Here is a 57,671-nt window from a genome sequence, read left to right as displayed (position 1 = left end):
GGTTTTCCATGACACCAGCGTAGACACGTATTTTTTAATTAAAACCACCCTGCAAACCAACCAAACCATTGAGTGGAAAGACGGTAACACCTACCCGTATCACACCATTGATATCTCATCCGCTTCCCACCCTGTATACACGGGTGAACAGCGCGCTACTCAATTAGAAGGTCGAGTACAAAACTTCAAGCGCCGCTTTGGCTCTCGACAATTAAAAGGATCTCGATAATGCAGGTATTAGCTTCGTTAAAAACAGCCAAAAAACGCCATCCTGATTGCCAAGTGGTAAAGCGACGTGGTCGTCTATTTGTCATTTGTAAATCTAACCCTAGATTCAAAGCAGTACAGGGACGTGGCGGCAAAAAGTCTTAAACCCCATAAAAAAAGGACGTTTCAGCAACCGCTGCTACGTCCTTTTCCAACCCAATATCTGTCCTGTAAGAAGCTAAATACTCCCCTCACCTAACTGGTAGCGCTCTATTTTTTTGATTAATCCTTGTCGCGATAGCCCCAAAAGTTTGGCCGCTTGAGTCTTATTCTGTTCGGTTTTCTCTAACGCGGAGCGAATCAAGGTGACTTCTAAGGCCTGTACCTGTTCTTCAAGGGTACGATCCAAAGTGGGTTCATTGATGGCATGTTCATCTGCCACAGGAGACTGGAAACTTTGATCGCCAGCAAAGTTCAGTAGCTCGATTTCCGCCAAGGTGATTTGCCCAGCCACACTGATGGCCGCCACACTCTCCAGTGTGTTTTTCAATTCCCGCACATTCCCAGGCCAAGAGCATTGTCGAAACCACTGCAAGGCCTCATTAGACAGCTGTAAACGCTTTCCTTGCTTTGCTTCCAAGGCCATTAGAAAACTTTGCAACAAGGTAGGAACGTCCTCTAGACGCTCGTTTAAGCCTTGGGTTTCAATCGCCACGCCCTTGATTCGATAATACAGGTCTTCACGAAAGGTTCCCTGTTCCACTAACTTAGTTAGATCTGCATTGGTGGCGGAGATCACTCTTACGTCTATGGTTTCTAACTGGCGTCCCCCCACAGGATAAAAACTGCCCTCTTGCAGCACTCGCAACAGCTTAACTTGCATGGGGGCTGGCATTTCCCCTATTTCATCCAAAAATAAGGTGCCCCCATCGGCCAATTTAAGTAACCCTTGTTTGTCTTTTTCAGCTCCGGTAAATGCCCCTTTCACATGGCCAAACAACTCGCTCTCTAACAATTCCGCCGGAATAGCACCACAATGCACGGATATGAAGGGTGACTTTTTACGAGCACTCAAGTCATGCAATGCTTTAGAAATCACTTCTTTACCTGTTCCCGAAGGCCCAGTAACCAATACCCTTACATCCGTCGGAGCGATCCGTTCAATCAGAGCTCTTATCCGTTGAGCGCTAGGAGAAATACCAAGATAGGACTCTGCGCCTTGCTGTGGAGCACTTTGTTGTAGACGTTCAACTTCCCGCTCCAAACGGGTTTTAGCCAAAGCACGACGCACCACCACCGCTAACATATCAGGGTCAATCGGCTTGGCGATAAAGTCCCATGCCCCTTGAGAAATGGCTTGCAAGGACAACTCTCGCTCTGCATGTCCGGTAATAATAATCACCGGACTGCCATCAAATTCAGGCATGGCTAATAGGGTTTTCTGAGGATCAAAGTATGGAGGTAAGGACAAATCTAGCAGCACAAGATCCGGTGCACCTTGTACCTTTTTTGCTTCAATTGCTTCATGAATCGAACCAACAGTCTTAACCTTAAAACCTTGCTGAGTCAGCCAGCCACCCGCTAATTCACGGAACGCAGGCTCGTCATCCACGAGTAAAATGTAGCCATTATTAGACATGGGAGGTTTCTCCTGACGCTTGCTGTGGGGATTTGGGGAGGCGGCATTCAAAGGTGACTGGCCAACCTAGGTCTTCTCGATGACTAATGATCCCATGGTGGGCATCCATGATGCGACGTACTATCGCCAGCCCTAAGCCACTACCACCGGGACGTTTACTCACGAAAGGTCGAAATAAATCGTCTTGTTTTATGCTGGCATCCAATGCAGGACCATTATTGTGGATACGGCAGACACAGGCGTCCTGCTCCATATGGGCTTCAATGCACACAGAACCGCCCTCTTGATTACGCACATAGGCCAAAGCGTTATCAATCAAGTTAATAAACACCTGCTGTAACCGATGGATATCCCCTTGAACCTCTAGCTCTGGTGGGATTTGCACCGTGATAAGTACCGACTCCATATTCAAGACACTTAGCACATTTGTTACCAAGGATTTAATGGCGACCGACTGATATTGCAGGGTCAACTTGCCAGAATACACCAGCATGTCACTGACAAGGCGATCGGCTCGAGTAAGCTGCTCTTGAATGTGACGCTTAGTCTCTGGTGGCGAGTTATATGACGCCATAGAAATAATATTCAGTGGATTACGTAATTCGTGGGCCATGGCTGCAGACAAACTGCCCAACTCAACTAAATGCTGCTCGTCTAAGCGCTTACGTTCTGCTTCCGCTAGGGCTAAAGAGCGTTCTAAAGCGGCACACTTAGTCGCAAAAATAGAACTGAACACCTCTAAGGTGAGACGCATACCGGGACTCAGGTCTTCCGTTTGGCTTGGCTGCACATACCAGCCATTAGCCGTCTTTTCGACTGACAAGTAGAGGGGTTCTGAAGCGTCTGAATCTTGCATATAGATACCGACTGGCTGACGCAAATGGTGAGCTAACAATTGCCCCCCTTGGTTCAATAAGTCGGACCAAGATTCCGCTTTGTTTAACTCAAGGTTCCAGCTCTCTAGAACACTTTCGTTCAAGACCGCACCAGGAAACACCAAACGCTCAGTCACACGACGCAACCAGGGATAAACCGTGGCCGCAACCAGCAACACCACCAAGGAATATAGCCACAGTTGCCAAACAGGCACAGTGGTCAGCGCCTGCAAACCAAATCGGCCAGACAAAGTGCCAAATACAGCGATCACACACAAGATCACCAACATCATGGCAAGGGCAAGCAAGGCACGGTTAGCAAATCGGTTCACATCTAGGATCTGATAACGCACTACCCCATAAACCAACAACAGCAGGTAGCTTGGGAGTAATAACATGGGGTAAGGGAAAACATTGATACCAAACGAAGGAAACACAAAGCTGGTCGCAAGCAGCAACCCCCAAGCCGCCACCCCAAACATAGCCAAAATCGAGCGTTTTTTATTCCCCGTATGCTGGCGCCACCCCAGCAACAAAACCCCATGTCCCAGTACACCAATGAAAATGGTGTAGCCTAGGTTGACCGCCCCTAATTCATTAAAGACAAAGAAAGGGCGACCGCCCATCAAGGCCACCGTATCACCGGCTCCGCCCCAAATACTTAAGAGTACGATCAAGACACTGGTGGCATAAATCCATCCCATATTACGGGCGATAATGGACAGCCAAGGCCGCCATGCGGCCCCTTCATTGACGAACAAAATAGCGAAATGCAGGAAAAAAGTAGGCATCAGTGGATTCGCCAGCAGTAACACCATGCCTAGGGTTTGTAAGTTATGAAACAGAGCTAAATGTCCAAAACACCAAAGGGCCATCATCACAGCAAAACCCGCCAGCGCTTTTAGATCTCCTTGCTTTCGCCCGCGCCAGACCAACCACGCCCCCACCAAAACACCACAAACACTGGTGACCCAGATGGCTATCTCAAACGCAATAAATAACGTCAAAACGTAAACCTCGTTTACACCACAATTCGTCCAACAATCGTAAACTTAGTTTACACCCCGATCAAATATTATTTAAAAACCAATAAAATCAAACACTTAAATTTTATTATTTTCTGGCACATGGGTTGCTATAGGTCAATCAAAGTGACCTATATCAAAAAACCTTAGAGGGACACCCTATGCTAGTCAGCCATTTTTTAATCGATGCCGCCGTATTGTTCAGCATCATTGCCTTAGCCATCACGCCATTGGCATTTCGCCGCTGGCTAGGAGCCATCAAGGTGCGTAACGGATAGACCGAGGCCAGTAATAAGCAATCGTTCAATCATTTTCAGGGGACATGCCCCTATAACGTTTTATACGGATACCCTTATGGAACTCGATACAGCCCTGCTCTCCCGAATGCAATTTGCGTTTACGGTGAGCTTCCATATTATTTTTCCCAGCATCACCATTGGCTTAGCGACCTTGATCGCCATCTGGGAAGGTCTATGGCTCAAAACCCATAACCCAAGATACTTACAACTGGCTAAGTTCTGGATAAAACCTTTTGCCATCACCTTCGGTATGGGCGTGGTGTCAGGCATTGTTTTGTCCTATGAATTCGGCACCAACTTCTCTAAATTCTCCGATATTGTCGGACCAGTGCTCGGCCCTTTAATGGCCTATGAAGTATTAACCGCTTTCTTTCTGGAAGCTGGCTTTTTAGGCGTCATGTTATTTGGCTGGCAGCGCGTAGGCCGTAAGGTACATTTTTTCTCAACCGTGATCGTTGCCATTGGTACTTGGATTTCTGCGTTTTGGATCATTGTGGCGAACTCTTGGATGCAGACCCCTCAGGGCTACACCATTGTGGATGGGCAGTTCCACGTGGCGGATTGGTTTGAGGTGATTTTTAATCCCTCCATGCCCTATCGCTTCACCCACATGCTGTTGGCGTCCTTTATCACAGCGACCTTTGTTGTGGCCGGTGTCTGTGCCTATTATCTACGCAAAAAACAACATGTGGATTTCGCCAAAAAAGGTCTGTCTATGACCATGTGGATCGCGCTGGTGTTAACCCCACTACAAGCTTTTATCGGTGATCAACATGGTTTAGCCGTCAAAGAGTACCAACCCACTAAGCTTGCAGCGATGGAAGGTATTTGGCCTGCACAAGAAGAAAATGTGCCCCTGCTGCTATTTGCCATGCCAAACATGGAAACCGAGTCTAACGACTACGAAGTGGGTATTCCTCACCTTGGCAGCTTGATCCTTACCCATTCTATGGACGGTGCAGTACAAGGCTTAAAGGCCGTGCCCCCAGAAGACCGACCTAATGTGCCCATGGTGTTTTGGTCCTTTCGAGTCATGGTTGGCCTAGGAGTAGGCATGATTGGCTTAGCGGTGCTTGCGCTTTGGTTACGTAAGCGTGGCACCCTGTTCCAAAACAAGTTCTTTTTAACGTCCTTAATGCTCTTTACTCCGTCTGGGGTGATATCGGTCCTCGCGGGCTGGTATGTGGTGGAAATTGGCCGCCAACCTTGGCTGGTCTATAACCTGGTACGCACCAGTGAAGTGGTTTCCCCTCTGCCCGCGGAGCGGGTGCTCTTTACCCTCATCGGCTTTGTGGTGATCTACAGTTTACTGTTTGGGGTTTATCTCTACTTTATGCGTAAGTTGATTAAAAAAGGCCCCCCATCTATGGCCAACCTTGAGCAACAATTAGTCGGCATGAAAGCCCCTGGCTACGCCCTTGCTTGGGTCAAAAACCTGAAACATGAAGACGGAGAAAAGTAATGGATCTGATACTGTTTTATTTCTTGCTACTTGGTTTTGCCGTGCTCATGTATGTGCTTCTGGACGGTTTTGACCTAGGGGTGGGGATTCTCTACCCATGGTTTGATCGAGAGGGAGAGCGTGATCATCTGATGCGCTCTATCTCCCACGTCTGGGACGGGAATGAGACTTGGCTGGTGTTTGGTGGCGTAGTGCTGTTTGCCGCCTTTCCTGCAGCCTATGCGGGCATCTTATCTACCTTTTATCTGCCGATCATTTTGATGTTGTTTGCCCTGATCTTCCGCGGTGTTGCATTTGAATACCGCTTTAAGGCACACCGCTCTCGCCCCTACTGGGATCTGGCGTTCAGCGCGGGCTCTGCCACGGCGGCGTTTTGTCAGGGATTGATCTTGGGCTCCATTGTACAAGGGGTCAATGCCGAGCAGATCGCGGACGTGAGCTGGTATTGGCTGTCGCCTTTCGCCATTTTGACCGGTTTTAGTGTGATGGCCGGATACGCTCTACTTGGGTCATGCTACTTGTATATGAAAAGCCGAGATCGCATACAACAGCATGCGGCACATCTGGCCAAGCGCTTGATCGTATTGGTGATGCTCGCCATGGTGACGGTAAGTCTTTGGACGGTGATGTCTTCTGACGACATTCGAGAGCGTTGGTTTAGTGGCATGAACTTTATATACCTGAGCCCACTGCCTATTCTGTCTGCCCTATTTGCTTGGTTTGCATGGCGTGGTTTACACAATACGGATCATGAAGCTCGCCCATTTTGGTTTGCAGCGGCCATCTTCTTATTAGGATTTTCAGGGTTAGTGGTCAGTCTGTTCCCTTACCTGTTACCTAATCAACTCACCATCTGGGATGCGGCATCACCGGATACCAGCCTAAGCTTTTTGCTGGTGGGCATTGTGATCTTTGTGCCTCTGATTCTTGCTTATACCCTTTGGGGCTATCGAGTATTTGCGGGCAAGGTAGAAGATTATCAGGAGGGCTACTAATGAAACCATCAATACGACTGAAGTCATGGCAGTGGTTTGTTTTATTGTATCTGGGTGGACTCATTGGCATAAGCATCTTAGCCTATGGTCTACGTTTACTGATTAACGGGGCGCTATAACCCCTATAGCCAGTCGGCGCTGCCCCTTGGGGGAAATCAGCGCCGATTTGCCGTTGAATCGATATTTGGAACTTCTTCCCATGATTAAGACTTTGATTTTATACGCCTCGATAGATGGTCAAACTAAGAAAATCTGCGAGTATCTCGCAAACCATTTATCAGAGGATCATGACATAACCTTAGGAGATCTTGCCCAAAACAAGGATATTGACCTATCGACATTCGATAAGGTGATTATTGGTGGCAGCGTGCGTTATGGCCGACATCATGAGTCCATGGAGGCGTTTTTGACGCAGCATAAGACCCTGCTCAACACACAAAAAACAGCGCTCTTCAGTGTTAATGCAACGGCTAGAAAAGCAGGAAAGAATACTCCTGAATCCAATGTGTACTTCACAAAACTCATTCAAAAGACGCAAGTAAAGGCCAAACTTGAGGCGGTCTTTGCCGGTAAAATCCACCTTAGTCAGTATGGTTGGTTTGATCGTTTTATGATTAAACTCATCTTCCGTATGGGGGGTGAGGCATTGGGGCCACAGGCCTATGAGTTTACCGATTGGCAGCAGGTGGAGCGCTTTGCCCTTCGTATTCAGCTGTTGTGAGCGTCTAAGAAATAGCGCCTTGTCCAACTTACATCCTCGGATTCGGCGCCATCGAAATTACGAACCAGCGGCCTGCTGACGAAATACTCGTGGCGACAGGCCATAGTATTCCTTGAAACAGTTACTAAAGTGGCTCGAGCTAATAAACCCACTGGACAGGGCCACCTCCATAATATTCTTACGAGAGCAGTAATCACTTGTTCCAATTCCGTTTTTTCTGCGTCATCCAATCCCATTAATGGGGAACGAACGACACCCGCATCATGGCCATCGAAAGTCACGCCATGCTTAACGCTTTGGATGAATTTACCGCCCTGCTCAAGAACACTCATCAATGGCATCATCACTGCCATGATCTTGCGGCCTTTGTTGAAGTCGTTTTCAACAACACATGCTTGATACAGCGCAACGTGCTCTTTTGGTAGGAAGTTAGAGCCAGCACACACCCAACCTTTAGCACCCCAAGCGAAGAACTCCAACGCTTGATCGTCCATGCCACAAGTCACTTGTATGTGTGGGAAATCGTTCATCAACATGTGTAAACGGTTGATATCACCAGAGCTCTCTTTGATACCGCAGATGTTTTTAGCACCTTTAACCAATTCAAAGAATTCTGGTTCCATGTTAACGCCCATACGATCTGGGTAGTTGTAAAGCATCACTGGTAGGCCACCTACGCGATCGATCTCAAGCGCTAGAGTTAGCAGATCTAAAAATTCGTGTATGAGAAGTATTTAAATAAAATGTAATGAGGGATCAGAAACGATCAAAAAAGGTAACGAGAAAAACATGGTGGGCGTGGAGAGGTTCGAACTCCCGACATTCGCCTTGTAAGGGCGACGCTCTCCCAACTGAGCTACACGCCCGCTCATAGTTTTACATCTTGGGAAAGATGGTTCTTTTACCAACTTACTTTAGAAGTAAGTGGCGGAATGGACGGGACTCGAACCCGCGACCCCCTGCGTGACAGGCAGGTATTCTAACCAACTGAACTACCACTCCGTTGTCATAAGTTGTTTTACCACTGCTTATAAAGTGGTGGGCGTGGAGAGGTTCGAACTCCCGACATTCGCCTTGTAAGGGCGACGCTCTCCCAACTGAGCTACACGCCCGCTCATAGTTTTACATCTTGGAAAAGATGGTTCTTTTACCAACTTACTTTAGAAGTAAGTGGCGGAATGGACGGGACTCGAACCCGCGACCCCCTGCGTGACAGGCAGGTATTCTAACCAACTGAACTACCACTCCGTTGTCATAAGTTCTTTTACCACTGCTTATAAAGTGGTGGGCGTGGAGAGGTTCGAACTCCCGACATTCGCCTTGTAAGGGCGACGCTCTCCCAACTGAGCTACACGCCCATGCTACTGATGATTGATGGTGCCGCCACCAAGAGTCGAACTCGGGACCCTCTGATTACAAGTCAGATGCTCTACCAACTGAGCTATAGCGGCTCAAATCATCAATTTCATGGTGCCGGCACCAAGAGTCGAACTCGGGACCCCCTGATTACAAGTCAGGTGCTCTACCAACTGAGCTATACCGGCAATGTTTGTAATCTGCTAATGGTGCCGCCACCAAGAGTCGAACTCGGGACCCTCTGATTACAAGTCAGATGCTCTACCAACTGAGCTATAGCGGCTTAACAGTTACAACTGTCAAAACCAGTAGAAGTATGGTGCCGCCACCAAGAGTCGAACTCGGGACCCTCTGATTACAAGTCAGATGCTCTACCAACTGAGCTATAGCGGCAAAATAACCTTTACTGGTCGGGACGGCAGGATTTGAACCTGCGACCACTAGCACCCCATGCTAGTGCGCTACCAGGCTGCGCTACGCCCCGAATTCTGATTGGGGCGCTGCCCCTGTCAGCGGGTGCGTATATTACTATAACAAACTGAAAAGGGAAGATTTTTTTCAAAAAAATTTAAAAGAATTCTGATCGGCGTTTTCTATGGCTTTTACGTAAGTGATTTATACACATACAGAAACCTAAGTTAACAAAAGCGGCTTAGATCGCCCTACCCTCATCATAAGCTAGGCAAGAGTTACATAACCCTACACAGTAGCCATAATTTCTTCACAAGATCAAAACAGGAGTCAACTAGTTCTAACCGCCTCACGCTCTATGCTTTTTACACGTAGACGGGATCAACCCAAAGTAAAAATAACATTGTATGCGTTGAACGCTTCTGGAGATCGAGCCATGGCCCTGAAAAAATCCTCTGTTGACAGCACACCTGCCCCAATCAACCAAGACGCAAGCGCCGCTTCAGCAAGGCGTGCAGATATGCAAAGAAAACACGCCCGCACCGTTGCTAAGCAACAACAAGCTGCAGAGCGCATCGCTGCCTCCTCAGCAGAGCTTGCCAGTGCCATTACCGAGGCAAGCGCCGCACGGGAACAACTGACCCGCGCTGCTACCAGCATTGCCGCTGGCGCGGAACAAAGCAGCAGCGCCTGCCAAGAGAGTTTGGCAGCCATCAATCAGGTCAACTCCTCTCTGGTCATTCAACAAGATTTAATCTCCGCTTCAAAATCCAAATCTGATGAGCTACAAGAACTCATTAAGCACGTGAGTACAGAGATCTCTAACCTAGTGGAAAACATCAGTACCGCGAGTCAGCGCCAAACTCAATCCGTCAGCATGATGTCTGAACTTGAACAACTGGCAACCAATATTGGCGAAACCGTTAAACAAGTTACTCGCATAGCGGATCAAACCAACCTTCTGGCCCTAAATGCCGCCATCGAAGCAGGCCGAGCAGGCCAACACGGTAAAGGCTTTGCTGTCGTCGCCGACACAGTGCGATCTCTAGCAGAAGTATCTGAGAAAAGCGCCTTAGACATCGCCGATCAAATTACCCAAATTCAGCAACAGTCCCGTAGCGTCAGCGACTCGGTGCAGTCTTCAGCCGAAACCGCTTTAGAAGAAGTTAATAAAGGAAAGCTTGTCACCGAGCAGCTTAACCAAATCCTGCAAGATATCGGAGTGATCAGCTCAGGAGCAGAAGAGCTGGCCACTGGCTCAAACGAAATGTTTGCGGCAGGCAAAGACATTTTAAAAGGTTCAGAAGAAATCGCCTCCGCTGCGGAGGAGCAATCCGCCGCGGCCGAGCAAGTGGTTAAAACCATCGAGCAACAAGGCATCGCACTTACGGGGGCAGAACAAGCCTCACAAGAGCTAGAAAGCATTGCTGACGAACTCAAAAACAGCTCAGACATTTCTAAGAGCGCAGAAGAAGTGGCTGCATCTTCTGAAGAGCTTTCGGCCTCCATTGAAGAAATCAACCGTGCTGCCACTGAGATCAGTGCTGCAATTGGCCAAATTAGCCGTGGAGCAGAACAAGCCGCCGCTGCCGCTGAAGAATCTGCCGCCGCCCTAAACCAGCTTGAAAAAGGGACAGACCTCGCATCCGACCGGGCCAACATGAGTCTTGAGCTAGTCGATAAGATCCAAACACTCCTTCGCGAAAACAAAACCAGCGTGGATGAAATGATAATAGGCATTAATGACTCACTGGGTACCGCTAGAGCCAACGTCAATGCTATCGCGTCCATGGAACAAATGGTGGGTGCCATTGATAAAGTCATCGACACCATTACCACAGTCTCTATTAAAACTAGCATGTTGGCCGTTAATGGTGCCGTCGAAGCAGCACGCGCTGGGGAATACGGTAAAGGATTTGCGGTGGTCTCTGGAGACATTCAAAACTTAGCTGATGAAGCCGCAGAAAACGTCGATCAGATCAAAGACCTAGTCAAAGCCATTCGTGACCAAACCATCCGTGTAAGAGTGGATCTAACAGAAACCTCTGATAGCGCTCAACGTGAAGTCGAAAAGGCAGCCCGCTCCACGAATGACCTAACCCTGATCGAAACTGAAATTGTCCTAGTACAAGACAACAGCAAAGAGATTCAACGAGCCGCCCTTGAGATCGCCTCTGCGGTAAACCAAGGCAAAAAAGGCATGGAACAAATTGCCGCAGCAGCAGAACAAGCCAGTACCGCTGCAGAAGAATGTGCCACAGCCGCCCAGCAACAATCCCAAAGTACAGAAGAGCTCTCAATCTCGATTGAGGAGATCGCCTCTGTAGCGGACGAATTGCAAAGCGCATAAGCGCCTAAATACCGATTTCGGCGGAGAACCTTATGACGAATTCTATGTTAGCAGAGCCACTGCATGACGATCAGGATGAATCCTTGAATCAATACGTCACCTTTTATATTGGCAAGGAGCGCTATGCGTTTCCTATGCAGGAGGTGGTTGAGATCATTCGGATTCCTAAGATGGTGGACGTCCCCCTCACCTCGCCTGCCCTAGTCGGCTTGGCGAACCTTCGAGGCCACGTTTTACCTGTGCTGGACTTACGAACCATTCTGTCCTTCGAAACCCAAGACAATACAGACAGCTCTCGAGTACTGGTTGTGAATGTCGGAGCCAACATTGGCTTAATCGTAGATCGCGTGTCTCGAGTCATTAATGTACAACCTAACGATATCCAAAATGCTAAGAGCATACAGAGCACCATTGATGCCGAGCTTCTACAAGGCGTCATCGCCACGAATGACGCTGATGCCTTTATTCAAATACTGGTCCCTAGACAATGTATTGAACTGGAGTTTTCTCACTTCACATCAAACGTACAATCCCACGGAACATCCGATGGGAACTATGTTGAGCCTGTGCATGACTCCGCACCGGAAGAGGAAGAAGACATAGACATGCTGGTCAGCTTTGACATTGAGCAACAGGAATATGCCTTCCACCTAAGCAGTGTTCAAGAAATTGTGCGTTTACCAGAACACATCTCTCAGGTGCCTCGGGTCGATCATCACGTATTAGGCTTAATCAACCTGCGCCAGCGCATATTGCCTTTAATCAGCCTGCGCTCACTATTTGGTATGACGGACGTGGGCGCATCCGAAGATCAACGCATCCTAGTTGTGGATTTGAATGAGTTCGGCAAGAAAAGCGCCTGTGTCGGCCTAGTGGTAGATGGGGTCAAAGAAGTGCTCCGCATACCGACGGCTCAGCAAGATGATGTCCCCAAACTACTCGATGCCAGCAGCAGTGAAGACATCGAAAAGATTTGTCGTTTAGACCAAGGTAAACGACTTGTGTCGGTGTTAAAGCCCAGCAGCCTGCTGCAAAACCAAAGCATTCAGAAAGCGTTTGAAGAAGTACAGCAAGAGGATAGTCAGATGGACCACTCTATTTCGATTCAAGACGAGGACACCGACAGCAATAGCGAGCAAATGGTGGTGTTCAAACTCGCAGATCAGGAGTACGGCATCAGCATCGAAGACGTACAAGAAATTACCCGTCAGCCAGATAAACTCGACAAAGTTCCAAAGACCGCTAGCTTTATAGACGGCATGGTCAACCTTAGGGGCACTATTCTACCCGTGGTCGACATGCGTTCCCGATTCGACATGAGCCGTATTGAGAACAATGATCGCCAACGCATCCTTGTCGTAAATATCGACAACGTAAAAACAGGTTTTGTAGTGGACTCCGTATCAGAGGTACTTCGCCTGTCGAAAAGTCAGATCGAAAGTTCGCCATCTCTCTCAGACGACCAAAACCGTATGCTCGGACAAGTTGTAAATCTTGCGGATCGTAACCGTATCATTCAGATATTGTCCGCTCGAGAGCTATTGAATTCTAACGAACAAGAAATGATCGCCAGTCAAATGGGGTAATTTTCATGAATGAATTGATTCTAGTGGTGGATGACTCCGCATTAATGCGCAAACACATTGGCGAGTTTTTGCGCTCTAGCGGCTTTCGTGTGGAGATTGCTCGCAATGGAGAAGAGTGCCTAGATAAATTAGAACGCCTATCACCAGATGCCATTACTTTGGACATAAACATGCCCGTGATGGATGGCTTAACCTGCTTGAGCCATATTATGGAAAAGCAGCCCTGCCCAACCATCATGCTGTCATCATTAACCAAGCGTGGTGCCATGTCCACCATTGAAGCCATCCAACTGGGGGCCGTGGACTATGTCTGCAAGCCAGGGGGCACCGTTTCCCTCAACATTGAAAACACCTTCCCAGAGCTGATCACTAAGATTGAAGTGGCATTAAAGGCACGCCTTAAAGCAAAACGTAAACCTGCTCCCATTGCTTATCGCAACCAGCAGGTCACATCAAGACCGCCAGTCCATGTAAAAGCCCCCAGTCAATCTGCGCCATTGTCCACCGTCCCTTCAGAAAAGATTGATTTGGTCTTGATTGGCGTATCTACCGGGGGGCCAAGCACCTTAGAAGATGTCTTGACTCAGCTACCCCAAGACTTCAGCGCTCCCATTGTGATCGCCCAACACATGCCCGCCTCTTTTACCAAAAACCTCAGCAAGCGTCTCAATGCTTTGGTCCCAATCAATGTGACCCACGTGGAAACAGTTACCGAGTTAAAACCGGGGAATGTGTATATCGCTCGCGGGGAAGCAGATCTCATCATCCAGCGCCGCAACAAACGCTTTATCGCCCAACCTGCTCCCGCATCGGAGCAATTCTTGTGGCATCCGAGTGTCTCCAGAATGGTGGAATCAGCGAACCGAGCCTGCTCACCTAAACGCATGGTGTGTGTTCAGCTGACAGGGATGGGCAACGACGGTGCACAGGAAATGGCCTCAGCCAAACAACGGGGGGCTCTCACCATCGCCGAGTCGGAAGAAACCGCAGTGGTGTTTGGTATGCCAAAAGAATTAATCAAACTCAATGGCGCAAGCTGCATTATGCCGTCCCATAAGGTGGCTCAGCAGCTTATCCAATGGGTGATGAATTAAGAATAGGAGTGATCTCATGGTGCTTAAGAAAGCCTCCGCAATGTCCCTAGAAAATGCGCCGGAGCATCCCTACGACGGCAAAGGCCTGCGGGAATGGTTAGAAACACTAGAAAGCCAAGACCCTGCCGCACGACGATTAGCTGCTCGGGAACTGAAAGAATTCAGCGTCGCCGCTCCAGCATTAATTAATGCACTAGCGCGTGAGCCAAATGTGCGCGTCAAGGGCGCCATTCTGGTCAGCTTACAGTACATAGGCGGAGCGCGAGTATTTGAAGGCCTAGTCCCGTTTCTTCGCTCAGAAGACGTGGGACTTCGTAATGGCATCATTGAAATCTTGCAAGGCATGCCTGAGGAAGTCAGTAAACACATTTCCTCACTGCTGCATGATGATGACTCAGACGTGCGCATCTTTGCCATCGACATCTTACAAACCCTAGCCCACCCTGACACGCCCCTGTGGCTTATGGATGTCATCAAAAATGATGAACACGTGAATGTGGTGGCGACCGCCATTGACCGCCTTATTGAAGTCGGTAACCCAGAGCATTTGCCTGCTATTGAGCAAGTAAAAGTCCGCTTCCCAAATGAGCCTTATATTAGTTTCATTGTCGATTTGGCTCTTCAACGTTTAAAAGGCGGATAGCTCATGACTCTGACTAAACAAGACGCCAATTTAAAAATCTCAACCGCAGACTTTGAACGCTTCCGTGACTTTTTTTATCGTAAGACCGGTATTCGTTTTGAAGACAGCAAACGCTACTTCGTAGACAAACGTTTAGTTGAAAGAATGCGTCAGACCCAAGCGTCGACCTTCCGAGATTACTTCACTCACATGCGCTTCCAAGCATCAGGTGAAGAATTACAACAGCTGATCAACACCATGACGGTGAACGAGACCTACTTTTTCCGAGAGTCTCATCAATTCGACTGCATGGTGCAGGAGTTACTGGACGAAATTGTCAAAGTACAAGGCAAACGGGAACTCAAGATTTGGTCAATCCCATCAAGTACAGGGGAAGAGCCCTATTCCATCGCCATTTACCTAATGGAACGCTGGCCCTCTATCCAACACATTGACGTGGAGCTCATGTCTTCTGACATTGACTCAGCCGTTATTAATAAGGCCAAAGCAGGATTATTTAGCGAACGATCCGTTCAGTATTTGGATAAGGTACTACTGAAAAAATACTTCACCAAAAGAGAAGATGGCATGTATCAGGCCTGTGATGATTTGCGTAGTTGCGTGCATTTCTCTCAGGTCAATTTAAACGACCAATTACAAATGAAGCGATATCGGGATATCGACTTGATCTTTTGCCGAAATGTATTGATCTATTTCGATGATAGCTCACGTCGCAGCGCTGCAGAATCTCTGTATGACACCCTAGCGCCAGGTGGCTTTATTTTCCTAGGCCACTCTGAGTCTATGAGCCGCATTTCTTCATTATTTAAGATTCGCAAGTTCCACCATGCGCTTGCTTATCAAAAGCCGAGTGTATAGGAGACACAGTCCATGAAAAAAATACTCATTGTCGACGACGCAACCACTGTACGCATGTATCACCGACAACTCATGGAAAGCCTAGGTTATGAGGTTGAAGAAGCCGAAAATGGCATCGAAGCGCTTGAGCGAGCGTCAGATCAGACCTTTGATCTCTTTCTGATCGACATCAACATGCCGAAGATGGATGGCTACACTCTCGTGAAGGAAATCCGTCACTCAACAACTTTTCAGTCCACTCCGATCATCATGATCAGCACCGAAGAAGCTGACCACGATAGTGAACGTGCTTATGCCGCTGGCGCTAATTTTTATCTGGTTAAGCCGGTTCGTTTGGATACGCTGCACGCTTACGCAGACTGCCTAACAGGAGGTGCCCAATGAACAAGATGCTCGAGTCCTTCATTTCCGAATCTCGCGATAACTTAGAGGAAGCAAGCCAATGCTTCTTAGCATTGGAGCGGAACCCTGATGACGATACCACCATGCAGAACTTGTTTCGGGCCATGCATACCATTAAAGGTTCTTCTGGGTTATTTGAGTTAGGGCCTTTTACCAGCTTAATGCACGTGGCAGAAGACATCCTCGATCTGTCCCGTGGCGGGCAGTTGTCATTGACCTCTTCCCACATAGATATCTTATTAGACGCTATGGATCAGATCACGGCTTGGATCGATGAGCTGGAGGCCACCGGCGAGCTTGGTAGCGATGCGGAGCAGGTTGCTCAACCTCACATTGCCGCGTTGGAAGCCATCCGCCCCGCTTCAAGCGATACGGCTATAATCCAAGAGAGCTCCAAGGCCACACTGGTCAATGAGCAGTCCCTTGAAAATTTGTCTGAGCATGTGGCCAACCTACCTGAGGCAGATCGTTATCGCGTTTTCACTGAACATGACAGCGCTGTAATGGTTCATTATGTGCCAAAACAAGATTGTTTCTTTGCTGGAGATGACCCACTTTTCACCGCGCGTAATACGCCCGCCTGCGAGCACCTCGCCATGTCAGCCCTCATGCCATGGAACGAACTCTGCGAGCTGGACCCTTATCAGTGCAACGTGCAATTCACCGTACTTTCCACTGCCGATCTAGAAGCTGTGTTAGATCATTATCGCTATGTGGAAGACGACATAACCTATGCCGAAATTGACCTATCTGATTTGGTCATCCCTAAGGGTGAGTGGTCTGATGACACATCACTTTTCCAAGACCTTGAACCGCTACTGGCAGAGGCCATTGAAAACCAGGATTGGAGTGATATCTCGAAGCTTTTAGGGCCTTCTCTTTCATTAGCTAATCCAGACACCTATCAAGCCTCTTGCTTACGCTGGATGTGCGCCGTTAGTCAAAAGGACGCAGCCGAACCTGAACTCATGGAGCAATTGCATCGGGCTTACTTAACCGGTGAGTTTGAATCCTGCGCACCCGCTAGCTCAATGACAATTGAGTCAGAAGTCTCTGACTCAGAAGCAAATGAACCAGAACAAGCAACCCCTAATACCAGCACCGCCTTAACAGACGTACACATTACTCTGCTCAATGCTCAAATTCAGATGCTAGATCATGCGACAGACTCTGACGCAGCCAGCCGAGTGCAATCGGTGGTGCACATCCTGGGTAACATCCTGAAAGAAAGCAGCCTACTGGCTAAACTTGAAGGCATCGCTGCGGCTAACAGCCCTGAGGCACTCATTAACTTTATAACCCAGGTCACTCAAAACGAGCCTACCCTTGAAAAGGCTCCTGAAGCTTCTGATTCGATTCAAGATCCTGACGACGAACTGGATATGGCTGCCATCGTGCGACAAGAACAATCACAACGAAGTGATGACGCTCTTGCTATGGAAACGGGAGACCAACCACAGCATGTATCTGAAGTGCTCGTTTCCCAAGCTCCCTCTCAACGTCAATCAGAAGTCACGCAAGCGCCAACAAAGGCAGAGAAAGCCGAAACCCAAAAGCCTCCTCAAGTTCTCAAGGTTGACCAACAACGCATTGACCTACTTATGGATCTTGTGGGAGAGCTGGTGGTGGCAAAAAATAGCCTGCCATACCTTGCTAAGAAAGCAGAAGATGAATTTAACGTACGTGCTTTGGCAAAAGAAATTAAAAGCCAATACGCCGTCATTAATCGCTTAGCGGAAGCCATGCAAAGCACCATGATGCAGATCCGTATGGTGCCTGTTTCTACCATCTTCCAGCGCTTCCCTCGGTTAGTACGCGACCTCTCTCGTAAACTCAATAAAGACATACAACTGGTGTTAGAAGGAGAGCAAAGCGAAGCCGATAAAAATGTGGTGGAGAACCTAGCCGATCCTTTGATCCACCTGGTGCGCAACAGTCTTGATCATGGCTTTGAAACCGCAGACGAACGCCAATCTACCGGTAAACCAAGCCAAGGCACACTATGTCTTCGCGCCATTCCCAAGGACGACCAAGTCATTATCGAAGTGTCCGACGACGGCCGCGGTATGGACCCTCAAAAACTCAAGTACAACGCCTACAACAAGGGCATCATAGATGAAGCAAAATTAGAGTCTATGACGGATCAAGAGGCCCTGTACTTGATCTTCGCTCCGGGATTCTCAACCGCGGAACAAGTATCAGACTTGTCTGGTCGAGGCGTGGGAATGGATGTGGTCAACGGCTTGATACAGCAAGCAGGTGGCCGCGTAACCATTCAAAGCGAATTGGGTAAAGGCACCACCATTCGTTTGTTCTTACCACTGACCATGGCCGTCAGCCGAGTCATGATGATTGAAGTTCAGGAACAATGCTTCGGCATCTCCATGGAAAACATCGTCGAAACCGTCAAGGTCCCCCACAGTCGCCTAAAACGTATCAAGCAAGGGGAAGCCATCATTTTGCGAGACAAAGTGATTCCCGTGATCTCCCTTCATGATTTATTGGGGTTGCCCTATGTGGAACCTCTGGAAGAGTGTCCATTATTAATCATGAACCTGAATGGTGAAGACGTGGCGCTGAAAGTGGATCAATTCCATGAAGGCATTGATATCGTCCAAAAACCCCTTGCAGGCTTGATGGCGCAATATAACTACTATGCAGGATCCGCTCTATTGGGAGACGGTCGAGTTTTATTAATCCTCAATATTAAGGAGCTACTGTCATGCCAATAACATACAAAACGAATGTAGCGGTGTTCAAAGATGTATGCAGTATTGAAGAAGGTGACGAACTGTTGCAATGGTTGCTAGATCACCCTAAAGGCAAACTAAACCTAAAATCTGTCACCCATATCCATACGGCCCTGACACAAATCATTCTGTGTAAACAACCGGCGGTCAGCATGACACCAGAAGACCCTGACATGCTCAAACTATGGCAGACCAGCTTTGCTAGTGTAATGGAGCCATAACAATGGATGTGATGACGGTGTGCAATCGTAAAGGAGGCATGGGCAAATCCACTACAGTGGTAAACCTCTCACGCCACTGGGCAGCACAAGGTAAACGTGTGCTTGTCATTGATTTGGATTCCCAGGGACATGCTACCTTGGGGCTCATCGGCCACGATGCCATGCTGGCAAAAAGTCCAGGCATTCACAAGGTACTCTCCCATGACTTACCTATTGGCCACACCGTGATCCAGACGCATTACGAGGGGCTCGCTGTGATTCCCGCAGACCTGAACTTTAACGAATCCAGCCTGCCACCTGACATCGCCATCTTGAAAGTGAAACTTGAACAGCTCTCAGATTCAGGTTTTGATCTAGTCATCATAGATACTCCCCCATCACTCAGTAACGCCCTTCTCTCTGCATTGGCTTGTTCTAATTGGGTATTAGTGCCCTTTATTCCCCATTCACTGGCTTTAATGGGCGTTATGCAATTGAGCGAATTGTTTAAAGATGTGGCCCTTTCACACAACCCATCACTAAAGCTCATTGGACTTTTACCCATCATGGAAGACCGTCACATACGCTTACAAAAGCGAGTAATAAACACACTGTCAAACCGCTTTGGTTCGAGCAAACTTTTAAGAGGTATCAGAACAAATATCGCTTTAGCGGAAGCATTTGAGGCGGGCTCACCGATTCAAGACTACGCCCCCAAAAGTCGAGGGGCTTTGGATTATCACATGCTCGCCCACGAACTGGATTTGATGATCAATTAGGAGCCGATTATGAAAAAAATACTACTGGTCGACGACTCGCTCACCATGTTAATGAGCATGGAAGGCGTTTTAAAGCGAGCAGGCTTTGACGTGAAAACAGTTACCGATGGTGCCAGCGCACTAACACTTGTCCCTCAGTATTCTCCTGACCTTGTGATCACCGATTTAAACATGCCAAACATGGACGGCATCAGTCTGATTAAAGAACTTAAGAAGCTGCCCAACATGCGCTTTAAACCAATTTTGATGCTGACCACAGAGTCCCAACAATCGAAAAAAGTGGAAGCTAAAGCTGCTGGAGCAACAGGCTGGCTGGTGAAGCCAGTTTCCCCTACAGACCTAACGGACGTAATCAAAAAAGTGCTGCCCGGCGCATAATCCAGCCGGATAAGCATTTTGTATGAGGAGGCGGCATGTCTGACGTAACCCCTAACTTATCTGAACAACGATCGTCACGAAAAGAGATTCTCAAGTTGACGATCACCACTGCTCTGCTAACGGCTCTTGCCATTGCTGGGGCTGAGGCTTTCTTACAATCACAAAGTTTTAACATGCCACTATGGGCTGTTGTGAGCGGTATACTGCTGCTCGGTTTAGTAGGCGGTTATTTGTGTGGCATCTGCTATCGTTTTTACTTGAGAAAGCAAAAGATCAAAATTGCTTTTGTGGACTTAGGCTGTATGTATCTGATGGAGTCCGATCTATTGGATCAAGAGCACATGCTGGACTGCATCAGTCGTTATAAAGAGTCCAATGGCACCGTTAAACAATGCAATCGCATTCTCGACCAACAGCTTAATGGCATCATTGAACTGACAGATGATGCGGCCATGAACCTCATGACTAAGATCCACACGGCAGAAAACGAGGCCACCAATGCGCTACAGGAGATATTGGAGGCCATTGCTAATACGTCACACACAACTAATCGCTATAGTGAAAAACTGGCGCAAAAAACCACTAACGCCTACGAGCTGAGTAACTTCCTAACCACTCAGGTCACCGCCAATCAAGACAGAGCCAAATCCGTTGAGAAAGCACTGGGACAGTTGGACAAGCTTTCGGAACTCACTGATTTAGTAAAAAACATTGCCGAGCAAACCAACCTATTAGCCCTGAACGCTGCCATCGAAGCCGCGCGAGCAGGCGATGCTGGTCGAGGCTTTGCGGTGGTCGCTAACGAAGTACGCACCTTATCGAACCAATCTCTGGATGTGGCAACGCGGATCGATTCAGCCATCACGAGCGTCATCAAAGAGGTCCATGATAGCTTACAAGGCTTCTATGAGCATGAGTCCAATGAAGACACCCATGACTCTCTACACGAGTTTGCAGACGCGTTTTTAGATGCCATCAAAGAGCTAGAGCATTTGAGTGAGTTACAGGAGTCGGTCAGAGACAAAGTGGATTCCACCTCAGCCAACCTCATTAACACCATTGCAGAAATTTTTGCTGGGGCGCAGTTCCAAGACATTACCCGCCAGCGACTTGAGCAAGTGATTTCGGCCCACAAGACCATTGATGACTATTTTACTAACTTGGACAACTCCGCCATGGAAAAAACGGAGCTGAGAAATCTCGAACCTTTGGATTTAGAGCTACTGCATAAGGAATATAAGATGGAGGAGCAACGTGCTCGCCACCAAGCCGCTTTGGGAGGCGAAGAAGTGGACACACCAAAATCAAGTGTGTTCACGGATTCTAAAGCTGGCAGCAGCAATATTGAGCTTTTCTAAACTCAATCAAACACCGCTTACATTTTGACCATAAAAAAAGCCGCTAGATCACTAGCGGCTTTTTAAGTTCAGCGTCAGCTACTCTTTCATGTAGCTTTCGACTTTAGACTTGAGCTTCTGGCCAGGCTTGAAGGTCACTACGGTACGAGCCGTAATAGGAATCTCCTCACCTGTTTTCGGGTTACGTCCTGGACGTTGGCTCTTTTCGCGCACTTCAAAGTTACCAAAACCTGATAACTTGACCTGCTCCCCCTCCACTAAGGTTTCTCTGACCGTGTCAAAGAAGCTCTCTACGAGGTCTTTCGCATCTTTTTTACTCATTCCCATGGAATCGACTAAATTTTCTGCAATGTCTGCTTTCGTCAAGGACGCCATACTATTACCCCCGAATTACCGCTCCTAGCTTATCTGCAAGCGCACCAGTCACTGCTTCCACAGCGCTGTTCACTTCTTCATCACTAAGAGTGTGTGAAGGATGCTGCCACGTCAAGCCTAGAGCGACACTTTTTTCTGATTCATCAATGCCTTGGCCCTGATAAATGTCGAAAACAGTGACTTTTTTGAAGGCTTCACCAGCGAACTCAGCAATCACAGATTCCAATGCTTTCACTGGCGTTTCACGCTTAACCAATAAAGCTAGATCGCGACGCACTTCTGGGAACTTAGAAATACGCTGGTATTCAGGCAGCTTAGCTCCTAATACCGTGACAAGGTCGATCTCAAAAACATACACGGCTTGGTTCGTGCCCAATTGCTTCGCCAATTGTGGATGCAACTCACCAATCACACCTACACGCTCACCATTGACAAGCACGTAAGCGGAACGGCCTGGGTGTAAGTACACTTCGTCCGCACGCTCAAACTCAGGCTTAGGACCTTGGTTCAACGCAAAAATCGCTTCAACGTGTGCTTTTAGATCGTAGAAGTCCACTTTTTCACTGTTGTGATACCAACCTTCAGGGTAACGCGAACCGGCAATCAGACCAGCAACTTGATGCTTTTGATCCAACTCGTCTAGCTTGTTCACATCCCCAACAAAACGGCTGCCTGTTTCAAAGATACGAACTCGAGACTGCTGACGGTTTTGGTTGTGTAGATACACTTTCACCAAGCCTGGTAATAGACTTGGGCGCATCACACCCATATCACCCGAGATAGGGTTTTCAAGGGGCACAGGATCGATCTCAGGGAAGAATTGCTTGCTTACAGCAGGATCAATAAAGCTGTAAGTGACGGCTTCTTGATAACCTTGAGACACGAGTGTGGCACGCAACGCCTGAATCGGTGTTTTGCTCTCAGAAGACGGCGTGAAATCCACCGCTGCTGTTGGCATAGACGAAGGCAGATTATCGTACCCGTAGATACGTGCTACCTCTTCGATCAAGTCCGCTTCAATCTCGATATCAAAACGATGGGACGGTGCAACGGTCACCCATGCTTCATCCGTCACTTCAACCATTTCTAGATCAAGGCGGGTCAAGATATCTGTCACCAGATCTTTATCTAGCGAGGTGGCCAAGTATTGATCTAGCTTCTTACGACGCAAGGTCACTTGATTGGCTTTTGGCAGGTTCGCCTCTGTAACCGCCTCATTCACTGGGCCCACTTCACCGCCAGCAATCTCAAGGATCAACTGGGTAGCTCGCTCCATAGCTTTAGGCGCTAAAGTCGCATCCACGCCACGCTCAAAACGATGGGAAGAGTCCGTGTGCAAACCGTACGAACGAGCTTTACCAGCCAAAGCCAGTGGTGCAAAGAACGCACTTTCAAGGAAGATCGTTTGAGTTTGCTCGTTCACACCTGAATGCTCACCACCCATGATGCCAGCCATCGCTAAAGGCTTCTGCTCATCGGCAATCACCATAGTATCAGAACGAAGTGCGATCTCTTGTCCGTCAAGTAGAAGTAGCTTTTCGCCCTCTTCTGCCATACGCACAACAACAGAGCCAGACAAATTGTTTAAATCAAACGCATGCATCGGTTGACCTAATTCGATCATTACATAGTTAGTAATGTCCACAATCGGGTCAATCGAACGAATACCGCTACGACGTAGTTTCTCAACCATCCACAAAGGTGTTTCAGCCTTGACGTTAACACCCTTGATCACACGACCAAGGTAACGAGGACAGCCTTCTGTTGCTTCGACGCGCACAGGGAATGTCTCATCGATGCTTACCGCTTGAGTTTCGATTGCGACAGGCGTCAGGTCCACTTTGTTGATAACACCCACTTCGCGAGCTAAACCTGCGATGCTTAGGCAGTCCGCACGGTTTGGCGTTAAGTCAACGTCAATAATGCTGTCATCTAAGCTTAAGTATTCACGGATATCAGCACCCACTGGGGCATCGGCTGCCAGCTCAAGAATACCATCATGATCATCACTGATCTTAAGCTCTGACGCAGAACACAACATGCCGAAGGATTCTACCTGACGCAATTTCGCTTTTTTGATTTTGAAATCACCGCCAAGAACCGCACCGATTTTAGCAAATGGAATCTTGATACCTGGGCGAGCATTGGGTGCACCACACACTACTTGGAATTGCTCTGTGCCATCCGACACAGTACAAACTTGTAGTTTGTCAGCATTTGGGTGTTGTTCTGCCGCAAGGATTTCACCCACGACAACACCGGTAAACTCCCCGGCAGCGGCTTCCACTTCGTCTACTTCTAGACCAGCCAATGTCACTTGAGCCACCAGCTCATCCGTAGTGACGTTAGGATTGACCCACTCTCTTAGCCAATTTTCACTGAATTTCATAGTTAGCCTTGGTCCTTACTTGAATTGCGTTAGGAAACGAAGATCGTTTTCGAAGAACATACGTAGGTCGTCAACTTTGTAACGCAGCATGGCGAAACGCTCGACACCCATACCAAAGGCAAAGCCAGTGTATTTCTCAGGATCAATCCCAGACATTTCAAGGACTTTTGGATGCACCATGCCACAGCCTAATACTTCCAACCAGGATTCTTCGCCCTTGCTGTTCGTACGCATGATATCCACTTCAATGGATGGCTCAGTAAATGGGAAGTAACTAGGACGGAAACGCACTTTCAAATCATCTTCAAAGAAGACATTTAGGAACTGTTGCAAAATGCCCTTCAAATCAGCGAAGGAAATGTTTTCGTCGATCAACAAGCCTTCAACTTGATGGAACATAGGTGTGTGTGTCTGATCCGAATCGCTTCGGTATACACGGCCTGGACAGATAATACGAATCGGTGGCTGATTATTTTCCATCGTACGCACTTGTACAGGAGAAGTATGGGTCCGCAACACCGTATTCGGATTAAAATAAAACGTGTCTTGCATGGCACGGGCGGGGTGATGCGCCGGAATGTTTAGGGCTTCGAAGTTATGGTAGTCATCTTCGATTTCAGGCCCAGATGCCACATCAAAACCAATACCACGGAAGAAGTTTTCGATTCGTTCCATAGTACGAGTAACTGGGTGCAAACCACCGATTTCTTGACCTTTACCAGACAAGGTAATATCAATGGTTTCGTTAGCAAGTTTTGCATTCAATGCAGCGGCTGCTAAGGCAGTCTTACGCTCATTCATTTTCTCTTGTACTTGCTGTTTGGCTTCGTTCACCAATTGACCAAACTTTGGACGATCTTCTGGTGCCACGTTACCAAGCTGTTTTAACAGCGATGTTAGAGCGCCTTTTTTACCTAGATACTGTACACGTACTGCATCCAGACCGGCCTCATTATCAGATGCAGCCACCGCAGCTAATGCGTCAGCAAGAATCTGGTTTAGGTTCTCCATTTCATACTCCAAAAAATAAAATAGGGGAAGAGCGTTGGCTCTTCCCCTATCAAAGACTGCTTGAGTGAGGACACACGAGGTGTAAATTCACTCTAGGCACTACGTCTGAATTAAGCCAAGCTTGCTTTCGCTTTTTCAACGATCGCAGCAAAAACTTCTTTTTCGTAAACTGCCAAGTCAGCCAATACTTTACGGTCGATTTCAATAGAAGCTTTCTTAAGGCCAGCAATGAAGCGGCTGTAAGATAGACCGTTTAGACGAGCCGCAGCGTTGATACGCGCAATCCATAGAGCACGGAATTGACGTTTACGTTGACGACGGTCACGGTAAGCGTATTGACCTGCTTTGATAACCGCTTGTTTCGCTACACGAAATACACGGCTACGAGCACCGTAGTAACCTTTAGCTTGCTTTAAAATCTTTTTGTGACGGCGACGAGCCTGAACACCACGTTTTACGCGAGGCATAATATAAACCCTTTAACTAGTTGTTGACTGAAAATATCGATTAAGCGTATGGAAGCATTCGAACGATCAATGGCTTATCGCAAGATTTGATCTGCTGCATTGAACGAAGTTGACGCTTACGCTTAGTAGACTTTTTAGTCAGAATGTGACTAGTGAAAGACTGCTTATGTTTAAAACCGTTTGCGGTACGTTTGAAGCGCTTTAGAGCACTACTGTTAGATTTAATTTTTGGCATGGTAAAACCACTCTCGCATTCGTTAATGTTAAATGTAATAACAAGGGCTAAGTCCAAGACTTAGCCGCCTTTATTACTTCTTCTTTTTAGGGGCCAGCACCATAGTCAATTGACGACCTTCCATTTTCGCAGCTTGCTCTACTACACCATGTTCATCTAAGTCTTGAGCGACTCGATTCATAAGTTGCATGCCAAGCTCCTGATGGGCCATTTCACGACCGCGGTAACGTAACGAAACCTTGGCCTTATCCCCTCCTTCAAGGAAACGTATCAGGTTGCGGAGTTTTACCTGATAATCCCCTTCCTCCGTCCCTGGACGGAATTTCATTTCTTTAACTTGGATTTGCTTCGCATTCTTGCGTTGAGCGGCTTTCGCCTTTTTCTGCTCGAACACATGCTTACCGTAGTCCATGATTTTGCAAACAATCGGATCTGAATCAGCAATCTGCACTAGGTCTAAGCCTGCAGCTTGAGACGCTTCTAGTGCTTCTTCAATCGAAACAACACCAATTTGATCACCTTCAGCGCCAATTAAGCGCACTTCGGTAGCTCGAATGTTTTCGTTGATTTGAGGACGTTGTTTCGCGTTAGCGCGTCCACGATTCATATTACCTTTTATAGCTCTATCTCCATTTTTTATTTACGACTACGGCGTGAGACTTCGTTTTGAAGCAAGTCTTCAAAATCTTTGATACTCATCACACCAAGATCTTCGCCAGAGCGAGTACGAACAGCAACCTGCTGATTTTCGACTTCTTTATCACCGACAACGATCAAATATGGCACTCTTTGTAGAGTATGCTCGCGGATTTTAAACCCGATCTTCTCGTTTCTCAAGTCAAGTTTTGCTCGGAAGCCATTAGAATTAAGAGTTTTCTCTAAATTCTGGCAATATTCTGCCTGACGATCCGTAATATTCATGATTACAACTTGCTCAGGCGCCAGCCAAGCTGGGAAAGCCCCTTCCGTTTCCTCAATCAAAATACCAATGAAACGCTCAAGTGAACCGACAATAGCACGGTGCAACATGACAGGTGTTTGACGTGAGCCATCTTCTGAAACATATTGGGCGTTCAAGCGATTTGGCATTGAGAAATCCACTTGGATTGTGCCACATTGCCATACACGGCCGATTGCATCTTTCAATGAGAACTCGATTTTAGGGCCATAAAAAGCCCCTTCTCCTGGCAATTCTTCCCACTCTAATTGAGCGGAGTTCAAGGCATCGGCCAGTGCTTTTTCAGCTTTATCCCAAACTTCATCCGATCCAACACGCTGTTCTGGTCGAGTAGACAGTCGGTAGATAATTTGGTCAAAACCAAAATCTGCATACACTTCATGGAGCAAGTCGATAAATTCAGACACTTCAGACTGAATTTGATCTTCTGTCACAAAGATATGACCGTCATCCTGAACAAAGTTACGTACACGCATAATACCGTGTAGCGCACCGGACGGCTCGTTACGGTGACAAGAACCAAACTCCGCCATACGGAATGGCAAATCACGGTAACTCTTCAAACCTTGGTTGTATACCTGAACATGACATGGGCAGTTCATTGGTTTCACCGCGTAATCACGGTTTTCCGAATGAGTGGTGAACATGTTTTCGTGGTATTTACCCCAGTGCCCAGACTTTTCCCACAATACGCGATCAACGATTTGTGGTGTCTTAACTTCTTGATAACCGTTTTGACGCTGCTTCTGACGCATGTACTGCTCTACGATTTGGTAGAGAGACCATCCTTTAGGATGCCAAAACACCATACCTGGGGCTTCTTCTTGCACATGGAACAGGTCAAGCTTTTTACCTAACTTACGGTGGTCACGCTTTTCAGCTTCTTCGATACGAGTCAAATAGGCTTTTAGATCCTTTTTATCGGACCAAGCGGTACCATAAATACGCTGCAACTGCTCATTGTTAGAGTCACCACGCCAGTAAGCTCCCGCCAGTTTCATCAATTTAAAGTGACGAAGCACACGGGTATTTGGCACGTGAGGACCACGACACATATCCATATATTCTTCATGATGATATAAGCCAACCTCTTTTACAGAGTCGTCCATATCGTCAATTAGCTGAACCTTATAATCTTCACCACGCTCTACAAACTGAGCTCGGGCTTGATCGACAGGCGTCATCTTCTTGATGACATCGTAATCTTTCTTGATGAGTTCACCGATACGCTTTTCAATCGCTGCCATATCATCCGGAGTGAATGGGCGTTCGTAGGCAATATCGTAATAAAAACCTTCATCAATAACTGGGCCGATGGCCATTTTTGCCGTTGGAAATAACTGTTTAACGGCATGGCCTACCAAATGGGCAAAGGAGTGACGAATGATTTCTAAACCTTCATCATCACGTCCGGTTACCAAACTTACATCAGAGTCTTCGGTAATCAATTCGCAAGCATCAACCAGTTGACCATTGATCTTTCCGGCTACGGTGGCTTTCGCCAAGCCCGGACCAATGTCTTCTGCGACTTGCATTAAAGTTACTGCTTCAGGAAATGAGCGTTGGCTTCCATCTGGTAAAGTAATTACTGGCATTTTTGTTCCCCTATCGGAGTCAGTGGTGCTCCATACGCCAGAGCACATGTAAATTTAAGGCGGATAACCTAACATTTCTTTGACTACTTTGCGACCCAATGCACACATATTCCTCGGTTGGAAAAGAGATTTTTTCGGACTCACAAAAATCAACCTTTTTTTATGCATTTCTGCCATAGACATTAAAATCTAGCACGTTAAAATAGCCGCCGTTTCACAACAAAACTGTTCGATACCAAAGGCCTTATGGATCACGAAGCAATTGACAATTACTGTGTTGAGACTACTCAAGCAGAACCCGACTTATTATTGGAACTCGTCGAGAAGACGTACTCTGATATGGGTTACCCAAATAAATTGTCAGGACGCACAATCGGTCGCACTCTAAAACTGTTGACTAAGATCCACCAACCTAAACGTGCTCTAGAGATAGGTATGTTTACAGGTTATTCAGCCCTCTCGATTGCAGAAGGCATGCCTGAGGACGGCAGTTTAACTTGCTGTGAAACCAACCCCCGCGCAATTGAATTTGCGCAATCCTTTTTTGATCGCAGTCCGTTCGGACATAAGATCACACCTATTTTTGGTCCTGCACTAGAGACAATCGAGTCTTTAGAAGGGCCTCTAGATTTTGTGTTTATCGATGCCGATAAGCGCAACTATCTAAATTATTACGAAGCAGTCGTACCACTCGTTCGCAGCGGCGGCCTGATCGTAATCGACAACTCAATTTGGCAGGGACGAGTTCTCTCTCCTGAAGAGAACAGCGATGTTGCAGTGGATGCAATGAATAAACGCATCGCAACAGACCCGAGAGTGGAAAATGTCCACCTTCATGTACGAGACGGGCTAAATCTCGTAATCAAACTTTAAAACTAATGTATTCACTAGCGTCGGCACTGCCAAATAATGGCGGTGGCGGCGCTATGTTTTTGACTGTAAGAAATTCAAGAGGCAGCGATTTTGGTCGTTTTTAAAATCACAAATAATGTCACTGGAAAACACTACGTCGGCACATCATTTAACAGCGGCTTTCAGCGCTTCGAACAATACGTCGAAGCTGCCAATGAAAACCTTGACTACCCGCTGTATGAAGAAATCCGTGCCCACGGTGTTGATGCATTTTCAGTAGAAGAACTGTACGAAACCCGCGATAAAGAAGAATTGTATGAGCTAGAGCAAGATTACATTTCAATCTACAACGCAGAAAGCTTACGTGGTTACAAGATTGGCCAAACCGCCAACAAAGCGAGCCAACTAAACTTTGGCAAAAAAGCAATGTTTGACACCAATGGCGTGTCCACTGCTGAGCAACCAAAGAAAACACCTGGTCGTAAAGCTGCAACAAAGAAAACAGAAGTACATCAAGTTGCTTTACCAAAGAAAGATGAACCAAAGCCTACTGCTTCATCGTTTTTTGGTGAACTTATTGGCGAAGATCGCCTAGATAGCCCTGCGGCATCTAAAATGGAAGATCCAACCAAACCTTCTTCTGTAAAGCGCACCACACGCAGCCAAAGCAGCATCCAGAAAATGCTACGAGAAGCTGAAAAACAAGCTAAACAGGAGCGCGCTGAGAAGCTAAAAGCAGCACAGCAAGAGCAAGCAGATGAAATGGCCCTTATCATGGCCAAATTAGACGTAACCTCTAAATCTGTAAACTCAGCGTTCCGCCGCCGTAAAGGCTAGGCACACGCCCCATCTAAAAAGCCCTGTCCAATTGCATTGGACAGGGCTTTTTTATTACGTCTAGGTTAGACGGACCGCATATTACTGAGCTGCTTTGCGCAATGTCTCAGAAATCATAAAGGCCAACTCAAGAGATTGATCTGCATTCAAACGAGGATCACAATGGGTGTGGTAACGATCAGCAAGATCCGCCTCTGTCACTTGGAAGGCTCCCCCGACACACTCTGTCACATTTTGACCTGTCATCTCGAAATGCACGCCGCCAGCATAGGTACCTTCAGACTTATGCACTTCAAAGAATTGCTGCACTTCGCGCAAAACATCGTCTACTTTGCGAGTTTTATAGCCAGTACTGGCTTTCACAGTATTGCCATGCATTGGGTCACTGCTCCAGACCACCTTCTTACCTTCGCGCTCAACCGCTTGGATCAATTTAGGCATACCGTCCGCAACCTTGTCAGCCCCCATACGAACAATGACGTTTAACCGCCCTTCTTCGTTTTTCGGGTTCAGCACATCACACAAACGCACTAGATCCTCAGGATCCATAGAAGGCCCAGCTTTTACACCAATAGGGTTATTAACCCCACGCAAAAACTCCACATGAGCACCGTCTAGTTGGCGGGTTCGGTCACCAATCCATAACATATGAGCAGAACAGTCATACCAGCCTCCCGTCAAACTATCCTGACGGGTCAAAGCTTCTTCATAGGGCAACAAAAGAGCTTCATGAGAGGTGTAAAATGAGGTCTCACGCAATTGAGAAGCACTGGCACCAATGCCACAGGCCTCCATAAACTGAAGCGCATCGTCAATGCGGTTTGCAATCGCGTGGTAACGCTCACCTGCCGGACTACTTTGAATGAAATCCAAGTTCCATTTATGCACCTGATGGAGGTCTGCAAAACCACCTTGGGCAAATGCTCGAAGCAAGTTCATGGTTGCGGCACTTTGATTGTATACGCGCACCAATCGCTCTGGATCTGGCACCCGAGCACCGGTTTCAAATTCGATACCATTGATGATATCGCCGCGATAACTTGGCAACTCAACACCATCAATGATTTCCGTACCAGCGGAACGAGGCTTAGCAAACTGTCCCGCCATGCGCCCAACTTTAACCACTGGACACTTAGCGGCATAAGTCATAACAGCCGCCATCTGCAACATTACCTTAAAGGTGTCGCGAATATTGTTGGCTGAAAACTCAGCGAAGCTCTCTGCACAATCGCCACCTTGCAACAAAAATGCTTTGCCTTTTGCCACCTCAGCGAGGTCAGCACGCAACTGACGTGCTTCACCAGCGAAAACAAGTGGAGGCATTTGCCCTAATACACTTTCGACTCCCGCTAACGCATTCTGATCAGGGTATTCAGGCTGTTGTAAAGCTGGCTTATGACGCCAACTCTTAATGTCCCATGAATTCGACATATATCCTCTCTATACTTTTAGCATTTCCCTTAGGTTCTAGCGTGCGACCACCCATAAAATTTGGGCATCTTCAGATGAAGTAGAAATCACAGCGTGACCCATGGCTGCATCATAATACACACTATCCCCTTCATTTAGATCGACAGGCTCATAAAATTCAGAATAAAAAATTACCGATCCTGATAACACCAATAAGAACTCTTCCCCATCGTGACGAACCCATTCTTTAAATTCGTTAAAGTTTCTGGCTCTAACAATGGTTTTAAAGGGCACCATTTTTTTACGGCTGATGGAGAAACTGAGTAACTCATGCTCATACGTGGCAGTGGGATGAGGCTCACCCTCACCAGCTTTGGTGACATCTCTACGCCCCGCTATGGAATGCTCTTTCGTTTCCACAAACAATTGCGGCAAATCCATTTCCAAGCCATGAATCAATTTCTGCACAATAGCAAAACTTGGTGATACTTGATCGTTTTCTATTTTCGAAAGAGTAGAACGAGCAATTCCTGTGCGCTTGCTCACTTCTTCTAATGTCCAACCTTTCGTTAAACGAATCTCTTTAACTCGCTTACCAAGCTCAAGCGGTTCAACAAACTTATCAGGATCGGAAGCTGTCGCGGTTTCCAATGAGGGTCGACTTACCATGTAGAGTTCTCCTATACGCTCCCTAAGTTTACTAAAATAAACTCCCCTGACCTACCATAACTGGACACAAGCGTCGCTTTAACAACAAAAAAGCCCGCACAGGGCGGGCATTTGAAAACTTTCATATGGAATTAACGTTTCAAAGGGGCCATTGCCGGCATGCAACGTCCTAGATCAAACCCTTTGGCTTGAACCTGGTCGACCAACTCATCAAAAGATGCAAGATGCCCCTGATTCGCTAGCACCCAAAGGACAGAAGAACGAGTACCTGTTCGACAGTATGAAAACACCTGTTTTCCTGAATCAATCTGTGCCGCTTGAGCTTGAACCTCTTTTTCCGACAGAGCTTTCAAATCAACAGGATTGAAAACATATTCCAGACCTGCCGCCTCAACGGCTTCTTTCATCTGCGCACTGGTTGGTTGATCTTCCGTTTCACCATCAGGGCGATTATTGATCACCACTTCCACTCCCTGAGACTTCAACATATCAATGTCTTGAAGAGTGATTTGCGGAGACACACTGTAGCTTTCAGTTAACGCTGTAATTGTCATAATCCTAAATCCTAATTACGATCGATAAAGTACTTTAATCAGGTGAAAGCCAAACTTGGTTTTCACTGGCCCTTGAATTTTTAATAACGGCCCCGTAAAGACAGCCTTATCAAAGGCAGCAACCATATCCCCTTTGCGAAACTCCCCTAAATCACCACCCTTTTTACCAGATGGGCACGTGGAATGCTTTTTCGCAAGTTGATGAAAGTCTGCCCCTTTATCAAGTTTCTCTTTCAGCTGCTCAGCCTCGCCTTTGGTTTTCACTAAAATGTGGCAAGCACTTGCTGTGGCCATAATAAACCTCTGAATCTATTTGTTATAAACACACATGGAAAATCCTGTGTTACATTTGGGTAAGTATAACTTGTTTAGCATTCGAGGGTAGTATGGAACTAATGCCGTCTTCAGAAGAGCTGTCCCTATTATTAGTGGAGCCTTCTTCGACACAACAAAAGATCATCCGTATCGCGTTAGAAGAAGCCGGCATTCGCCATCTCTATTTCGCTGACTCCATCAAATCCGCACTTTATTCCATAAAAGAAAATGCCCCTGATTTGATTGTCTCTGCCATGTACCTACCAGATGGCACCGCTGAGAAACTGATCACTCTCATAAAGCAACACCCTGAAACCGAGCACATCCAGTTTATGCTGGTTTCCAGTGAACGCAATCGCGCGCAACTAGAGACCCTTCGCCAAGCAGGCGTCATTGCCATGCTTCCCAAACCTTTCAGCATGCGTGACCTGAGACGAGCAATCAATGCCACGCTGGATTTAACGATCGAACAAGAGATTGAGCTAGAGCTGCTGGACCCTCACGAGATGCAAGTGCTATTAGTGGATGACAGCAAACTAGCACAAAAACACATCACTCGGGTGCTTGAAACCATGGGCATCATCAATATCGATGTGGCGGCCAATGGGGAAGATGCCATCATGCTTCTTAATGATGGGGAGTATGATCTGATCATTACAGACTACAATATGCCAGAAATGGACGGTAAGGAGCTCGCTAACACCATTCGCCACGCAGAACATCTGGCGCACATCCCCATTTTAATGGTGGCCTCTAACGCCGATCAGCCACAGCTAGCGAATATCACCCAAGAAGGGGTCGATGCGATTTGCGACAAGGTATTTGAACCAGAAACCTTGAGGCGCTTACTTCACAACATCCTAGATTGACCAATAAAAAGGCAGCCAATTGGCTGCCTTTTTATTTCTTATCCTAGATGTCTCTGCAACAAAGCATCGACAATGGGTACATTAGCCTCTGGAAAGGTTAAGTCTGATAGACCAGCATAAGAGACCCAAGCGACCTCCTGACCTTCTTTACCGGAAGGTTCACCAATAAAATCGGTCACTTCATAAAAATGCAGTTCGACGGATTTATCAGTGTAATCATGGCGAATCACCCGAAAAGGTGATGCCTTCACCACCTCAATACCACACTCTTCTTGAAGCTCTCGAGCCAAAGCTAAGCTTGGCTCTTCATCAGGCTCACATTTACCGCCAGGAAATTCCCAGCAGCCTCCCTGATGCTGCTTAGAAGAACGTAGCGCGACGAATATCTGATCGCTTCGCAGAATAATCCCAGCCGCCACTTTAATAACCATTAGGTACGGTACTCAGCATTAATAGTGACATAGTCATGGGAGAAGTCTGTAGTCCAAACCGTATCAGCTTCAGCTCCTGCACCAAGATCCACAAGAATATGAATTTCCTCTGGATTCATGGCCGCTTGGCCAGCCTCTTCAGTGTAGTCAGGAGAACGACCTCCATCACGGACAATTTCACAGCCATTAATGTGTATAGAAACACGGTCTACATCCAACGTCTCGACACCAGCACGGCCTACTACTGCAAGAATACGACCCCAGTTTGGATCTGAAGCAAAAAGCGCTGTCTTCACCAAAGGAGAGTGAGCAATTTCAAATGCTGTCTTAGTCGCATCAGACTGCACCGCTGCACCTGTCACCTCAACCGTTACAAACTTGGTTGCCCCCTCACCATCACGCACAATAGCGTGGGCCAATTCCTGCATGACAGCCAAGAAGGCTTCCGCAAAGGCTGCACCGGCTTCGCTATTAATATCAGAGATCAAAGGCGCGCCGGATTGTCCTGTCGCAACAGCGATACAGGAATCATTGGTAGAAGTATCACTGTCGATAGTGATGCGATTAAAGCTCTTATTCGTTGTACTTTTCAGCAAGGCTTGCAGCACTGATTGGTCAACCGCCGCATCCGTGAACACATACCCCAACATGGTCGCCATGTTAGGTCGGATCATACCGGCACCTTTGGAAATACCACCAATGGTCACTGTTTTACCCCCAAGGGTAATCTGGCGATAGGCACCTTTAGGCAGAGTATCTGTGGTCATAATGCCGACACCAGTGTTGCGCCAATTTGATGACGTCAATGACTCCAGAGCAGCAGGCAAGACAGCGACGATTTTCTCAACTGGTAAGGGCTCACCAATAACGCCAGTAGAGAATGGCAGCACCTGCTCAGTGGTCACCCCCGCTTTTTCAGCAAGGATTTCACACGTCTGGATCGCCTTCCCATAACCAGATTTACCTGTGCCAGCGTTGGCATTACCAGTATTAATCACCAAGTATCTTGGAGAAGCCTTCCCTAGATGCTCTCGGCACACTCGAACCGGCGCCGCGCAAAATTGATTTTGTGTAAACACACCCGCAACACTAGAACCTTCCGCCAACTCAAAGACCACAACGTCTTTTTTATTTGGCTTTTTGACTCCAGCTTCCATTGCGGCAAAACGAATTCCTTTGATTTCAGGAATCTCAGGGAAAGCATTCAATCCTACTGCCATCTCGGCCTCTCCAATTCTTAAACTAAACTACCGTGACATTGTTTGTATTTTTTGCCAGAACCACAAGGACAAGGCTCGTTACGACCGACTCGAGGCACTGACTCACCTTGCGCAGCATTGTCCGCATTCTCGTCAGCAACATTAGTTGTCACACGAGTCTTTGCTTCTTGCTCACGGCGGGCTTCTTCAATTTTCTTCGCTTCGTCTTCAGATTGAACCTTCACTCGCGTGATAACTTGAATCACGTCAAACTTAATTTGCTCTAGCAAGTTTTGGAACAACTCAAAGGCTTCACGCTTGTATTCTTGTTTCGGGTTCTTTTGCGCATAACCACGCAAATGAATACCTTGACGCAACATATCCATTGTTTGCAGGTGCTCTTTCCAAAGGGTATCTAGCACTTGCAACAACACTTGTTTTTCAAAGTTACGAAGTGCAGCGGAACCTGCTACGGCTTCTTTAGCAACATAGTCGTCAATAAAGAATTGCAAGATTTTCTCGCGTAATGGCTCTTCGTAAAGTTTCTTGTCTTCCTCTACCCAAGCCTTAACTGGAATTTCAAGACCAAAGTCGTTACGAATACGCTCTTCTAGCCCCTCAAGATCCCACATATCAAAGATACTTTGCGGTGGAATGTATTCATCAATAACACCTGACACCACTTCTTCACGCATGGATTGCACGGCCGCAGACAAGTCATCGGACACCATCATATCGTAACGCTGACGGTAGATAACTTGACGCTGATCGTTAGCCACATCATCGTATTCGAGCAACTGCTTACGAATATCGAAGTTACGGCCTTCCACTTTACGCTGGGCTTTCTCGATCGCGTTAGACACCATCTTGTGCTCAATGGCTTCGCCTTTCTCCATACCCAGAGCCTGCATCATCTTTTTGATACGCTCAGACATGAAGATACGCATTAGGTTGTCTTCAAGAGATAAGTAAAAGCGAGAAGAACCCACATCCCCTTGACGACCCGCACGACCACGCAACTGATTATCAATTCGTCGAGATTCGTGACGCTCTGTACCAATGATATGCAAACCGCCTGCAGCCAGTACGGCTTCATGGCGCTTCTGCCACTCTGCTTTCACTGCATCAATCTGTTCTTGTGTAGCGTTCTCGCCCAACTTGGCAATCTCAACACCCTGGTTACCACCTAGCACTATGTCTGTACCACGACCAGCCATGTTGGTTGCAATAGTCACCGCACCGGCGCTACCTGCTTCTGCAATGATTTCCGCTTCGCGCTCATGGTGCTTAGCATTCAAAACGTTATGCTTAACGCCTTTTTGCTCTAAGAAGTTCGACAACATCTCCGAGTATTCAATGGACGCAGTACCCACCAACACAGGACGCCCTGCTGCCACCACATCTTCAATATCTTTTACGATGGCCTCAAATTTTTCCGCCGTAGACATAAAAATAAGGTCGTTATAATCCTTACGCTGAACAGGATTATTGGTTGGGATAACCACAACAGTTAAGCCGTAAATCTGCTGGAATTCGAAGGCTTCCGTATCGGCGGTCCCCGTCATACCAGACAGTTTTTCATACAAACGGAAGTAATTCTGGAAGGTGGTTGAAGCAAGAGTCTGACTCTCAGCTTGAATGTCGACACCTTCTTTCGCCTCAACCGCTTGGTGAATACCTTCAGACCAACGTCGACCGGCCATAGTACGACCTGTGTGCTCATCTACGATGACCACTTGACCACCCTGAACAACGTAATCAACGTTCTTCTGGAAAACAATGTGCGCACGCATACAAGCGTATACATGATGCAATAACTGCAAGTTACCGGCGGCGTATAAACTATCGCCCTCTTCCAGCATACCTTGCTCTACCAACCAAGCCTCAACGAACTGGTGCCCATTCTCAGTTAACTCAACGTTCTTTTGGGCCTCATCGTAAGTGTAATGACCAACGTCTTCGCCTTCTTCCTCTTGTTTTACAAGTAAAGGAGCCAATTTATTGATCTTACGGTATTGCTCTGAACTGTCTTCAACAGCACCAGAAATAATCAGTGGTGTACGGGCTTCATCAATTAAGATGGAATCCACCTCATCGACTACCGCAAAAGCTGGCTCACGCTGCATACGGTCTTCCAAGCGGAACACCATGTTGTCTCGAAGGTAGTCAAAACCAAATTCGTTGTTCGTACCATAAGTGATATCAGACAGATAAGCCGCGCGTTTTGCCTCACGCTCTTGGCCCGCATGCACTACGCCTACACTCATATCGAGGTATTCGTACAATGGACGCATCCAGTTGGCGTCACGGGTAGCCAAGTAATCGTTCACCGTTACAACGTGAACCCCTTTACCCGCCAAGGCGTTCAAATATACCGCTAGGGTCGCCACTAGGGTCTTACCTTCACCGGTACGCATCTCTGCGATTCGACCTTCGTGAAGCACCATACCGCCGATCATTTGCACGTCAAAATGACGCATCCCCATGACACGCTTACTGGCTTCACGGACTGTTGCAAAAGCTTCTGGCAAAAGAGAGTCTAGTGACTCGCCCTTAGCGAGACGCTCCCGAAACTCATTGGATTTAGCCATCAAGTCGTCATCTGACAGCTGAATAAAACTTTCTTCTAACTTATTGATTTGCGTGACAGCTTTTCTGTAACGCTTCACTTCGCGGTCGTTCTTAGTACCGACGATTTTCTTAATGACTGTTCCTAGCATCTTTTATACACAACTTAGAATTTTTGAGTGATTAGAGTCTATCATGGTAGATTGCGACAAAACATGAGTTATCAAGTCTTAAAAACGAAAAAAGCCAGACATAGTCTGGCTTTTTAGGAATATTGATCAAAGTCTATGCAGTGGCTGCAGACTCTGCGTACGAGATAGGATTCAAGGCTGAATCTTCTTCAAATGTGACATATTCCCAAGCATCTTGGTTTTGCAGTAATTCCAACAACAACTTGTTATTCAAGCCGTGTCCAGACTTATACGCCTTGTATTCACCGATTACACTGTGCCCAAGAAGGTATAAATCACCAATAGCATCCAATACCTTATGGCGTACTAGCTCATCACGGTAACGAAGACCTTCGTCGTTCATAACGCGGTAGTCGTCAAGAACCACCGCGTTTTCCATGTTTGCACCACGTGCAAGATTGTTGTTCTTGAAGTACTCAAGGTCTTTCATAAAACCAAAAGTACGTGCTCGGCTGATTTCCTTAACGAAAGTCGTTGTAGAAAAATCAACCGATGTAAACTGAACATCTTCATCAATTGCAGGGTGCTGAAAGTCGATAGTAAAAGACAAACGGAATCCAGAAAACGGCTCTAAAGAGGCGTATTTGTCTTCTTCTTCAACGCGAATCGGCTTTTTGATTCGAATGAATTTTTTCGGAGCATTTTGCTCTTCAATGCCAGCTGATTGCAGCAGGAATACGAAAGGACTCGCACTGCCATCCATCAGCGGAACTTCGCTTGAGCTAACTTCAACATAAGCATTATCAACACCTAAGCCCGCCATAGCAGACATTAAATGTTCAACTGTGCTTACTTTCACGTCACCATTGCACAAGGCCGTCGCAAAGTTTGTCGAGCCTACTGCACGAGCGTCACCATGAATTTCAACATGAGGTTCTAAATCTGTACGCACAAAAACAATACCTGTGTTAACAGGCGCTGGTTTAAGCGTAAGATAAACTTTCTCGCCAGAGTGCAAACCTACTCCGGTAGCGCGAATAATGTTCTTGAGTGTGCGCTGACGTACCATTACTTTCCTACAATATGATGACAGTTAAATTATGTATAAATAATACCAATACGCATCTTCAGTTACAATTAACCAACCCTAAAGCTGCGCATTTTTTACTCAAATTAGTCTGCTTGGCGGCGTAAAAAGGCCGGAATGTCCAAATAAGACAATTTATCTTCACTATTTTGTGACCCAGACGCCTGAGACTCAGCTGATTTCGCTGGTTCCGCTGCCGCTTTTGGGCTCACGTTTTGCTCCACAACAGGTTTTTGCTCTTCTTTAGGAACAACATTGATTGCAACACGCTCCTGCTGTGTTTCCTCTGGCTTTGCCACAGGTGCAGAAGGTTGAACTGTAGTAGAGCTGCTTACCACACCAGAACCCACAGCGGACTGCATTTGAGAAGACGAACCTTTACCTTCCAAACCAGTTGCAACCACAGTAACACGCATCTCATCACCCACGTTCGGATCAATGGCACAACCAATCACCACAGTCGCATCTTCAGAAGCGTATTCCTCGATGATATTACCCACTTCACTAAACTCAGATAATCCCACTTCATCGTTCGCGGTAATGTTAACCAAGACACCACGGGCACCTTTAAGGTTAATATCTTCTAGCAATGGGTTATGAATAGCCGCTTCCGCCGCTACACGAGCACGATCTTCACCCGTTGCGTAACCAGATCCCATCATGGCCATACCCATTTCTTTCATCACCGTTTGTACGTCAGCAAAGTCGACGTTGATCAGGCCTGGACGCATGATCAAATCGGTAATACCTTGAACCGCATTCAGCAAAACGTTGTTCGCTTCACCAAAAGCCTTCAATAACGAAATGTTTTTACCTAATACAGGAAGCAAACGCTCGTTTGGCACTGTGATCAGAGAGTCCACGTTATCACGTAACTCTTTAATACCCTCTTCGGCCACTTTAGCACGACGACGCCCTTCGAATGGGAATGGCTTAGTTACCACAGCGACCGTCAAGATACCAAGTTCGCGAGCAACTTTTGCGATCACAGGCGCTGCACCTGTGCCCGTGCCGCCACCCATACCAGCGGTAATGAAGACCATATCTGCGCCAGTCAAAAGCTCAGTAATCTTCTCCTGATCTTCCAGTGCAGAATCTCGTCCTACACTTGGATTAGCACCAGCACCTAAGCCTTTAGTGACAGTGGTACCCAACTGCAAAGTAATACCTGTGTCCAAGCCAATCAGTGCTTTCGAGTCTGTGTTTGCACAGATAAACTCGACGCCGTCCAGATTGCTTTCCAGCATGTGCTTGACAGCGTTACCGCCACCACCACCGACACCAACTACTTTGATGACAGCATTTTCAGATAAATTTTCTTCGGCTAAATCAAATACGTTCATAGACATGGGCTACAAGCTCCTATAACTCTGCTGTCATTCCTGACTTAAATATAACTCTGAAACCAATCTTTTACCTTGTGCCACGCTTTCGTTGGACTGAAAGCAGGCTTGGCCTCACCTTGCGCCACCTCGGGCAAATACTTTTTCTTTGGCGTTTTCTTAACTTGGGCAGTTGGTGCTGCTGCTTCAGGTACTGGCATATCCATACCTGCATGCATCAACAACCCAACACTCGTTGCATAACTTGGATTATCGACCACTTCGCTAATCCCTTTAGTCTGCATCGGTGCTGCAAGTCTAACTGGCATATCAAAGATACGCTCCGCCAACGCCTCCGCACCTTCCATCAGAGACGTACCGCCAGTAATGACAATACCCGCTGGAATTCTTTCGGCGAATCCACTGCGGTTCAGCTCATCACGCACCATTTGGTAGATCTCTTCGTATCGCGCCTCAACCACTTCCGCCAAAGCATGACGAGAAATAGAACGAGGTTGGCGATCTCCCACACTTGGCACTTCAATAATCTGATCCGATGACGCCAGATTAGACATTGCACAAGCGTATTTTACCTTAATCTCCTCCGCATGAACGGTCGGCGTGCGCAACGCCATGGAGATATCATTGGTGACCTGGTCGCCAGCAACAGGAACCACTGCAGTATGATGCAAAGCCCCATCAATCCAAACAGCCAGATCAGATGTGCCTGCACCGATATCCACAATGCAAACACCCAAATCTTTTTCATCTTCGCTCAGACACACATGACTTGATGCCAATTGAGAAAGAATCACTCCGTCAACGCCTAAACCACATCGACGGATACATTTTTCTACGTTCATCACTGCGTTTGCAGCCCCAGAAATCAGATGCACATTGGCCTCTAATCGGACACCAGACATGCCTAATGGGTCACGAATACCTTCCTGAGAATCTATATGAAACTCTTGGGGTAACACATGCAATAAACGCTGATCAGAAGAAATAGGAACAGCTTGGGCGGCATCGATCACTCGATCTACATCTTCCACCTGCACTTCACCATCTTTGATTGCCACAATGCCATGGGAATTTTGGCTGCGAATATGGCTTCCTGCCACACTCACATACACAGAATGAATATTACATCCAGCCATCAGCTCTGCTTCTTCCACGGCGCGTTGAATAGACTGAACTGTAGACTCAATATTGATCACAACACCACGCTTCATTCCCTTGGCAGAGTGCGTGCCGATCCCAACTATTTCAATGCCACCGTCAACACCTACCTCACCTACAATACAGGTGACTTTCGATGTGCCAACGTCCAATCCAACAATCATGAGATACCCTATCCCCTTTTACTGCAAATAAAAGCCTGATTAAAAAAGCAACAATCAGACCAACTCTTACTCTTCCAATTTCCATTTGACCGCAACGCCATGGGGATACCTTGCATCCACAGACGAAATTTGATCTATTCTACCCGATAAATCGCTTTTATACACGGCTACAAACCGCCCTAAACGATCCAAAACATCGTTTCTGCCGAGCTTTACGCCAATCCCATTGTCAAACCAAATATCCCAAGCCCCACGATCCTCTAATTCAAGCTTGACAACCTTTAGAGAAGAGGTTGATAACATTTGACTGATCAAACTAAATTGATCCAGTACTACCGTTTCTGTGTCTGCCGGACCAACTAGACTCGTAAGCGGCAAATCAGGCAGATTCTTTGGCGCAATCACTTTCCCTTCAGCGGTAAGAACTTGCCTCTCATTCCAAAAAGCCAGTGGCCGATGCTCGGTCACTTCAATACGAATACTGTGGGGCCAAACTCGTCGAATCTTAGCCCTGTCCACCCACTCTGGTTGCTGGGCAAACTGAGTCAGCTCTGCCATAGAACGGTCGAACAAACCATCCCCTAACAGCTGGTCATAATACTGCTGCAGTGCTATCGGATCTGCGTATTTCAGATCCCCAGCAATTTCGACCACACGTACATCAAACATGGGATCATCTGCTGCCACTTGATCAGGGTCCCCCTGAAACAAGGCAAACACTATTAACAACACAGCCCCTATTAACGCAGCGATCCGCATCGACTTATTTAACCCCTTGGGCTCTACGCCAACCTAGCTGGGCTATCATCTCAACCAACTCGTCATAGTCGACACCCTCGTGGGCCGCAGCCATTGGCACCAGACTATGAGACGTCATTCCAGGCGAAGTGTTCACTTCTAACACCATAAAATCCCCAGAATCTGTCATCATGACATCTACCCGCCCCCAATCTTCGCAATTCAAAGATTGATAAGCTTTCAAAGCTAGGTCTTTTAACTCTTCTTCCCGCTCAAAAGGCAAACCACAAGGCAACAGATACTGGGTGTCATTCGCCACGTACTTAGCATTGTAATCATACAAAACATGCTCTTCTGAAGGCTTCAAACCAATCGGCGCCCAAGCACGATCACCGATCACAGCAATCGTAAATTCTGGTCCGGTAACAAACTCTTCGACCAAAATATCAGAATCGTAACGCTGGGCGTCTTGCAGAGCCTCAGCTAGGCCTTCTGGGCCATCTACCTTGCTGATACCAATGGTTGAGCCTTCACGGGAAGGCTTAATGATCAAGGGATACGTCATCTCTTTATTGATCTGCGCCACATCCGGTTTATGACTAAAGCATAAGTATTTTGGCGTTGGGATTCCGATCCCCTGCCAGTAGCGCTTAGTTAAGGCTTTGTCCATAGCAAAACCGGACGCTAAAGGCTGACTTCCCGTATAGGGCTTATCCATCAAATCCAGCAATGCTTGCAGACGACCGTCTTCACCCTCTCCACCGTGAAGGGCAATAAAAGCAAAATCAAACGCTACCGCTTGCAGCTGCTTAATCACATCTTGGTCAGGGCCTTCATGGTATAAATCTACCGCTTCTACTTGGTAGCCTTTATTCTTTAAAGCCTGCACCACTCGCGCACCACTCTCTAAAGACACTTCACGCTCAGCAGAACGGCCACCATATATCACAGCAATCTTTTGGTCTTTTAACAGAGACACGTTAGATTCCCTCCGCCGCAAGCTTTTTCGAGATAGACCCGATGTCACCCGCACCTTGCGTAATCAAAAGATCATCAGGGCGCAATACATTGGCTAAAATACTATGTAAATCATCCTCACTGCTCACATGCACAGGATCAATCGTCCCACGCTGTCGAATGCTGCCGCACATAGATTTACTGTCAGCGCCATTAATAGGTGTTTCACCTGCAGAGTACACATCCAGCAACAAGAGCACATCCACATCAGAAAGTACCTTAACGAAGTCTTCGTATAGGTCCCGTGTGCGGGAGTAACGATGGGGCTGATACACCATCACCAAACGCTTCTCTGGCCATCCATCGCGAATCGCTTTAATGGTTGCCCTTACCTCACTCGGGTGATGACCGTAATCATCCACAAACATCACCTTACCACCCTCAGGAAGAGTCAAATCTCCCTGCTCTTGGAAGCGGCGACCAACGCCTTCAAAGCCCATTAGACCGGCTTGTATTGCTTGAGGAGATACACCTAAATCCGTTGCAACGGCGATAGTAGCCAGCGCATTTAACACATTATGACGCCCAGGCATGGGTAATCGAATAGGTAAACTCTCACCTTCAGGAAGATGCGCCACAAACTCACAGTAGCGACCTGTTTGCTTAATATCCGTTGCGTAGAAATCAGCTTCTTGCTCAATACCATAGGTTAAAACAGGGCGACTAAGCTCCGGCATAATAGAGCGAACATTTTCATCATCAACACACAACACTGCCAAGCCATAAAACGGCAGGTTATGAATAAACTCAACAAAGGTACGCTTTACTTGTTCAAAGTCGCCCTTGTAGGTATCCATATGGTCTTCGTCAATATTGGTAACAATGACAGTTTGCGGCTGCAAATGCAGAAACGAAGCATCACTTTCGTCTGCCTCTGCCACCAAATACTTACTGCTACCCAATTGGGCATTGGCCCCAGCACTGGTTAAGCGACCACCAATAACAAATGTAGGAGACTCATCGGTGGCAGCCAAAATAGAAGCCATCAAACTGGTTGTAGTGGTCTTACCATGGGTCCCAGCGACCGCTATGCCATGGCGGTATCGCATCAACTCAGCAAGCATTTCGGCACGACGCACAATAGGAATACGATGCTCTTTACCCCATTTGATCTCGGGGTTTTCTTCATTGATCGCACTAGACACCACAATAACGTGGGCGTTTTTAACATTCTCTTCTCGGTGGCCAATAAAGATTTCAATACCCAAGCCTGATAAGCGCTCCGTGACAGCAGAACCTTTTAGGTCTGACCCACTCACCGAGTAGCCTTGGTTATTAAGTACTTCTGCGATACCGGACATACCCACACCACCCACACCAATAAAGTGGATATTCTGAATTCGACGCATGGTAGGGATGTCATACTGAAACTTGGCTTCAATCATTTTTCATTAACCTTATACAGTGAGAGACAACGGTTTGAGTTGCCTCAGGCTGAGCAACCGTCTTCGCCTGCTCTGCCATCTTCATAAGTTTGTCTTGCTCAGTCACACAAGACGTCAAAATATTCGTTAATTCGTTTAAAGTCAGCTTCGGTTGAGGCACAAGAAACGCTGCTCCTACGCTCTCTAACACTTGAGCATTCTTTGTTTGGTGATCATCAATAGCATGGGGATAAGGCACCAAAATAGACGGTAGCCCTGCAATCGCGAGCTCACTCACCGTCATCGCACCAGCGCGACACAACACCACATCCGCCCAGTAATAAGCCTGATTCATATCTTCGATGTAAGCATCAACTCTTGCTTCCACATGCAAGGCAGAATAACTTGCCTGAACTGCTTCGATATTACGGGCTCCCGTTTGATGCCACACATCTAAACGTATATCCATTGACCAATTTGCGAGTAATTCAGGCACCAGATCATTAATGGCTTTTGCCCCCAAACTACCACCAACCACAAGCAACCTCAGTGGACGAGCATTATCTTCCCGGGGCTTGCGCGTCATTTGTTTCAAAATGGCACCGCGCACTGGATTACCGACAGTCAGCCCATTAGGTAAAGCCCCATCAAAGGCTTGCAAGGTGACATTTGCCACCTTACTTAATAAGGTATTAGTAGTGCCACCGACAGCATTTTGCTCATGAACCACCACTGGGATACGCAAAAGTTTTGCTGCCACACCGCCGGGACCGGCAACAAAGCCCCCCATGCCTAACACTAAATCTGGTTTTGAACGGCGTAATATTGCTAAAGCCTGTCCAACGGAATGGGCAATACGTAATGGTGCCAATGCGAGTCCCATCAGACCTTTACCACGGACACCTTTGATTGAAAGAGTGTGCAAAGGAATATCATGCTGCGGAACAATACGTTCTTCCATTCCGCCCGCAGAACCGATCCATTCAACGTCCATTCCCTTCTCTAAAAATTTTTCAGCACAAGCCAATGCAGGGTAAATATGCCCACCTGTCCCACCGGCCATTAGCATCACTTTTTTAGGTTTAGACACTGCTCATTTCCTCAAATTTTTCCGATGCAGTTGTACGCTTTTTATCTTCCGGCTTTGCCTGGGCAAGACGCCTATTCTCGATATCTACCCGGGCGATAACAAACAGACTGCCCAAGGTAATAATGAGGCTACTGCCGCCATAACTAATCAAAGGCAAGGTCAAGCCTTTAGTTGGCAGAAAACCTGTATTCACACCAACATTGATAATCACTTGAGCCAAAATCAGAATTGCCAAGCCAAAACTCATGTAGCCTTGAAAAAAGCGTCCAAGCCCCATGGCTCGCTGACCGATTTTAAAGGCTCGACTCACTAGCACGCCAAACACCGCCAGCAACAAAAAACCACCAAGAAGTCCCGTTTCTTCAACCCAAACCGAGAACACAAAATCCGTATGGGCTTCAGGTAAATAGGCAAGTTTCTGCACACTATTTCCCAAGCCAAGTCCAAACCACTCACCACGCCCATAAGCAATTAATGCTTGGGAAAGCTGATACCCATCATTAAATGGGTCCGCCCACGGGTCGACAAAGTTCATCAGACGCTTGATTCGGTAACTCTCGGAGACAGCAACCAAACCCAAAGCCGCAACTACCGCAATAACCAAACCTATGAATTGATAAATCGGCGCTCCAGCAATAAACAAAAGAGCTATCACTGTCCCTACCAGCACTACCGATGCCCCAAAATCCGGCTCCAACAAAAGGAATACCAAAAACAAGAAAGACACCACCATTGGCATGCCTGAGCCAATTAACTTTTCTCTTACTCGATCTGCTCGTCGCACCAAATAACCAGAGACATATACCACCATACAGACCTTAGCCACTTCTGACGCCTGCAGGTTAAATACCACCAAGTTAATCCAACGACGACTACCGTTTACCGTTTTACCAATTCCCGGCACCAGCACCAGTACCAGTAACAACAAAGAAAAGGCCATCAGCCAAACACTGTATTGCTGCAAACGCTCTGTTGGCACTGAGAGCATCACATAGCCAAACACCAAGCCAATGAACAAATACACAATCTGCCTGGTCATAAAGTAATAAGGATGCCCATAATTACTTTCTGACAAAAAAACCGAAGCGCTCGACACCATAACAATTCCAAGCATCATCACACACGCCACCGCCCCCAAAAAGACGTTATCGATATGACGCAGTTCACTCAGAGAGACAGGCTCAAAGAACGCTTTCAAATTCATAGGGCTGCCACCAACTTTTTAAAATGATCGCCCCGATGCTCAAAACTCTTATACTGATCAAAACTTGCACAAGCAGGTGAGAAAAGCACCACATCCCCTTGTTTTACATAGCTTTTCAGAGCTTCCATGCATTGTTCCAAATTATCATGGTGAGAGTATGCAGTGCCCTCAGGAACGATGTCGATGATGTGTTGGGCATCTTTACCAAAAACATAAAGATGACTGACAAACTTTGCTAAGGCTGGTGCCAATGGGGAGAAGTCAGCCCCTTTTCCCACGCCACCAGCAATCAAATGAATGGTTGGTGTTCGAGGTGAGCCAAGCCCCTCTAACGCTGCCAGCGTCGCTCCTACATTCGTGCCTTTGGAGTCATTGATGTACACCACATCCTTTAACTCACGAACGGTTTCACAACGATGAGGCAAGCCACCAAAATCACGCAATACACCCTGTACACGAACATCCTCAATGTCCAAGCCAAGCACATCCAAAATCGCCAAGGATGCCAAGATATTGGCATAATTGTGTTCGCCTTTTAGCTTTACATCCTGAGCATTGAATAGACGTTTAACCCCTTTACTCAACCAGATACCGTCGCTGTCACGAAGCAAACCAAATTCTTTAAGATCCGGCACACCCTTGGTAAAAGCACGAACGGGAGTATTTTGAGCCAATAAAGGAGCGGTCAGAATATCCTGCTTATTGCACACAGCCGCTTCACAACCACGATAAATACGCTGTTTGGCACGTTGGTAAGCATACAAGTCGTCATAACGATCCATATGATCTTCGGAGACATTCAACAGACAAGCCACATCCGCCTTTAAAGCATGGGTGGTTTCTAACTGAAAACTGGACAACTCAAGGACATAATAATCCACCTCTTCAGAAATCAGATCCAAAGCCGGTAAACCCAAATTGCCACCCGCAACAGAGCGCTTCCCTAGAGCCAACAACAACTCATTTACTAAGGTCGTCACGGTGCTCTTAGCATTAGATCCTGTGATTGCAATGATCTTGCCATTTGCATAGTCACGAAACAGGTCAACATCTCCACGCATTTTCACACCCGCTTGAGCCAGCTGCTGCAAAATAGGTGTTGCCAAAGCGATGCCTGGGCTGACAAATAACTCAGTTACACCGAGAGTTAAAAGTGCCTCGAGACTCCCCGTGTAAATCCGATCACTGGGACAATATTGCTTCACCTGATCTAACCCCGGCGGATTGTCACGGGAGTCGATCACATAAAAATCCAAACCTTGTTGCGCCAGAAATCGAGCCGTCGACACTCCGGTCAGGCCAAGTCCAACGACAGCACGTACTCGATCGGTCGAAATCAAAGACATAATTTCTTATCTCACCTTCAAGGTCGCAATACCAATCAACACCAAGCACACGGTAATGATCCAGAAACGGACAATCACTTTTGGCTCAGCCCAACCTTTTAACTCAAAATGGTGATGGATTGGCGCCATACGGAAGATTCGTCGCTTCGTGAGTTTATAAGAAGCCACCTGCAGAATGACCGACACCGTCTCCATTACAAAGACGCCCCCCATAATAAACAACACCAACTCTTGACGCACAATCACCGCTATGACACCCAATGCAGCACCCAGCGCCAAAGCACCCACATCACCCATAAACACTTGAGCGGGATAAGTGTTGAACCAAAGGAAGCCCAGCCCAGCCCCAACTAATGCGGAACAGAAGACAATGAGCTCACCGGTACCCTGCACGTAAGGGATCAAAAGGTACTCAGCAAAACGAACGTTACCTGTGAGGTAGGCAAATAAACCTAGGGCACCACCAACAAGCACAGTTGGCAAAATCGCCAAACCATCCAACCCGTCAGTCAAGTTCACCGCATTACTGGTACCAACAATAACGAAGTAGGTTAGCACCACAAAAAACACACCCAGTGGAATGGCCGCATCTTTAAATAACGGAATCAACAGCTCTGTTTCAGCAGGCGTCGAAGCACTTACATACAAATACAAGGCAGCAGACAGACCAAACACACTTTGCCAAAAGTACTTCCACTTGGCAGGCAGGCCTTTAGAGTTTTTCTCCACCACCTTGCGATAATCATCTACCCAACCAATGGCACCAAAGGACACCAAAGTTAATAAGGTCACCCATACGTATTCATTGGTTAAATCGCCCCAAAGCAAAGTACTGATGGTGATCGAAAAGATAATCAGGACCCCCCCCATAGTGGGAGTCCCCGCTTTGCTAAGATGAGATTGAGGACCATCATCTCGCACAGCTTGACCAATCTGCAGACGCTGCAGCAGACGAATCACTTTTCCGCCAACAATCAACGAAATAAACAAGGCCGTCAGCACACCCAAAATGGCACGTAACGACAGATAATTAAAAACTGTAAAAAAAGTAACGTACTTACTTAAATAGGCAGTTAAGAGCAGTAACATGGTTAAATGGGTTCCTAGTCTTTCAACGCGTTAACAATGTCTTCCATTTTGGCCGAGCGTGAACCCTTCACCAAAATCACATGGTCTGAATTTAACGAAGCCAACAACTCTGTTGCCTCGCTCTTTGTCTCACACCGATGGGCAACACCTGCCCCACCGTGCTGTTCAAACCCGTTTGCTGCCAATTCAGCAATCGGGCCAATGGTTATTAATCGGTCAATACCTGCTGCCGCTGCATAGTTGCCAAGACCGGTATGAATGGAAGACTCCAACTCACCCAATTCTCCTAAAGCTCCTAAAACAACCCACTTTTGCTGGTCAGCAAACAGCGCCACCACATCAATGGCAGCCTCGACAGATTTTGGGCTCGCATTGTAACAATCATTAATCATGAGAGCTTTACTTTTTGTTACAATTTGCTCCATACGACCAGGGACCTGAGCAGGATGCTCGATACGTTGAACCACATCAGAAAAATCGTATCCCAGCCCAACCATAGCAAGGGCCACGGCCATAGCATTGGCAATATGATGGCGACCGGGACGGTCTAATTTCATCGGGTAACTGGCCCCTTTGAATACCAGCTCAAATTCAGACCCTACAGCAGATACCTTAATTGATTTTGCATAAAGGGTGGCAGCCGTATTTTCAACGGAAAACGTCAGGCATTCACGCCCGTCTAAGATAGACTCCCAATATGGGTAGGACGCATCATCTAGATTCAGAATAATGACCCCATCAGGCTTGGCCGTCTCGATCAGCTTACCTTTCTCAATGGCAATCCCTTGGATTGACCCAAATCCCTGTAAATGACTTCCGCTGGCATTAGTCAGCACCACCACATCCCCATGGATGGCATGCCCTAATCGCTCAATCTCACCTGGAAAACTTGTTCCCGCTTCAATGATGGCAAACTTGTCGTCAGAAGACGCACTCAATAAAGTCTTAGGCACACCAATCTGATTATTGAGATTACTAAATGTTTTGAGTACTTTAGCCTCGTTTGATAACACATCAGCCAACCAATCTTTCACACTGGTTTTACCGTTACTGCCAGTGATAGCAACAACAGGACAGGTGAAACCATCTCGACTTAAACGCCCAATCTCACCATAAGCCTCAGTGGTGTTTTGAACCTCGATGCGCGGTTCTACTGTGCATGGCTCACTGACCAACACCGCGAGAGCACCTTGCTTAACGGCCTGATCGATAAATGCATGGCCATTAAATCGGTCACCTACTAGCGCTACAAATAAAGCCCCCGCTAACGCCTCCCGAGTGTCCGTAGAAACGGATGTGACAAGCTGATCTTGGCCGACTAATCGTCCACCAGCACGAGCAGCAATGTCTGATAATTTAAGACTGTTTAACATAAGCATTCAGCGCCTTAAGCGCTTCCTCTCTGTCATCAAAATGATGTCGAACCCCCATCACTTCCTGATAGGTTTCATGTCCCTTTCCAGCAATCAAAACTATGTCTTCAGGTTGAGCAGTTGCAACTGCCTTAGTGATCGCGTCACTGCGATCAACAACCACATGTAGCTGCTTAGAAAGAGCTAAATTTTGCCCACTCAGCACTTCATCAATAATTGCTTTGGGGGATTCTGAGCGAGGGTTATCCGAGGTTACCCAAACTTCATCTGCATATTGCTGGGCAGCCTGCAACATCATAGGCCGCTTCCCTTTATCGCGATCACCACCGCAACCAAACACACAAATCAAACGACCTGGGACATGGGCGCGCACCGCAGACAATGCCATATCAAGGGCATCCGACGTATGAGCATAATCCACTAGCACCAAAGGGGCGCTAGTGACTTTTACTGGCTCCATTCTACCTGGGGCGCCATTGAGATTCGCTAATGCAGCAACCAGCTCCCCTTTACTTGGCGCAACACGCCATACCGAGGCCAAAGCCGCCAAAGCATTTTGAACATTAAATCCACCCAACAAGGGCAAGAAAACCTCATAAGTGACACCACACAACAACAGCTCAAGCTGAACCCCTGTTTGCAGGTAGTTTTTACTAACAACACTGAAATCAGCACCAGCCCCTTGGGAATACGTCCACACAGGAGCCACACTCTTTTCAGCCATATATTGCCCGTAATCCGAGTCAATACAGATCACGGAACGCTGCAACCCAGAAAAGCCAAAGAGCTTACTTTTGGCCATCGCATACTGCTCCATGGAGCCATGATAGTCGAGATGGTCCCGCGTCAAATTTGTGAAAACTGCGGTAGTAACAGGCACACCGGCAAGGCGCTTTTGATCTAGAGCATGGGATGAGGCCTCAAAGGCAACAAAATCGATCCCTTGCTGAGCGAATTTTGATAGCAACTTATGTAACGTAAGAAGGTCTGGAGTAGTTTGTTTAGCTTCTTCCAATTGGTCCAGTGGACCAATGCCGAAAGTCCCCACCATGGCACTGTTAAAACCAATCTGATTGGCTAATTGAGCAATATAAAAACAAGTGCTCGATTTACCATTGGTCCCCGTCACGGCAACAATATGCTCAGGTGCTGGCCCATATACTTGACGCACTAACGCGCCCAAGACCTCTTCCAGCCCTGCCACTTCAATGATGGAAATTTTATCGTGAACAATCTGGAGACCCTGAGGCACCAAAGCTAAGGTACAACCTTTCTCTGCCACCTGCTCTAGGTAGTCCCAACCATTTGAGGTCACGCCAGGTAAGGCAATAAAGACGGAATACTGATCCACTAAACGAGAATCGGTCTCTAAGGACCGATACTCTATCTGCTCTAATGTGTTAGGAAGTGGAAGCTCTAACCAATGGGATAGCTGCGCACTTGAGAACATATCAATTCCCCTGCACGATGCGATATGGGGTTTTCGTTTCGAGACGAACCTCGCGCAACCCTTCAGGTCTGTCTGGCGGGATATTCAGCACAGTCAGCGCCCCCTCCATGACCCGAGAAAAAACAGGCGCAGACACTTCACCGCCGTAATACTCTTGCCCTTTCGGATCATTGACCATGACCACCATAGCTAGGCGTGGATCTGTCGCAGGCACTACACCGGCAAACAATGAGACGTACTGATCATACTGGTAGCCAGAAGCTCCCACTTTGTGCACCGTACCGGTTTTGCCCGCGACATTATAGCCAGGAATCTGAGCTTTTTTGGCCCCTTGGGCAACCACTTGCTGCAACATCCCTACTACATCATGGGCGATGTTAGCTGGTACCACTTGCTCCCCATCAGGCGGCAAGTCTTGTTTAAAAATAGTGACTGGCACTTTGTAACCACCATTTGCTAACACCATATATGCCTGTGCTAGCTGAAGAGTAGACACTGAAAGGCCGTATCCATAGGACAGTGTTGCAATTTCAGAGGGGTGCCACTTAGGGTGCATTGGCAATACGCCCGTTGCTTCACCGGGGAAACCAATCCCCACTGGCGTACCAATACCCAGTTCGTAAAACATGTTCCAAATAGTGTCTTGAGGCAAAGACAATGCGATCTTGGAGGTTGCCACGTTACTGGACTTAACCAGAAGCTTCTCCAAATTGATTTTGCCATAGTTGCCCAAATCTCGAATGGTGTAACGCCCAAAGCGAATATAGCCTGGAGAGGTATCAATAATGGACTCTGTTGTGTATTGACCAGAACGCATGGCCGCCGTCACAGAAAACGGCTTCATGGTAGACCCCGGCTCAAACAAATCGATAACAGCTCGGTTACGCAGCTGATCATACTCTAAATCAGAACGATCATTAGGGTTATAGGAGGGCTGATTCACCATTGCCAAAATTTCGCCGGTACGCACATCCAAAATGACGGCCGAAGCCGAGGTTGCTCGCTGCTCGGTGACCGCTGCTTTGAGTTCTCGATAGGCTAGGTACTGCAATCGCATATCGATGCTTAACTCAATATTTTCCCCTGCTCGTTCGGGTACTTCTTGGCCAAGCACACTGATGATATTACCTTTAAGGTCCTTAACATAAGACAATTTACCGGGCTTTCCTTGCAAGGCTTTATCGTAGGCCAACTCAATACCTTCCTGACCTTTGTCATCAATATTGGTAAAGCCGACGACTTGAGCAGCCACTTCCCCAGCCGGATAAAAGCGTTTGTATTCCTTAATCTTACTAACACCTACAACACCTGCCTCAAGGATTGCTTGGGCTTCATGGGGCGGAATTTGACGTTTAAGGTACATAAACCCTTTGTTACGGTTGGTCTCAAAACGCTCTTCCAACCAAGCTCGGCCCACCCCCATTACTTCTGCTAGGCGCGCTATTTCTTGTTTCGCTGTTTTACGCTCTTTAGTGGGATCAAGCGCTCCAGCAGGCACAGTATCGAGCGCCCATAAAGAACGGGGATCGGCAATCACTGTCCAAGTAGGAGTACTGACGGCTAAGGGCTCACCATTTCGATCAAGGATCATACCGCGAGTCGCTGGAATAGATTCCGTACGCACCGCCCGTATTTCACCTTGGTTCTTTAAGAATTCCTTATCTAGAACCGTCAAATAAAACAAACGCCCTGCCGCCACTGAGAACAGAACAAATGCGAGGAAGTAGACTAGGTAAATCCGCCACTTCGTTGGTTGGTTATTAATCTCGTTTGTACTCATGGCTTCACTATGACCAATTCATCCTGACTCGGGGCATGCATATTTAAATCTCGAATAGCCGCCTGCTCTAGACGGCTTGGCTGGGTTAAAGCACTTTGTTCCAGCAAGAGCTGCCCCCACACCACTTCATAATTCACTTCATCTTTCTTTAGCTTTTGCAGGTAAGCGAAATCCTTGCGGAAGTCATAAACCTGCACCACTAACACAATCGCCATCACTCCCATCGCCAGCAAGGAAACAAGAAATGACAGCGGCTTGACGTTCGGATTATTCACTTATCCGTTCCATAACTCGCAATACCGCACTGCGAGATCGCACATTGTCACCCACTTCATTTTTAGAGGGCTTAAGCGCCTTACCAACCGTCTTAAAATGGATATCTAAGTGAGCATTTTGGATCGGCAAATGACGAGGCAAATCCGGCCCTTTACACATCCTCTTCATAAACTGCTTAACAATTCGGTCTTCCAAGGAATGGAAGCTAATCACTACTAGACGTCCACCCACTTTTAAAGCCGCCGCGGCCGCTTCAAGCCCTTGCTCTAGATCCCCAAGCTCATTATTGATATGTATGCGGATACCCTGGAAAGCACGAGTGGCTGGGTTTTTACCTTTTTCCCAAGCTGGATGAGCTTCTGCCACAATTTTGGCTAATTGCTTGGTCGTAGTTATTGGAGTATCGGTGCGATAATTAACAATGGCCTTTGCAATACGACGGGAAAATCTTTCCTCACCGTATTGGTACATGACATCAGCAATTTCTTTTTCTGGAGCAACTGCAATCCACTCAGCAGCACTCATGCCTGCATCAGGATTCATGCGCATATCAAGGGGACCATCATTCATAAAACTAAAGCCACGGGAAGCATCATCCAGCTGCGGAGAGGACACCCCCAGATCCATCATGATACCGTCCACTTTCTCGACACCAAAAACATCAGGGATATGTTCAGCCATGTTGGCAAAACTGTCTTGAACAATGGTAAAACGGTCATCTTCTGCTTCGAGAGCTTTGCCATGACCAATAGCCACAGGATCCTTGTCGAACCCAAGCATTCGCCCATTGGATAGACGGGACAGCACAAGTCGCGTGTGACCACCTCGGCCAAAGGTGCCATCAACATAAAAACCGGCGTCATCTGTCACCAGCATGTCGACCGACTCATTCAGCATCACACTAATATGTTCTGGGGTGCTATCTGTCATAGAGATATATCCATCATGCTATCAAGTTCTAAATTTTCTAAATTCGTTTCCGACAAGTATTCTTCACGCTGAGCATCCCACTCTTCCTGAGCCCAAATCTCGAGCTTTTTACCTTGCCCTAACAAGGTGGACTTGCGTGCAATCTTAGCGAAGTCCCGTAACGGCCCTGGAAGCAAGATCCGTCCTGCGCTGTCCAGGTCCAAATCTGTCGCATGCCCCACCAACAAGCGCTGTAAACGTCTCGCTTGAGGCTGAAAAGACGGCAACTTATCCAACTTTTGCTGAATTTGCTCCCATTCCTGCACCGGATATAGCAGCAAACACCTAGACGCTGGATCGATCGTCACTACCACACTGGGCTCATCGTATTGAAGAAACTCATCGCGTAAGCGTGCCGGGAGCGCCATTCGCCCCTTTGCATCCACGCTGACCTGATGAATTCCTCTAAACACGCCCATTACCCACTTATCGACACCATAACCCACAATTTAACACTAATTTTTCCAAATGGTAAAAAAAAACCCAAAAAAACTGCTCCAAAGGGGAAAACTTACACTTTGAATACACGGAGTTTTTGAGTTTTAGGCGTTTGTGGATAAAAAATGGGGCAAAACTTGTATGAGAAAAGAAATAAGCACTGGGAAAAATATAGACATACAAAAGGAGAGAAGAATGCAAGTTGGCCGATAAGCCGGGTTCTGTCGTGGACAGCCATTCATCTAGGCTATGCATCGCTACATAGCTCGAGCAACCTACCCGAACTCAGTGCGGGTCACACCGATGAGTTCCTATTTGGTCTTGCTTCAAGTGGGGTTTACCATGCCACGAACTGTTGCCAGTCGCGCGGTGCGCTCTTACCGCACCATTTCAACCTTACCGGCAGTAAACTGCTTAGGCGGTATATTTTCTGCTGCACTTTCCGTAGGCTCTCGCCCCCCAGGCGTTACCTGGCACTTTACCCTGCGAAGCCCGGACTTTCCTCCCCCCAGAGACTGGGCGGCGACTGCCTGGCCAACTTGCGGATGGGGATACTACAGTCTGACGCTGTAATTGCAAGTAGAAATGAAAAGAAGTTTATAAGGGAAAGCAAAAGCGCACTTCTAAGCCACCTTCTGGACGATTAAGTGCCTGTATTTCACCGTTATGAGTATGGGCAATACGCATAGCAATTGTTAACCCGACACCAAAGCCACCACTGTTGGCCTCCCGAGCGGACGAGGAGCGAAAGAAAGCATGGAAAATCTTATCTAGCATCTCATCCGGCACACCAGGGCCATTATCTTTTATGGAAATAACGGCTCGGTTATCAACCACACTGGACTCCACTTCAACCACACCGCCATCGCCTGCGTAAAAACACGCGTTTCGCAGTACGTTTTCTACTGCATGTCGCAATTGCACCGCATCACCATTCAAGTGTTTTGGTGTTGCCCCGACACGACTGATAGAAATACCTCTGAGCTGAGACTCAAACTGCACGTCTGAAACAATCTCATCCAACCAAGGCTGAAGTTCAATCTGCTTTTTCTCTAACGAAGCAGCCTCTAACCGAGATAAGGTCAACACCTCACCAATGAGCTCATCCAACTCATGCAATTCATTGCGAATACGATCAAGGTAGTTTTGTTGAGCGGGCTGACCTTGCTTATCTTCGGCAATCGTTAAAGCCACTTCGATACGCGCTAATGGCGTACGGAGCTCATGGGACACATCCCGCAAAAGCCGCTCTTTTGAGTCCAACAAGGTACCGAGACGCTCCGCCATCTCATTAAACTCACGAGCCAAGTTACCAATGGCATCTTGACGACGCACTAAGCGACCATCCACACGGGCAGACATCTCACCTTGACCAAATTGACGTGTAATTTTCTGCAGTTTTAGCAAAGGCCCCAATAACCAATAGGCCAAGATACCACTGGACACTAACAAGCCCAGCAGGGATAAAAACGCTATCCCCCAAGGACCAACAAAGTCTGCTGTGGGATTAGGGCGAAACACCAGCAAATATT

53 protein-coding genes, 10 tRNA genes and 1 other RNA gene (2 of these 64 only partly in view) are annotated in these 57,671 nt (G+C 47.3%); 19 read left to right on the top strand and 45 right to left on the bottom strand.

Going from position 1 to position 57,671, the window contains the following annotated elements:
- A protein-coding gene (locus ACFQ45_RS16690; protein ID WP_377369740.1) for a type B 50S ribosomal protein L31 crosses the window boundary here: on the top strand, nucleotides 1-229 show its 3' portion. It extends 35 nt beyond the left edge of the window; the window shows 229 of its 264 coding nt (coding positions 36-264); the start codon falls outside the window, past its left edge; its stop codon occupies nucleotides 227-229.
- Nucleotides 229-372, top strand: a complete 144-nt coding sequence (ykgO, locus tag ACFQ45_RS16685; protein ID WP_377369738.1) for a type B 50S ribosomal protein L36 — start codon at nucleotides 229-231, stop codon at nucleotides 370-372. Before ACFQ45_RS16690 ends, ykgO begins: the two co-directional genes overlap by 1 nt.
- 73 nt (nucleotides 373-445) lie before the next feature.
- On the opposite strand, the gene ACFQ45_RS16680 is transcribed toward ykgO, so the two are convergent.
- Together ACFQ45_RS16680 and ACFQ45_RS16675 are read right to left on the bottom strand one after the other, a co-directional pair.
- Nucleotides 446-1,846 (bottom strand): sigma-54-dependent transcriptional regulator, encoded by a 1,401-nt coding sequence (locus ACFQ45_RS16680; protein WP_377369736.1) that lies wholly within the window; start codon nucleotides 1,844-1,846, stop codon nucleotides 446-448.
- A complete protein-coding gene (locus ACFQ45_RS16675) occupies nucleotides 1,839-3,728 on the bottom strand; it encodes an ATP-binding protein (protein WP_377369734.1) in 1,890 nt (629 codons plus the stop codon). Before ACFQ45_RS16675 ends, ACFQ45_RS16680 begins: the two co-directional genes overlap by 8 nt.
- Nucleotides 3,729-4,100: 372 nt before the next feature.
- Between ACFQ45_RS16675 and ACFQ45_RS16670 the strand changes: the two genes are divergently transcribed.
- From ACFQ45_RS16670 to hemG, 3 genes are all read left to right on the top strand, one after another.
- Nucleotides 4,101-5,507, top strand: coding sequence for a cytochrome ubiquinol oxidase subunit I (locus tag ACFQ45_RS16670; protein WP_377369732.1), 1,407 nt, complete (start codon nucleotides 4,101-4,103; stop codon nucleotides 5,505-5,507).
- Nucleotides 5,507-6,502, top strand: coding sequence for a cytochrome d ubiquinol oxidase subunit II (gene cydB / locus ACFQ45_RS16665; protein WP_377369730.1), 996 nt, complete (start codon nucleotides 5,507-5,509; stop codon nucleotides 6,500-6,502). The genes ACFQ45_RS16670 and cydB overlap by 1 nt, the downstream gene beginning before the upstream one ends.
- 199 nt (nucleotides 6,503-6,701) lie before the next feature.
- The gene (gene hemG, locus ACFQ45_RS16660) at nucleotides 6,702-7,223 is read left to right on the top strand and encodes a menaquinone-dependent protoporphyrinogen IX dehydrogenase (RefSeq protein ID WP_377369728.1); all 522 of its coding nucleotides are present in this window, start codon (nucleotides 6,702-6,704) and stop codon (nucleotides 7,221-7,223) included.
- Here hemG and ACFQ45_RS16650 read toward each other — a convergent pair.
- The 11 genes from ACFQ45_RS16650 to ACFQ45_RS16600 all read right to left on the bottom strand — a co-directional run bounded on the left by ACFQ45_RS16650 (nucleotide 7,211) and on the right by ACFQ45_RS16600 (nucleotide 9,063).
- Nucleotides 7,211-7,909: a dihydrodipicolinate synthase family protein gene (locus tag ACFQ45_RS16650; protein ID WP_452600546.1), complete on the bottom strand. Its 699-nt coding sequence runs from the start codon at nucleotides 7,907-7,909 to the stop codon at nucleotides 7,211-7,213. The genes hemG and ACFQ45_RS16650 overlap by 13 nt on opposite strands.
- 104 nt (nucleotides 7,910-8,013) lie before the next feature.
- A tRNA-Val gene (locus ACFQ45_RS16645) sits at nucleotides 8,014-8,089 on the bottom strand.
- 59 nt (nucleotides 8,090-8,148) lie between these two features.
- Nucleotides 8,149-8,225, bottom strand: a tRNA-Asp gene (locus ACFQ45_RS16640).
- A 34-nt stretch (nucleotides 8,226-8,259) separates the two neighbouring features.
- Nucleotides 8,260-8,335 (bottom strand) — tRNA-Val (locus tag ACFQ45_RS16635).
- 59 nt (nucleotides 8,336-8,394) lie between these two features.
- A tRNA-Asp gene (locus ACFQ45_RS16630) sits at nucleotides 8,395-8,471 on the bottom strand.
- Between the two features lie 34 nt (nucleotides 8,472-8,505).
- Nucleotides 8,506-8,581, bottom strand: a tRNA-Val gene (locus ACFQ45_RS16625).
- A 17-nt stretch (nucleotides 8,582-8,598) separates the two neighbouring features.
- Nucleotides 8,599-8,674: transfer RNA gene (locus tag ACFQ45_RS16620), tRNA-Thr, on the bottom strand.
- Nucleotides 8,675-8,691: 17 nt separating this feature from the next.
- Nucleotides 8,692-8,767, bottom strand: a tRNA-Thr gene (locus tag ACFQ45_RS16615).
- A 19-nt stretch (nucleotides 8,768-8,786) separates the two neighbouring features.
- Nucleotides 8,787-8,862: transfer RNA gene (locus ACFQ45_RS16610), tRNA-Thr, on the bottom strand.
- A gap of 34 nt (nucleotides 8,863-8,896) precedes the next feature.
- Nucleotides 8,897-8,972 (bottom strand) — tRNA-Thr (locus ACFQ45_RS16605).
- 14 nt (nucleotides 8,973-8,986) lie between these two features.
- A tRNA-Pro gene (locus tag ACFQ45_RS16600) sits at nucleotides 8,987-9,063 on the bottom strand.
- Nucleotides 9,064-9,426: 363 nt separating this feature from the next.
- Between ACFQ45_RS16600 and ACFQ45_RS16595 the strand changes: the two genes are divergently transcribed.
- Genes ACFQ45_RS16595 through ACFQ45_RS16545 form a run of 11 tightly spaced genes read left to right on the top strand, consistent with a single transcriptional unit; the run spans nucleotide 9,427 to nucleotide 21,388 of the window.
- Nucleotides 9,427-11,340, top strand: coding sequence for a methyl-accepting chemotaxis protein (locus ACFQ45_RS16595; RefSeq protein ID WP_377369724.1), 1,914 nt, complete (start codon nucleotides 9,427-9,429; stop codon nucleotides 11,338-11,340).
- A gap of 32 nt (nucleotides 11,341-11,372) precedes the next feature.
- A complete protein-coding gene (locus ACFQ45_RS16590; RefSeq protein ID WP_377369722.1) occupies nucleotides 11,373-12,926 on the top strand; it encodes a chemotaxis protein CheW in 1,554 nt (517 codons plus the stop codon).
- A 5-nt stretch (nucleotides 12,927-12,931) separates the two neighbouring features.
- Nucleotides 12,932-14,020: a chemotaxis-specific protein-glutamate methyltransferase CheB gene (gene cheB, locus ACFQ45_RS16585; RefSeq protein ID WP_377369720.1), complete on the top strand. Its 1,089-nt coding sequence runs from the start codon at nucleotides 12,932-12,934 to the stop codon at nucleotides 14,018-14,020.
- A gap of 16 nt (nucleotides 14,021-14,036) precedes the next feature.
- Entirely contained in the window at nucleotides 14,037-14,663 is a 627-nt protein-coding gene (locus ACFQ45_RS16580; RefSeq protein ID WP_377369718.1) for a HEAT repeat domain-containing protein, read from the top strand.
- A gap of 3 nt (nucleotides 14,664-14,666) precedes the next feature.
- Complete coding sequence (locus ACFQ45_RS16575) at nucleotides 14,667-15,521, top strand: CheR family methyltransferase (RefSeq protein ID WP_377369716.1); 855 nt, start codon at nucleotides 14,667-14,669, stop codon at nucleotides 15,519-15,521.
- Between the two features lie 12 nt (nucleotides 15,522-15,533).
- Nucleotides 15,534-15,905: a response regulator gene (locus ACFQ45_RS16570; RefSeq protein WP_377369714.1), complete on the top strand. Its 372-nt coding sequence runs from the start codon at nucleotides 15,534-15,536 to the stop codon at nucleotides 15,903-15,905.
- A complete protein-coding gene (locus ACFQ45_RS16565) occupies nucleotides 15,902-18,655 on the top strand; it encodes a chemotaxis protein CheA (RefSeq protein ID WP_377369712.1) in 2,754 nt (917 codons plus the stop codon). The genes ACFQ45_RS16570 and ACFQ45_RS16565 overlap by 4 nt, the downstream gene beginning before the upstream one ends.
- Nucleotides 18,646-18,894: a hypothetical protein gene (locus tag ACFQ45_RS16560; RefSeq protein WP_377369710.1), complete on the top strand. Its 249-nt coding sequence runs from the start codon at nucleotides 18,646-18,648 to the stop codon at nucleotides 18,892-18,894. The genes ACFQ45_RS16565 and ACFQ45_RS16560 overlap by 10 nt, the downstream gene beginning before the upstream one ends.
- A 2-nt stretch (nucleotides 18,895-18,896) precedes the next feature.
- The gene (locus ACFQ45_RS16555; RefSeq protein ID WP_377369708.1) at nucleotides 18,897-19,652 is read left to right on the top strand and encodes a ParA family protein; all 756 of its coding nucleotides are present in this window, start codon (nucleotides 18,897-18,899) and stop codon (nucleotides 19,650-19,652) included.
- A gap of 6 nt (nucleotides 19,653-19,658) precedes the next feature.
- Nucleotides 19,659-20,030 (top strand): response regulator, encoded by a 372-nt coding sequence (locus tag ACFQ45_RS16550; RefSeq protein WP_377369996.1) that lies wholly within the window; start codon nucleotides 19,659-19,661, stop codon nucleotides 20,028-20,030.
- Nucleotides 20,031-20,065: 35 nt separating this feature from the next.
- Nucleotides 20,066-21,388, top strand: coding sequence for a methyl-accepting chemotaxis protein (locus tag ACFQ45_RS16545; protein ID WP_377369706.1), 1,323 nt, complete (start codon nucleotides 20,066-20,068; stop codon nucleotides 21,386-21,388).
- Nucleotides 21,389-21,466: 78 nt separating this feature from the next.
- Here ACFQ45_RS16545 and ACFQ45_RS16540 read toward each other — a convergent pair whose 3' ends face one another.
- The 7 genes from ACFQ45_RS16540 to thrS all read right to left on the bottom strand — a co-directional run bounded on the left by ACFQ45_RS16540 (nucleotide 21,467) and on the right by thrS (nucleotide 28,418).
- Nucleotides 21,467-21,763, bottom strand: coding sequence for an integration host factor subunit alpha (locus ACFQ45_RS16540; RefSeq protein ID WP_377369704.1), 297 nt, complete (start codon nucleotides 21,761-21,763; stop codon nucleotides 21,467-21,469).
- Nucleotides 21,764-21,767: 4 nt separating this feature from the next.
- On the bottom strand, nucleotides 21,768-24,152 hold the full coding sequence (gene pheT / locus ACFQ45_RS16535) for a phenylalanine--tRNA ligase subunit beta (RefSeq protein WP_377369702.1): 2,385 nt from the start codon (nucleotides 24,150-24,152) through the stop codon (nucleotides 21,768-21,770).
- 15 nt (nucleotides 24,153-24,167) lie between these two features.
- Complete coding sequence (gene pheS, locus ACFQ45_RS16530) at nucleotides 24,168-25,163, bottom strand: phenylalanine--tRNA ligase subunit alpha (protein ID WP_377369700.1); 996 nt, start codon at nucleotides 25,161-25,163, stop codon at nucleotides 24,168-24,170.
- Between the two features lie 110 nt (nucleotides 25,164-25,273).
- A complete protein-coding gene (gene rplT / locus ACFQ45_RS16525; protein WP_140588345.1) occupies nucleotides 25,274-25,630 on the bottom strand; it encodes a 50S ribosomal protein L20 in 357 nt (118 codons plus the stop codon).
- A 40-nt stretch (nucleotides 25,631-25,670) separates the two neighbouring features.
- On the bottom strand, nucleotides 25,671-25,865 hold the full coding sequence (gene rpmI, locus ACFQ45_RS16520; protein WP_067210550.1) for a 50S ribosomal protein L35: 195 nt from the start codon (nucleotides 25,863-25,865) through the stop codon (nucleotides 25,671-25,673).
- A gap of 73 nt (nucleotides 25,866-25,938) precedes the next feature.
- Nucleotides 25,939-26,472 (bottom strand): translation initiation factor IF-3, encoded by a 534-nt coding sequence (gene infC, locus ACFQ45_RS16515; protein WP_377369698.1) that lies wholly within the window; start codon nucleotides 26,470-26,472, stop codon nucleotides 25,939-25,941.
- 29 nt (nucleotides 26,473-26,501) lie between these two features.
- On the bottom strand, nucleotides 26,502-28,418 hold the full coding sequence (thrS, locus tag ACFQ45_RS16510) for a threonine--tRNA ligase (protein WP_377369696.1): 1,917 nt from the start codon (nucleotides 28,416-28,418) through the stop codon (nucleotides 26,502-26,504).
- Nucleotides 28,419-28,664: 246 nt separating this feature from the next.
- Here thrS and ACFQ45_RS16505 point away from each other — a divergent pair, with 246 nt between their 5' ends.
- Both ACFQ45_RS16505 and ACFQ45_RS16500 read left to right on the top strand, forming a co-directional pair.
- Nucleotides 28,665-29,291 (top strand): O-methyltransferase, encoded by a 627-nt coding sequence (locus ACFQ45_RS16505; RefSeq protein ID WP_377369694.1) that lies wholly within the window; start codon nucleotides 28,665-28,667, stop codon nucleotides 29,289-29,291.
- Nucleotides 29,292-29,381: 90 nt separating this feature from the next.
- Nucleotides 29,382-30,107 carry a hypothetical protein gene (locus ACFQ45_RS16500; RefSeq protein WP_377369692.1) on the top strand — a complete coding sequence of 242 codons (726 nt, stop codon included), beginning with the start codon at nucleotides 29,382-29,384 and terminating at the stop codon, nucleotides 30,105-30,107.
- Between the two features lie 81 nt (nucleotides 30,108-30,188).
- On the opposite strand, the gene ACFQ45_RS16495 is transcribed toward ACFQ45_RS16500, so the two are convergent.
- The 4 genes from ACFQ45_RS16495 to ppiC form a co-directional block, all read right to left on the bottom strand.
- Nucleotides 30,189-31,538, bottom strand: a complete 1,350-nt coding sequence (locus tag ACFQ45_RS16495; protein WP_377369690.1) for a class II 3-deoxy-7-phosphoheptulonate synthase — start codon at nucleotides 31,536-31,538, stop codon at nucleotides 30,189-30,191.
- Between the two features lie 36 nt (nucleotides 31,539-31,574).
- On the bottom strand, nucleotides 31,575-32,186 hold the full coding sequence (locus ACFQ45_RS16490) for a helix-turn-helix domain-containing protein (protein WP_377369688.1): 612 nt from the start codon (nucleotides 32,184-32,186) through the stop codon (nucleotides 31,575-31,577).
- Nucleotides 32,187-32,317: 131 nt separating this feature from the next.
- On the bottom strand, nucleotides 32,318-32,740 hold the full coding sequence (locus ACFQ45_RS16485) for a TIGR01244 family sulfur transferase (protein WP_377369686.1): 423 nt from the start codon (nucleotides 32,738-32,740) through the stop codon (nucleotides 32,318-32,320).
- A gap of 15 nt (nucleotides 32,741-32,755) precedes the next feature.
- A complete protein-coding gene (gene ppiC / locus ACFQ45_RS16480) occupies nucleotides 32,756-33,034 on the bottom strand; it encodes a peptidylprolyl isomerase PpiC (RefSeq protein ID WP_377369684.1) in 279 nt (92 codons plus the stop codon).
- A 92-nt stretch (nucleotides 33,035-33,126) separates the two neighbouring features.
- Here ppiC and ACFQ45_RS16475 point away from each other — a divergent pair, with 92 nt between their 5' ends.
- Nucleotides 33,127-33,924 carry a response regulator gene (locus ACFQ45_RS16475; RefSeq protein ID WP_377369682.1) on the top strand — a complete coding sequence of 266 codons (798 nt, stop codon included), beginning with the start codon at nucleotides 33,127-33,129 and terminating at the stop codon, nucleotides 33,922-33,924.
- A gap of 38 nt (nucleotides 33,925-33,962) precedes the next feature.
- Here ACFQ45_RS16475 and mutT read toward each other — a convergent pair whose 3' ends face one another.
- The 21 genes from mutT to ACFQ45_RS16370 form a co-directional block, all read right to left on the bottom strand.
- Nucleotides 33,963-34,355, bottom strand: coding sequence for an 8-oxo-dGTP diphosphatase MutT (gene mutT, locus ACFQ45_RS16470; protein WP_377369680.1), 393 nt, complete (start codon nucleotides 34,353-34,355; stop codon nucleotides 33,963-33,965).
- The gene (argJ, locus tag ACFQ45_RS16465) at nucleotides 34,355-35,575 is read right to left on the bottom strand and encodes a bifunctional glutamate N-acetyltransferase/amino-acid acetyltransferase ArgJ (RefSeq protein WP_377369678.1); all 1,221 of its coding nucleotides are present in this window, start codon (nucleotides 35,573-35,575) and stop codon (nucleotides 34,355-34,357) included. Before argJ ends, mutT begins: the two co-directional genes overlap by 1 nt.
- A 17-nt stretch (nucleotides 35,576-35,592) precedes the next feature.
- Nucleotides 35,593-38,274: a preprotein translocase subunit SecA gene (gene secA, locus ACFQ45_RS16460; RefSeq protein ID WP_377369676.1), complete on the bottom strand. Its 2,682-nt coding sequence runs from the start codon at nucleotides 38,272-38,274 to the stop codon at nucleotides 35,593-35,595.
- Nucleotides 38,275-38,407: 133 nt separating this feature from the next.
- Nucleotides 38,408-39,322, bottom strand: a complete 915-nt coding sequence (gene lpxC / locus ACFQ45_RS16455) for a UDP-3-O-acyl-N-acetylglucosamine deacetylase (RefSeq protein WP_377369674.1) — start codon at nucleotides 39,320-39,322, stop codon at nucleotides 38,408-38,410.
- Between the two features lie 104 nt (nucleotides 39,323-39,426).
- The gene (gene ftsZ, locus ACFQ45_RS16450) at nucleotides 39,427-40,683 is read right to left on the bottom strand and encodes a cell division protein FtsZ (RefSeq protein WP_377369994.1); all 1,257 of its coding nucleotides are present in this window, start codon (nucleotides 40,681-40,683) and stop codon (nucleotides 39,427-39,429) included.
- Between the two features lie 44 nt (nucleotides 40,684-40,727).
- Complete coding sequence (gene ftsA, locus ACFQ45_RS16445; protein WP_377369672.1) at nucleotides 40,728-42,005, bottom strand: cell division protein FtsA; 1,278 nt, start codon at nucleotides 42,003-42,005, stop codon at nucleotides 40,728-40,730.
- 66 nt (nucleotides 42,006-42,071) lie between these two features.
- Nucleotides 42,072-42,764, bottom strand: a complete 693-nt coding sequence (locus ACFQ45_RS16440; protein WP_377369670.1) for a cell division protein FtsQ/DivIB — start codon at nucleotides 42,762-42,764, stop codon at nucleotides 42,072-42,074.
- Between the two features lie 4 nt (nucleotides 42,765-42,768).
- The gene (locus tag ACFQ45_RS16435) at nucleotides 42,769-43,722 is read right to left on the bottom strand and encodes a D-alanine--D-alanine ligase (protein ID WP_377369668.1); all 954 of its coding nucleotides are present in this window, start codon (nucleotides 43,720-43,722) and stop codon (nucleotides 42,769-42,771) included.
- Nucleotide 43,723: 1 nt separating this feature from the next.
- Nucleotides 43,724-45,145 (bottom strand): UDP-N-acetylmuramate--L-alanine ligase, encoded by a 1,422-nt coding sequence (gene murC, locus ACFQ45_RS16430; protein ID WP_377369666.1) that lies wholly within the window; start codon nucleotides 45,143-45,145, stop codon nucleotides 43,724-43,726.
- Nucleotides 45,138-46,214: an undecaprenyldiphospho-muramoylpentapeptide beta-N-acetylglucosaminyltransferase gene (murG, locus tag ACFQ45_RS16425; protein ID WP_377369664.1), complete on the bottom strand. Its 1,077-nt coding sequence runs from the start codon at nucleotides 46,212-46,214 to the stop codon at nucleotides 45,138-45,140. Before murG ends, murC begins: the two co-directional genes overlap by 8 nt.
- Nucleotides 46,207-47,418, bottom strand: a complete 1,212-nt coding sequence (gene ftsW / locus ACFQ45_RS16420) for a putative lipid II flippase FtsW (RefSeq protein WP_377369662.1) — start codon at nucleotides 47,416-47,418, stop codon at nucleotides 46,207-46,209. The genes murG and ftsW overlap by 8 nt, the downstream gene beginning before the upstream one ends.
- On the bottom strand, nucleotides 47,415-48,764 hold the full coding sequence (gene murD, locus ACFQ45_RS16415) for a UDP-N-acetylmuramoyl-L-alanine--D-glutamate ligase (protein WP_377369660.1): 1,350 nt from the start codon (nucleotides 48,762-48,764) through the stop codon (nucleotides 47,415-47,417). Before murD ends, ftsW begins: the two co-directional genes overlap by 4 nt.
- Before the next feature lie 6 nt (nucleotides 48,765-48,770).
- Complete coding sequence (gene mraY / locus ACFQ45_RS16410) at nucleotides 48,771-49,853, bottom strand: phospho-N-acetylmuramoyl-pentapeptide-transferase (protein ID WP_377369658.1); 1,083 nt, start codon at nucleotides 49,851-49,853, stop codon at nucleotides 48,771-48,773.
- A 14-nt stretch (nucleotides 49,854-49,867) separates the two neighbouring features.
- Nucleotides 49,868-51,226, bottom strand: coding sequence for a UDP-N-acetylmuramoyl-tripeptide--D-alanyl-D-alanine ligase (locus ACFQ45_RS16405; RefSeq protein ID WP_377369656.1), 1,359 nt, complete (start codon nucleotides 51,224-51,226; stop codon nucleotides 49,868-49,870).
- Entirely contained in the window at nucleotides 51,210-52,676 is a 1,467-nt protein-coding gene (locus ACFQ45_RS16400; RefSeq protein ID WP_377369654.1) for a UDP-N-acetylmuramoyl-L-alanyl-D-glutamate--2,6-diaminopimelate ligase, read from the bottom strand. The genes ACFQ45_RS16405 and ACFQ45_RS16400 overlap by 17 nt, the downstream gene beginning before the upstream one ends.
- 1 nt (nucleotide 52,677) lies before the next feature.
- On the bottom strand, nucleotides 52,678-54,456 hold the full coding sequence (locus ACFQ45_RS16395) for a peptidoglycan D,D-transpeptidase FtsI family protein (protein ID WP_377369652.1): 1,779 nt from the start codon (nucleotides 54,454-54,456) through the stop codon (nucleotides 52,678-52,680).
- On the bottom strand, nucleotides 54,453-54,731 hold the full coding sequence (ftsL, locus tag ACFQ45_RS16390) for a cell division protein FtsL (protein ID WP_377369649.1): 279 nt from the start codon (nucleotides 54,729-54,731) through the stop codon (nucleotides 54,453-54,455). Before ftsL ends, ACFQ45_RS16395 begins: the two co-directional genes overlap by 4 nt.
- Nucleotides 54,724-55,662, bottom strand: coding sequence for a 16S rRNA (cytosine(1402)-N(4))-methyltransferase RsmH (rsmH, locus tag ACFQ45_RS16385; RefSeq protein ID WP_377369647.1), 939 nt, complete (start codon nucleotides 55,660-55,662; stop codon nucleotides 54,724-54,726). Before rsmH ends, ftsL begins: the two co-directional genes overlap by 8 nt.
- Nucleotides 55,659-56,120: a division/cell wall cluster transcriptional repressor MraZ gene (gene mraZ, locus ACFQ45_RS16380; RefSeq protein ID WP_377369645.1), complete on the bottom strand. Its 462-nt coding sequence runs from the start codon at nucleotides 56,118-56,120 to the stop codon at nucleotides 55,659-55,661. The genes rsmH and mraZ overlap by 4 nt, the downstream gene beginning before the upstream one ends.
- 213 nt (nucleotides 56,121-56,333) lie before the next feature.
- Nucleotides 56,334-56,681: RNase P RNA component class A (gene rnpB, locus ACFQ45_RS16375), an RNA gene on the bottom strand.
- A 55-nt stretch (nucleotides 56,682-56,736) separates the two neighbouring features.
- Nucleotides 56,737-57,671, bottom strand: partial view of a HAMP domain-containing sensor histidine kinase gene (locus tag ACFQ45_RS16370; protein ID WP_377369643.1) — the 3' portion only. Its footprint extends 385 nt past the window's final position; 935 of the gene's 1,320 nt are visible here — the last part of the coding sequence; the start codon falls outside the window, past its right edge; it ends in the stop codon at nucleotides 56,737-56,739.

This window comes from Rhodanobacter aciditrophus, from assembly GCF_042679525.1.
Taxonomy (GTDB): Bacteria; Pseudomonadota; Gammaproteobacteria; order Pseudomonadales; family Marinomonadaceae; genus Marinomonas; species Marinomonas aciditrophus.
This window is presented reverse-complemented; position numbering and strand designations above follow the sequence as displayed.

Coding starts and splice junctions, on each gene's coding strand:
- murD (WP_377369660.1), bottom strand. CDS start 48,764: ATGTCTTTGATTTCGACCGATCGAGTACGTGCTGTCGTTGGACTTGGC.
- thrS (WP_377369696.1), bottom strand. CDS start 28,418: ATGCCAGTAATTACTTTACCAGATGGAAGCCAACGCTCATTTCCTGAA.
- lpxC (WP_377369674.1), bottom strand. CDS start 39,322: ATGGTACGTCAGCGCACACTCAAGAACATTATTCGCGCTACCGGAGTA.
- ACFQ45_RS16400 (WP_377369654.1), bottom strand. CDS start 52,676: ATGTTCTCAAGTGCGCAGCTATCCCATTGGTTAGAGCTTCCACTTCCT.
- ACFQ45_RS16670 (WP_377369732.1), top strand. CDS start 4,101: ATGGAACTCGATACAGCCCTGCTCTCCCGAATGCAATTTGCGTTTACG.
- hemG (WP_377369728.1), top strand. CDS start 6,702: ATGATTAAGACTTTGATTTTATACGCCTCGATAGATGGTCAAACTAAG.
- ACFQ45_RS16680 (WP_377369736.1), bottom strand. CDS start 1,846: ATGTCTAATAATGGCTACATTTTACTCGTGGATGACGAGCCTGCGTTC.
- ACFQ45_RS16540 (WP_377369704.1), bottom strand. CDS start 21,763: ATGGCGTCCTTGACGAAAGCAGACATTGCAGAAAATTTAGTCGATTCC.
- ACFQ45_RS16395 (WP_377369652.1), bottom strand. CDS start 54,456: ATGAGTACAAACGAGATTAATAACCAACCAACGAAGTGGCGGATTTAC.
- ykgO (WP_377369738.1), top strand. CDS start 229: ATGCAGGTATTAGCTTCGTTAAAAACAGCCAAAAAACGCCATCCTGAT.
- ACFQ45_RS16575 (WP_377369716.1), top strand. CDS start 14,667: ATGACTCTGACTAAACAAGACGCCAATTTAAAAATCTCAACCGCAGAC.
- ACFQ45_RS16495 (WP_377369690.1), bottom strand. CDS start 31,538: ATGTCGAATTCATGGGACATTAAGAGTTGGCGTCATAAGCCAGCTTTA.
- ACFQ45_RS16570 (WP_377369714.1), top strand. CDS start 15,534: ATGAAAAAAATACTCATTGTCGACGACGCAACCACTGTACGCATGTAT.
- murC (WP_377369666.1), bottom strand. CDS start 45,145: ATGATTGAAGCCAAGTTTCAGTATGACATCCCTACCATGCGTCGAATT.
- secA (WP_377369676.1), bottom strand. CDS start 38,274: ATGCTAGGAACAGTCATTAAGAAAATCGTCGGTACTAAGAACGACCGC.
- pheS (WP_377369700.1), bottom strand. CDS start 25,163: ATGGAGAACCTAAACCAGATTCTTGCTGACGCATTAGCTGCGGTGGCT.
- pheT (WP_377369702.1), bottom strand. CDS start 24,152: ATGAAATTCAGTGAAAATTGGCTAAGAGAGTGGGTCAATCCTAACGTC.
- argJ (WP_377369678.1), bottom strand. CDS start 35,575: ATGGCAGTAGGATTGAATGCTTTCCCTGAGATTCCTGAAATCAAAGGA.
- ACFQ45_RS16595 (WP_377369724.1), top strand. CDS start 9,427: ATGGCCCTGAAAAAATCCTCTGTTGACAGCACACCTGCCCCAATCAAC.
- rsmH (WP_377369647.1), bottom strand. CDS start 55,662: ATGACAGATAGCACCCCAGAACATATTAGTGTGATGCTGAATGAGTCG.
- ftsW (WP_377369662.1), bottom strand. CDS start 47,418: ATGAATTTGAAAGCGTTCTTTGAGCCTGTCTCTCTGAGTGAACTGCGT.
- ACFQ45_RS16580 (WP_377369718.1), top strand. CDS start 14,037: ATGGTGCTTAAGAAAGCCTCCGCAATGTCCCTAGAAAATGCGCCGGAG.
- ppiC (WP_377369684.1), bottom strand. CDS start 33,034: ATGGCCACAGCAAGTGCTTGCCACATTTTAGTGAAAACCAAAGGCGAG.
- mraZ (WP_377369645.1), bottom strand. CDS start 56,120: ATGGGCGTGTTTAGAGGAATTCATCAGGTCAGCGTGGATGCAAAGGGG.
- infC (WP_377369698.1), bottom strand. CDS start 26,472: ATGAATCGTGGACGCGCTAACGCGAAACAACGTCCTCAAATCAACGAA.
- rplT (WP_140588345.1), bottom strand. CDS start 25,630: ATGCCTCGCGTAAAACGTGGTGTTCAGGCTCGTCGCCGTCACAAAAAG.
- ACFQ45_RS16565 (WP_377369712.1), top strand. CDS start 15,902: ATGAACAAGATGCTCGAGTCCTTCATTTCCGAATCTCGCGATAACTTA.
- ACFQ45_RS16555 (WP_377369708.1), top strand. CDS start 18,897: ATGGATGTGATGACGGTGTGCAATCGTAAAGGAGGCATGGGCAAATCC.
- ACFQ45_RS16490 (WP_377369688.1), bottom strand. CDS start 32,186: ATGGTAAGTCGACCCTCATTGGAAACCGCGACAGCTTCCGATCCTGAT.
- ACFQ45_RS16475 (WP_377369682.1), top strand. CDS start 33,127: ATGGAACTAATGCCGTCTTCAGAAGAGCTGTCCCTATTATTAGTGGAG.
- ACFQ45_RS16485 (WP_377369686.1), bottom strand. CDS start 32,740: ATGACAATTACAGCGTTAACTGAAAGCTACAGTGTGTCTCCGCAAATC.
- ftsZ (WP_377369994.1), bottom strand. CDS start 40,683: ATGAACGTATTTGATTTAGCCGAAGAAAATTTATCTGAAAATGCTGTC.
- ACFQ45_RS16505 (WP_377369694.1), top strand. CDS start 28,665: ATGGATCACGAAGCAATTGACAATTACTGTGTTGAGACTACTCAAGCA.
- ACFQ45_RS16440 (WP_377369670.1), bottom strand. CDS start 42,764: ATGCGGATCGCTGCGTTAATAGGGGCTGTGTTGTTAATAGTGTTTGCC.
- cydB (WP_377369730.1), top strand. CDS start 5,507: ATGGATCTGATACTGTTTTATTTCTTGCTACTTGGTTTTGCCGTGCTC.
- mraY (WP_377369658.1), bottom strand. CDS start 49,853: ATGTTACTGCTCTTAACTGCCTATTTAAGTAAGTACGTTACTTTTTTT.
- ACFQ45_RS16560 (WP_377369710.1), top strand. CDS start 18,646: ATGCCAATAACATACAAAACGAATGTAGCGGTGTTCAAAGATGTATGC.
- ACFQ45_RS16405 (WP_377369656.1), bottom strand. CDS start 51,226: ATGTTAAACAGTCTTAAATTATCAGACATTGCTGCTCGTGCTGGTGGA.
- cheB (WP_377369720.1), top strand. CDS start 12,932: ATGAATGAATTGATTCTAGTGGTGGATGACTCCGCATTAATGCGCAAA.
- mutT (WP_377369680.1), bottom strand. CDS start 34,355: ATGGTTATTAAAGTGGCGGCTGGGATTATTCTGCGAAGCGATCAGATA.
- ACFQ45_RS16545 (WP_377369706.1), top strand. CDS start 20,066: ATGTCTGACGTAACCCCTAACTTATCTGAACAACGATCGTCACGAAAA.
- ACFQ45_RS16590 (WP_377369722.1), top strand. CDS start 11,373: ATGACGAATTCTATGTTAGCAGAGCCACTGCATGACGATCAGGATGAA.
- ftsA (WP_377369672.1), bottom strand. CDS start 42,005: ATGATTGTTGGATTGGACGTTGGCACATCGAAAGTCACCTGTATTGTA.
- rpmI (WP_067210550.1), bottom strand. CDS start 25,865: ATGCCAAAAATTAAATCTAACAGTAGTGCTCTAAAGCGCTTCAAACGT.